This window comes from Anaerotignum neopropionicum (assembly GCF_001571775.1).
Taxonomy (GTDB): Bacteria; Bacillota; Clostridia; order Lachnospirales; family Anaerotignaceae; genus Chakrabartyella; species Chakrabartyella neopropionicum.
In genome coordinates this window covers 691825-734541 of sequence record NZ_LRVM01000001.1, presented here as the reverse complement: position 1 = coordinate 734541, position 42717 = coordinate 691825, and the positions used below count along the sequence as shown (strand labels likewise).

Here is a 42717-nt window from a genome sequence, read left to right as displayed (position 1 = left end):
AGAATACATTGACCCGTTTACGGGTGAGCAAGTGAGCACAGGCAAGAAGTAAACTGCTTTAGCAGTAGCCAGAGAATAAGAAACGGTTGGCAAACCGTTCAATGCATCTTTAGATGCAAGTTGGTAAAAGCCCCTTCTAGGGGCAGAGCAAACCACCAGCTGAGCTGGTGGTGATGATTTTTGTTTAGCTCTGCGTTTCAACAACCTCGTTTTTTAATTCAGTGGTTTCCCCATTCAGAATTTCCATAAATTCTTTACCTGTAATGGTTTCTTTTTCCAGGAGATATGCTGCAATTTCATCCATTTTTTCTCTGTATTCAGAAATAATGGCATATGCCTTATCATGGGCTTCCTTTATCATTTGAATCACCGCTTTATCAATTTTTGCAGCAGTTTCGTTAGAGCATGCCAGGGTTGTATCTCCACCTAAATATTGATTTTGCACCGTTTCCAAGGCAACCATGCCAAACTCATCACTCATACCGTATCGGGTAATCATCGCCCGTGCCATTCTTGTGGCCTGCTCAATGTCATTGGAAGCCCCAGTGGTAATGGAATTAAAAATAATTTCCTCCGCCACACGACCACCCGTCAACGTTACGATTTTATTAAAGGCTTTTTCCCGGTCCATTAGGAAAAATTCCCCCTCATCCACCTGCATGGTATAACCAAGGGCGCCGGAGGTTCTAGGGATAATCGTTATCTTATGAACAGGTGCAGAATTTTTTTGCTTTGCGGCAACTAAGGCATGTCCAACCTCATGGTAAGCAATAATATCCTTCTCATGCTTGGAAATTACCGCTCCCTTTCGCTGGTATCCCGCCAAAATAACTTCAACGCTTTCCTCTAAATCACTCTGCCCTACCGAAGAACGCCCCATTCTAACGGCACGTAAGGCGCCTTCGTTTATAATATTTGCAAGCTCCGCTCCCGATGCGCCGGAGGTTGCCCTTGCAATAGATGCAAAATCAATGTTTTCCTCCATTGTGATTTTTTTGGCATGAACCTTCAAAATAGACTCTCGTCCTTTTAAATCCGGCAATTCTACAGGAATTCGCCTATCAAAGCGACCGGGGCGCAGCAAGGCCTTGTCTAAGGTTTCCGGCCTGTTTGTCGCCGCCAAAATGACAACACCTTTTTGACCATCAAAACCGTCCATTTCCGTCAATAGCTGATTCAAGGTTTGCTCCCTCTCATCATTGCCGCTCATACCGCCGCCATCTCTTTTTTTCCCAATGGTATCAATCTCATCAATAAACACGATGCAAGGAGCTTTTTCATTTGCCTGCTTAAACAAATCCCTTATTTTTGCCGCACCCATGCCTACAAACATTTCAACAAATTCGGAACCAGAAATCGAAAAAAACGGTACATTTGCTTCCCCTGCAACCGCCTGGGCCAAAAGGGTTTTCCCTGTCCCCGGAGGACCCACTAGTAAAGCGCCTTTCGGCATTTTTGCGCCAACCACCGTATATTTGAATGGATTATGCAAAAAATCAACAATTTCCGTAAGCGCTTCCTTTGCTTCATCTTGTCCCGCAACGTCAACAAAGGTCTTGCCCGTTTGCGCCTTAACATATACTTTTGCATTTGCCTTTCCAAAGGACATGGCGTTTCCTCCCATCCCCCCTACTTTGCCCATCATCTTGCTCATTACAAAGCGCCAGAACAAACCAAACAAAAGCAGCATAATCAACGTGCTGACAAGAGGAGAAATTTGCTTAGGCTTTACCTCGTTAAACTTTACTCCTGCATCATCCAACCGCTCCACCAGCATACTGTCGTCCATGCGCCCTGTTGCATACACCTTTTCCGATTCACCCTGGGTTTCCTCGTCACTTGCACCTTTTAATATAAAATAAATATTATCATCATTAACTTGAACTTCATTTATATTTTCACTCTTTAATTCTCTTAAAAAAACATCATAGGTTACTTTTTCAATTGCATTCTTTGTGAATAAGGGCAATAAAAACACATTGATAATCCCCATTAACATCACAGCCAACAGCCAATAGTAAATAAACGGTAACTTTTTATTTTTCATAGATTCACTCTCTTTCTGTCCACCCTTGGCTTATGTATAAGCATTCTTTTTTCCAACATAACATAGAATTTTCAGAACATTATTGTATATTTTTTTTAATTTTTTCCAGTACACGAAAAAATACAGTCCATTCTTCCTCCGTAATATTTTCTGTCATTTTTTTCTCTATCAATGTAATTTGAGCCAACATTTCTTGATACAGCATCATTGCATCATTTGTAAGGGTTATTTTTTTCAATCGCGCATCCCGTTCTACGCTTTCCCTTGAAATTAATCCCTTTTTCTCCATGTTTTGGATAATTCCCGATACGGTTGATCTTCTTATGTTAAAATCAACCTCCAAATCTCTTTGGAAAATATCATTGCCTTGATTCTCATAAAGATAGTGAATAATCCAAAGCTGGATGGAAGTTAAGTTCTTTCCTTCCCTATCACAAGAATTTTGCCCTAAAAAACGGCAAATTGAGTTCACCAAGACTTTTAGCTCCACACAAAATTTTGAATTATTGTCCACAATTTCACCTCCGATTGTTAGGTTGCTGACAGTATAGCATCCTAACAACCGAAAGGCAATTAAATAATCATTAACATTTGTGTATCATTGCTTAATTTTCCTCCTGCCGTTGAATATCTGCGCCCAGCGCCCTTAGCTTTTCATCTATTTTATAATACCCTCGCTCAATATGATGAATGTCCCCGATTTCCGTTTCCCCCTTCGCCGCCAATGCCGAAAGGATTAAAGCTGCACCAGCTCTCAAATCCGTTGCACGAACCTTGCTTCCCGTCAATTCCTCAACCCCCTCAATCACCGCATTTCGGCTTTCAATACGAATATCCGCACCCATACGCAGAAGCTCGCCCGCATGGGTAAAACGGTTTTCAAAAACTGTTTCTGTAATGACGCTTGTCCCTTTTGCCAAAGCCATTAAACTCATAAATGGGGCTTGCATATCTGTAGGGAAGCCGGGAAAAGGCATGGTCTTTAATTGCAAAGGCTGAAGCTTTCCTTTTCTGCAAACATGAAGTCCCTCAGGAACCGTTTCAATTTTCACATTGCATTCCGCAAGCTTTGCAATAACGGGTTTCAAGTGCTCCTCTCTTACATTTTGCAATATAATATCCCCACCGGTGATTGCCGCTCCAACCATAAACGTACCTGCCTCTATTCGATCGGGAATGACAGGATGGGTGCTGCCGGTTAATTCCTTTACGCCAGTAATTTCTATGGTATCTGTGCCATCACCTTGAATATTTGCCCCGATCCCTTTTAAAAAATCTGCCAAATCAATAATTTCCGGTTCTGCCGCCGCATTTTCGATTACAGTGGTTCCCCTTGCCAAAACCGCCGCCATCATAATGTTTTCCGTTGCTCCAACACTTGGAAAATCCAGATAAATACTGGTACCCTTCATTCTTTTAGCAGTTAACTCTATGATTCCGTGCTCTTGTTTGCTTTTGGCTCCCATGGCATGAAAGCCTTTTAAATGCAAATCAATAGGCCTGCTTCCAATTTGACATCCTCCCGGATGTGGCAGTTTTGCCTGCCCATATCTGGATAAAAGAGGTCCTGCTACAAGAATAGAGGCTCGCATTTTTCCTGCCTGCTCATAATAGCTTTCCAAAGATGTCAACTCTTTTGCACAAATAACAATGGATTCCTTCTCCTGATCGTAAGAAACCTCAGCTCCAAATCCCCTAATAATTTCCAGCATGTTCAAAATATCTGTAAGAGGTGGAACATTTTCAATAACACATGGTTCTTGCGTCAAAAGACAAGCGGCTAAAATTGGTAAAGCGGCATTTTTTGCTCCGCTGACACGAACCATTCCTTGCAGTGAATCCGCATGATGAATTACAAATTTTTCCATAACCATCCCTCGCATTTCTTGAAAAAAATAAATATGATGATTGCTCCATTAGTATATCCGCAGGATATAAAAACAACCGATAAAATATCAGCCGATTTTGTAAAAATTTTGTTTAAATTCGTACTTTACAGTTTTGAAACTTCTGGTATAATAGATACATGTCCTGCGGATGTAGTTCATCGGTAGAATGAAAGCTTCCCAAGCTTTAGAGGTGGGTTCGATTCCCATCATCCGCTTTTTTCCAGTATTACCAAAAAAAGGAGAAAATAACAAAAATACTTACAATATAAAAGCAAATTTAATTTTCTTAAATTTTTTTTGGGTACAAAAGTTTGGTGAACAGTCAAAACTGCCAACATATCAACACGAAGTATGTTAAAAAAACGAAAGTAACCCCTCAACAGAGGGGTTTTTTGTTGCATAAAATTCTTGTTTATAATTTATGGGCTTAACCAGTTTAAATTTATACTAATTTACATACAATGAACGAAAGCAAACGAAAAAAATAACAGCAGTACAATAAAAAACTAATTTTCCACATTTTTTTCTCTTAGTTTGCAGTATGTACTTTTTTTCGCATCAGTGTTATACTTTAATTGGGTAAAAAACTGTCTTTATTGCATTTATATTAACTTTGAAAGGCATGAGAATATTGATCGTATTCAACAATGTATCAAAAATCTATCCAAACAACGAGTTCGGCATTGAAAAAATCTCTTTGGAAATTAAAGACGGAGATTTTGTATTTCTTGTTGGAAAAACAGGTTCCGGGAAAAGCACCATTATCAACCTCCTAACAGGAGATATCAAACCCACCTCAGGGGATATTATTGTAAACAACCTGTTATTAAATCAGTTGTCTCAAAAAGATTTTCCATACTACAGACGAATTTTGGGTATCATTCATAATGACTATTTGCTCATTGAAAACAAAACCGTCTATCAAAATTTAGAAATTGCCATGTTGGCAACAGGACAGTCCGGCAAAGCTATACGCAAAGCCATTCCATTGGCTCTTGGGCTTGTGGGAATGACAAAAAAAATGGAAGAGTACCCTCAAAATTTGTCAGGTGGTGAAATATTTAAAATCTTAATGGCAAGGGCTGTTGTAAATAACCCTAAAATCATCATTGCCGATGAGCCCACAGCACATTTGGATTATGATTCCTCTCTTGATATTATGTCTTTATTCAGCGATATTAATCAGTTGGGAATCACAGTAATTATTGCTACCCATGCAAAGGAATTTGTAGATATCATGAAAAAACGAGTCATTACTTTACAAAACGGAAAAATTTTGGGTGATGTTAGTAAAGGAAAATATGGTTGGATTATATGAAAAAATATAAAAAGAAAAAAAATATAAGAAAAAAATTTTTTAATACTGTATTTATTGGAACATACGTCAGCTTCATATGCTTTCTGTATCTATTTGCAACGCGTGTCACCCCTTGGGACATTAATTATTTTATTAAAGAAACCCAACAACACACCTCTGCCCTGGTATCCACCTTAAAATCCCAAAAGGCCGCATTTGATGCAAAACGAGAAACAGCGGCAATCGCAAAAGCCATTGCAAAGGAAAAAAAGGATTCCACGGAAACCAAAAAGTCCAAGGACGATGATAAAAAAGATACAGACGAGAAGCTTTTAGAGTCTAGTACAATCAATTTGGTTTATTTTGACCAAAATGATCCCCGTTGGAAAACCACGATTTATGGCGGAGATAATATTATTGGCGTTTTTGGCTGCGGGCCGACTACCCTTGCCATGCTTGTAAGCACCCTTACGGATCAAGCGGTCACCCCTGACATAACGGCAAAATGGGCTTATGAAAACGGTCATTTTTGTAATAACAGTGGCTCTTATCACTCCATTATCCCAAAAGGTGCAGATAATTATGGTCTTACTTCCAAAAGCCTTAAAAGCCCTTCCAAGGAAACCATTTTGCAGGAGCTTTCCAACGGAAATCTTGTGGTTGTGCTTATGAATCGAGGTATTTTCACCTCCCAAGGGCACTTTATCCTCCTGCGTGGTGTTACGGAGGATGGGAAGGTTTTAGTTGCAGATTCTCAGAGTCCCGAAAACAGTGAACAGGCTTGGGATATTAATACGATTTTAAACGAAGCAAAGTATTCTGCCAGCGCAGGTGGGCCTTTTTGGTCTATTAACAAAGCATAAAAAAGGCTTGCGGCTGTTAAGCACGCAAGCCTTTTTTTCTGTTTTAATTATGATAGAAAGAATTCTCCCCGCCAACCTTTAGACTAATCGCCTTGTCCACTTGAACTGTGTTTTGCAGGCTTCTCTTGGTTTTGTTATAAATATCATTTATGCGCTGCAAATCCGGAGTTGCAAACTGCTTTCCCTCCATCTCCTTGCTGAGGGCACTTCTAATCTGCTTTTCATCATCTTCGGACAAACTTTTTATTAGCTCCTCCTCAGCATAATCCATGTTTTCAATATCAATCATCAACTCTGTACGCATATTCATTAGCAACTGAAAGGAGTACAAATCATTACGCTGCAGGCTTGCTGCCATTTGCTTTGTAATATCTTGAAATTCATTTACTTTGTTGTATTTTTTCTGGAGGTTTAAGAGTATTCCAGTAAAAACAGTATTCATTTTGCGCACATCCTTTAGGTTCTCTAATTTTTCACCAGCTGCGTTTGAGAAATACGATCTGCTTCCTTAAAAGTATTCCTAAGCTCAAGGATCATAGTTCTTAGTTCTTTTATCATATCCAGATTTCTTCCCGCCTTAATTCTGGCAACCTGAAACTGAAAATATTCATACAATTTAGAAATTTCGTTTCCAACGGAATAGGTCTTATCAAGCGTTTTATCCAAATATCGGACAATTTCCGAAACCCGGTTCATAGAAGCATCAAACCCATCAAAATCATCATTTTTCAAACACATTTCCGCTTTTGTAAGCCTTTTGGCAGATTCGTCAAACAAAAGCAATAAAAGCTCCCCCGAGGTCATTGTATTCACTGATTGCTGCTTATATTGCTGATAACCATACTGATTCATTTTCTCTCGCCAACCCTTTCAACAAATTATTAGCTGCTATAATCATACAGCCAACTGCTCTGGGAATTTAGTTTTTGCATAAGTGTTTCTAATTGCGTAAATTGTTTTTGATATCTAGTACGCTCTGTTTTTAATTTATCTTCAAGCCTAGAAATAATTTTATCAATATCGTCCATTTGCTTTTGCAGTCTATTACTCAATAACGAGGTTGGTGATTTTGAGTTTCCGGCTTTTTCAACCAAAATGCCCTTGGTTGCTCCTGTGGTTGCTGCATACTTGTCTGTTAAAGCCTTCATTCTTGTCATAATGCCGCCTGTTGTAAGCTTCCCCTCGGTGCTTGCCTCCGTAAACAATGCCTTTACGCTGTCCGCATCTTCTGCCAATGCAGACTTTAACTTTGTTTCATCCAGAGATATTTTACCATTCTCCTGCCAATTGGAGGAAACTGTTATTCCAATATCAGATAATGAAAAACCGTTGCTGCCCATATTCATAAAAATATATCTTAAGTCATTCGTTAAGCTTGTAACATCCGAATCCCCATAAAGCATACCAGATTTTGCCTTTTCTTCCCAGCTTGCAATTTCAGACTCAGACATATCTGCCTTTTGCTCATCTGTAAGAGGGGCATAAGTTCTGTTGCGTTTTTCTGTTATGGCAGAGTTGCTTGCCTCTACCAATTCATTGTAATCATCAATCATGCTCTTAATCGCAGTTACAATCTTATCTGTATCAACACTGGCATCAAACTTAACTGCCTCAGTTCCCTCTACATATTGCAATTCGTTTAATTCATCCTTTTCATAGCCAAAGGTGCCATTTACGGCAATATTTAAGCCGTTTAGCGAGAAGGAATTGGTACCGCGGGAAATTTCCATGGCCTCGGCTCCGCCCTCTCCGTCAAAGTCCACGAGAATGATCGCATCCTGCCCGTCAACCGTGTTTCCGTTTATAGTATTACTTATTGTGCCATCATCATTTCGCTTCCCAAAAAGCAATTTTTCAAAATCAGTTAATACTCCATTTTTTCCAATTTCTACAGAGCCTGAAGCGCCCTTTTGGGTGGAAGTGATGGAAAAAGAGTCACTATTGGCTTGGTAGGAAATTTTTACACCAGCTTTTTCATTGGCATTAATTGCTGACATAATGGTTCGCAGCGTGGTTTTATTTTCTTCGTATGTAAACTTAATGCTTTCTCCATTGATTGTAATTTCATATTCAGTGCCATTTTCAAGGTTAACGCTTGCCACATCCTTAATTCCTGATTCGGCAAGGGTGGAATCCAAATTCACCTTATTGGAAGAACCATTTCTAATTCCCAAAACACTGCCATCCCCCATAACCCCAGTTGAGCCACTGGTAATATATAATATAGAGGATTGATCCACACCGCCCCCAGGCACAGTCGTTTCAAACTGAATTCTTTTTTCGCCATCCTGGGTCAGCTGAATTCTTCCCTTTCCAAATGCGGAATTCAATTCATCCTGAATATATTCCATAAACTTTGATTCGTCTAATTTTGTTTCATCATCAAAGGTAATCGTCTTTTTTGTGCCGTTGTATTCAAAGGTAAGGGATTTCCCTTTCATTTTTTCGGCAAAGCTTACATTCGCATGAAGATCTTCAGCATCAATAGCGGCAACAGCATCCACGCCCTCATCGGTAATGCTTTTGTTAACAAGAGAAGAGGATCCCGAAGTTATCCCCAAAATTTTCATTAAATCAGCATTTCCACCGGTTATTTCTAATCCGTTCCCAACACCGTCAATATTTTTAAAGCTTAGCGTTTCTCCGTTTGCTGTAACGCTCATTACTTCACTAAGCTTCTTCCCGTTACTAAGTTCCACACCTTCCATTGCTTTGGTCAGTCCCTCCGCAACCTCGGCAGCACTTGTATATACCCCGCCGCCTTCTTTTTCCGGCATAGTTAGCGTATAGCTTTCACTTCCGTATTTAACGGTAAGATTTTTCCCTGTGATTGTGCAAGAATCACTATCACCATAATTAATCGCCCCAGTTTTTATGATGTTATTGGATAAGGTGTCGGTGGTAGTAAAGCTTGCATCCTTTGCCAACTGCTTCACCCCAAGTAAGGAAAGCCGCTCTCCTGTTGCAGCTGTTCCAGAAACAGAAACATACTTATTGTTTGTGCCTGTTGCGCTAACCACACTTTTTTTATAAAAGCTCTCGCTAGTCAGGTTTGTACTTGAAGTATATGAAGTGTATTTCTGGGCAAAGCTAACCAGCTTATCACTGATTGCGCGATAGGCATCTGTTTTCCATGATAATAAAGTTTTACTTTGTTTTTGCTTTGCAATTTTACTTCGCGTAGCAATCGTCATACCATCAATTAAAGTGTCAGTATCTAACCCGCTGACAAGACCGCCAATGGCTTTTGATTGGCTTCCATATGCATTGCTGCTAGACGAGGTTGATGTAAGGCTATTTATTGTTGCCATCGTATTCCTCCTTATAAAAAATGATTTCTTGAAAATCATAACAAATTTTTCTCTATACTTCTTTTTCGACATATAGTATACTTTTATTAATAGTTTAGTTCCACAAAAATAAAATTATGAGGTGATACTCGTGTCAGTAATCATTACATTAACCAATCAAAAAGGCGGCGTAGGGAAGACAACAACTACCGCTACGCTTATCACAGGCTTATCACTTCAAGAATACAAAGTTCTTGGAATCGATCTTGATCCACAGGGAAATCTTGGCTTTTCACTAGGGCTGGATATTGAAAACACAGAAACGATTTACGATGTTTTCCGTGGTACTGCAAAAATTGAAGACGTAATACAAACAACGGAATATGGCGATATTATCCCATCAAATATTTTATTAAGTGGTGCAGAGCTTGAATTTAACCGTTCCGGCAGAGAATACCTTTTAAAAGAGGCCCTTCAATCTGTAATGGATAAATATGATTACATCATAATTGACACTCCGCCCGCATTAAACATATTAACGGTGAATGCCTATGTATGCTCTGATCATCTGATTGTGCCTATGGTTCCCGAAATATTAAGCCTTCTTGGCGTTAGTCAGCTAAAGGAAACCACCCAAACAGTGAAAAAATTCTACAACTCCAAGCTAAATGTATTAGGATTGTTGCTTACGAAATATAATAGTCGTACGAACCTTGCAAATGAGGTCGCTGATTTGGCCGATGAAATTGCAAAACAACTGAATACTTCAGTGTTTAAAGCCAGAATAAGATCCGGCGTTGCCGTTGCGGAAGCCCCGGCACACGGAACCTGTATCCTTTTATATTCACCAAGATCAAAGCCAACACATGATTATATTGACTTTGTGGAGGAGGTTCTTATTCGTTGTAAGGCAGCAAAAAAGAAACATCCTGCCAAATGATGTCTTTTATCCCCAAGCTATATTTTCAGGTAAGAACAATATTGCTTTATTCTTACCTGTGAAGTCTAATTATTTTTGAAAAGAGGTAGTATAATGGCGCGTAAAACAAACAAAACCGCCCACGTCTTAAACCTTATCTCTAAGGCTAAAGATGAGCATCAAGCTATGGAAGAACAAATGCAAATTGATAATACAGGATTGGATGTTTCAAATGATTTATTGTTTATGGGGATTGAACCCGCCAATGATAAATCCATTGCTGAAAAAATCGACGAAAATTTAAAAGTTTTTGTAGAACAAGAAGAAAACGGGATTTTGGAGGAAACCATTCCGACGCAAAACAGCAGCGAGTACGCAAAAGAAGAAAACGTTGAAAAAGCCGAACAAGCGGAAACCCCAGTAAGTCAGGAAACTAATTTGTCGGCAAGAGAAGGTTTTACAAATGATGTCACTGAAAAAATACTGGCACCAATGCCTGAAGAAGGAAGGGAAGCACCTATTCCCCCAGAGAATCATACACAGATGCGTTCCGTAGAAACTCCTACGGAACGGGTCTTTCATTACTTGAATGTTTACGAAAGGCTTGTACTGGAAAGATTGGAAGAATTTCAAAATATGTTTGGTGTTTGCCCTTGTCAAAGATGCAAGGCGGATATTATTTCCATTGCCCTATCAAATCTTCCTGCAAAGTATATCGTTACCGATAACCCCCGCATCATTCCTTTGCTCAGTTTTTATCGAGAAAAATATAAAACCGCTGTTGCCGCACAATTATCAAATGCATGTGTAATGGTAAAACAAAATCCGCTTCACTAATATAGCGTAGAAAATAAATAAGCAAACAAAGTCCGAGGCGTGTACCTCGGATTTTTTGTGCAAAAAAAGCTCTTGCCTCTAAATGTACTGTATGTAAAACATGAACTTGATAATTATTTTACATAAAACTGATAAATTTATGGCTTAAAACCTTCGTTTATGATCTTGTTGTGGAAAAGCATTGTGAATATATAATAACGTTGCAAGAAATTAAAAAAACTCTTGAAAAAAATTTTTAATCAAAATACAATGATTCATACATCGATGTAATCTACTAAAGTGCTGATTTAATAGAGGGTGGGCAGATGGTGGAGGATTTTTTTTGTTTGGCAGGAAAAAAACGTAGGAATAGCAACACTATTGTGAGGCTTTTGGACTATGTCCAAACGAAAAATGTACCCACTAGCTGTGCATACGGAATCAATCAGCACTTCCCTAAAACAGAAAAGGAGAAATCGATATTATGAATGACGCAATGTTGCTTCGAGAAATTCAGGCGGAATACAGTAATTCCGCTGGGCTTGTAGTGCAAAAAAGCGGAAAGCTGATCTATGAAAATTATTTTGATGGACACAAAGAAACAGATTCAATCCACATTTTTTCCGTAACCAAGAGCATCACCTCCATCCTGATTGGAATAGCAATTGATCAGGGATATATCAAGAGTGTAGACCAGAAGGTATTAGAATTCTTCCCAAGCTATATCATTAAAAGGCGAGAGAATACCATCCAAAACATTACCTTGAAAAACCTACTGACCATGACAGCCCCCTACAAATACAAGTGGGAACCCTATACAAAAGTATATAGCAGCGAAGATTGGATAAAAGCAGCCTTGGACTTATTAGGAGGAAACGGAACCATTGGAGATTTCAAGTATTCAACCGTTGGGGCACAAATTCTCACTGGAGTACTTGAAAATGCCACCGGAGAGTCGATGCTGAAATTCTCCGAAAAGAACCTGTTTACCCCACTTGCCATTAGCGTACCCACACCAATAAGCTTTGCCAACAAAGAGGAGCATATAGCCTTCATTAAAAATAAAAATGTAAGCGGTTGGGTTGTGGATCCGAAAGGCTCACCAACCTCCGGCTGGGGTTTAACCCTAAGCCCTAAAGATATGGCAAAAATAGGTCAACTCTGTCTAAACCAAGGTAATTGGAATGGCAAACAGCTTGTTTCTGCCTGCTGGATGAAAGAAAGCACGAAGGAACACGCCCGCTGGAATGACCTTCCCTACGGTTACCTCTGGTGGAGCCTTGATACTGATGGGAGCGGTACCTTCGCAGCACTTGGTGATAGTGGCAGCACCATCTATGTTAACCCCAAAGAACAGGTGGTCATTGCCATTGCTTGCCGCTTCAAGCCCCGTGCCAAACCTAGAATTGAGCTGATCAACAAATTCATCCTACCGCAAATCAAATAATACTACATAAAAAGAGTTGCCCCTTAAGACAACTCTTTTGCTTCATTTGATATTAATTATTGACTTGTTGCATCTCTTTTTTGCTTCCTTTTGCAAGCAAATGATCAATCACCTCAACCAAGTTTCCGATTTCAGGCTTACTAATCTGCTCATCCGCACCAATTTGTTTTCCTTTTATGTATAACTCATCATTAATCAGAGAGGAAAAAATAATAACTGGCAATTGCTTAAGGAGCTTATTGCTCTTAATTAGTTTTGTTAATCTGTGCCCGTCCATAGCGGGCATCTCAATATCTGTAATCACTAAAGCCACTTTTTCTTCCAAAGCCTGCTCGTCTTTAATTGTTTGTAAAAAGTCCCACGCTTCTTGCCCATTATCAAATTTTATAATATTTTTAAACCCTGCTTGATGTAAGCATTCCAGTATCATTTTCGACAATAATATGGAATCTTCCGCCAGAATAATTGGTAGTTCTGTTGTATTTCTTTCTCCAAGCTTCATTATATCCTCTGCTTGTATCCCTGTACGAGGCGCAATTTCAGATACTATTTTCTCAAAGTCCAAAATTACAACTAAATTCCCATTTATTTCAGTAATTCCCGTAGCTACTCCTTCTTCGCCGCCGCTAACGGTCTTATCCGGCTTTTGAATCTCTGTCCAGGATAACCTAACAATTCCTTCCACACTATCTACGCGGAAAGCAATGTGCATTTTATTGAAGTTGGTAACAATAAATAAATCCCTCTCGTCCTCTGTCTTTTCATCACCAAACAAATATTTTGCTAAATTAACCACAGTAATAACGGTTCCTCTTGGCTTAAAAACACCCTCTACAACAGGATGAGCCAAAGGCATAGCTGTAACAGGCTCTGCTACCATAATTTCACGCACCTTGGCAACATTGATCCCGTAGAGCTTATTATTAATTTTAAATTCCATAATTTCTATCTCATTTGTTCCTGTTTCAAGTAAAATTTCGCTCTTGTTTTTTACGGCCATATGTATTCCTCCATTATTATTGTAGTCATCTCTTCTTTTTCTTGCATTTATAATTTAACAAAAAAACCAAAACAACATACTTGTAATTCTCTGCAAATATTTTCTCTATTTACATATTACCACAAATTCTTCTAAAAGAAAGCAAAGTCAGAACGATTCACAAAAAAATTTCAAATGCAAACCGAAAATTGCTTGAACGCATTAAAAAATAACTTCCTTCCTGCCAAACGAGCGGATATTTCCTTGCCCGTTGGTGCAATCAAAAACCAAAGTTCTTGCGTAATTAGAGCCTACGTCCTCAGCAACAATGGGAATTCCCTCTGCCTTTAAAGTTTGGCGAACACTTTCTATATTACGCTGTCCAATGTTTCCCAAGGAACCACCCCCCGGAATATCAAACATTTTCGCTCCACCGGCAATTTTTGCAATAAGTCGTCTTTTTACTGCTCCAAAAACTTCCATTTTTCTAATTGTAGCCCGAATTCCCGTATCCGCAAACTTAAATACGTTGGAATCCACACTGTTTTCTAATTTTTGGGGCAGCATAACATGCACCATGGCCCCAACCTTTGCAATAGGATCATATAAACAAACCCCAACGCACGAACCAAGAGCATAAGTTATTAAGCGCCCTTCCATCCTGGTAAACTTCATATCGGCAATCCCTACTGTAATCTCTTTACCCATTCATAACACCCAGCTTATTCAATAAAAAATTCAACGACTTAATATCCGGCAGCATAATTAAATTGCTCGTCATATCTTCGCCATTTTAGATAAATTTTCCGTCAACAATCATAATTTTGTCGGTGGTATATCCATATTCTATCATAGGTACAGACATAATTCCACCCAGCATATTGATTGCCATTGCAGGAACAGAAAGATTGATTGAAATACTGCTTAGCTGAGCTACTGCGTTTGCATAAGAAGAAATAATAATATTACTTATCTCCGCAATTGCTGAAGCCCTCATTTCATCAATTTCCTCAAAATGCTCGATTTTACCAAGGGAAAGCCGTTCAAAAACAATATTTACAAAATTAAAATCCAACAAGTAAAGCATGATTCCACTAAACTCACCTGTCATATGCACCAATACCGCAGCAACAATTTTTTCAGGCCCGCCTAAAAAATCAATCACCTGATTATATCCCATTATCTTTACCTCCGGTAATGACATGGATATTTTTGCGGACAATGTTTGCGAAAGTGCAGTTGCTGCATTACCAGTGCCTATGCTCCCTATTTCTCGAAACATATCTATGGCAAAGCCGTTCATTTCCTGATAACTATTGATTTTCATCGTTTCACCAACCATCTAATTTAATTTTCTATTGTCTTAAATTGTTAATTAAGTTCTGAATTTCATCCGTCGTTTGAACCATTCTAATGGAGTACTGATAAGCTCTTTGTGCTTCAATTGCCTTTGCAAATTCGTTTGCAATATCTACGTTTGAGCCTTCAAAACTTCCCCTTGTAACATTGGCATCAACAACAAAGGGTGCTCCATTTTTTTCCGTAGCAATAAAGTTACTGTCGCCAATACTTAAAAGCCCTTCTGTTTTAGGAAAATCCACAACAATAGGCACGGCATCCTTCAGCGCAATCGCTGTACCCTCCAAAAGATTTCCATCCTTATCATAAATCCCATCTGTCGTATCACCAGCATTAATAATAATTGGATCTCCGCTAGCTCCAATGACAAAATTCCCGTCCTTTGAGGCCAAATAAAACCCGTCCTCCTTTTCGGATAAAACAAAGCTTCCACTTGTTGTGTAGTAATATTCCTTTGTCTGGGGATTTTGCAATACGAAAAAACCTCGCCCCTCAATGGAAAAATCCAATTGAGATCCAGATAAGTTCACACTTCCTTTTTCAAATGAAATATTGGTTTTCTCCGGCTTCACACCGCTGCCGGACTTTACATTTGAATCCTTGCCATCAATTCCCGCCATATTATTATAAAGCAAATCGGAGAAAACTAAGCTTTTTGACTTGTAGCCTGCCGTATTCACATTTGCAATGTTATTTGCAACTACGTCCAGCTTTGTTTGCTGGGCAGCTGCACCAACCCTTCCATTATAAAATGACATTTCCATAAGGCATTTCTCCTTTACAAGTAAAACAATGGGTAAAATTATTTTAAAACTCTACCAATAGCAGCCAACAGTTCCACTTTTTTTATCTATTTAACAAACCCCTTGCCCTGACTTCAAATTTCACTTATTGTACCCTGCCGATATCTGCTGCCTTCGCCGCCATAGCATCATACATTTTTAATACCTGAGCAGCACTTTGCAGTGTTCTCTGGGTTACCAGCATATCCGTCATTTCCTGCACAGGATTCACATTGGAGGCTTCCACATGTTTCCACATTACTGTGGCATCTGTTGCTTGTGCCTCGCCCCCGGTAAAAACGCCTTCGGCAACCTTAGTTAGATCATCATAATTATTAAAATCCACAAGCTTCAGCTTTGCAATTAAGTCTCCAGAAGTATCGTAAATTCTGCCATCAGGGGACACATTAAAGTCGTCCGTGGTTATTTTGATGGGGCCGGCATCGCCGTTCACTCGACCGATCCCCTGCAGCACTACATAGCCTTCCTCATCCAGGCTCAAGGAGCCATTTCGGGTATACACTTTTTCGCCCTGCCTATCGACTTCAAAAAAACCTCTTCCATTGATTGCAAAATCCAATATGCTGCCTGTTTGCTCCCAGCCACCGTCAGTAAAATCAGTTACTGTTTCGTAGGGCACCGTAATCATAGAAGAATTGCCCAAGGGTTCGCCCACTGCCCCTAAAATATTGTTGCCCGTTCTGGATACCACTTGGTCTTTAAAGGTGCCCGAAACCATGCGGTCCGACTTATAACCACTGGTAGAAACATTGGCCAGGTTATTACTAATGACATTTAGATTTTTATTTTGTGTAAGCATACTTGATGATAAATTATAAAACCCCTTATACATTTTATCCCTCCCAAAAACAACAATTATTCCTTCAAAAACAGTCTAAGCTTTTTTAGTGCATTGGAATGTATTTGCGAAATTCTAGGCTCACTTACACCTAAAACAGCAGCAATCTCTTTCATATTTAAATCCTGAACATAGTGAAGAGAAATAACAAGCTTTTCCTTTTCCCTAAGGCTTTCCAACCCCCGTTTTATTTCCTGCTCCAACTCCATACTATCCAGGTGGTGCTCCGGCATAGTTTCCAAATTGGTATTTACCACTTGGTTGTTATAGCCGCCACCTCCCGTTTCCTCAAGGAGCATTTCAAAGGAAAGCACATTCATAAGATTGGTTTTGCGCAAATTTTCGTAATATTTCTCAACGGAAACATCTAGATAAGCTGCAATTTCCTCGTCCGTTGGGAGTCTGTCCAACTGGGTATACAGTGCCCCAATGGCTTTATCAATATCCTTAGCAGCCTTTCTGACACTTCTTGGTACCCAATCGTTTTTTCTTGCAATATCAATTACAATGCCACGAATACGCTTGGAAATAAAGCTCTCAAACTTCACATTCATGTCCATATCGTATTTATCAATGGAGCTCATTAAGGCAAGAACACCTTCATTTATTATATCATCTATCTGCGCAAAGTCGCAATAAACGCCGCGCATTTGGAACGCAACATTTCTTACAATATAAACATACCTTAAAACCAATTCGTTTTTAATATCCAAATCGCCGGTTGCTTTATATTCAGCAAATAGTTCTTCATTTGTCATTTCATTGCGTTTCTTCTTCAAGATTATTCGCTCCTATGCTATAACACAATATTTCCAATAGATTGAATTTGAACATTATTTGCTATCTCATTAAACGAAATTACACTAACATTGGGATAAAACTGCTCAATTAAACGATAGAAATACACTCTTACCACATGGCTTGTCAAAATTACCGGCTTAAGAGAAATATCGTTGAATTTTTTTACGTTCTCCGCAACCTGCAGCAAGACCTTTTGCAAAACATCGGGACTTAGAGACAGATATACCCCATGCTCACTTTTCGCCATACTTGATACAATGACCTTCTCCAGCTCAGCATCCAAGGTAATCACCTTCATTTGGCCGCCTTCGCAGAATTTTCTGGTAATGGTACGCTTTAAAGCAACCCGAATGTTTTCGGTAATAATATCCAAATCCTTGGTAACGGAAGCAGAATCCAAAATTGTTTCTATAATGGTAACCAAATCCTTTATTGGCACACCCTCTTTTAAGAGGTTGGACAAAAGCTTTTGAAAGCTGCTGTAGGAAATGATATTGGGAAAAGCCTCCTCAATCAGCTCCGGAATATTGCCCTTCACATTTTCTATAAGCTGCAATACCTCCGCTCTGGAAAGAAGCTCATACGAGTGCTGAGAAACCACCTCAGACAAATGGGTTACCATAACAGAAAGAGGGTCAATAACCGTATATCCATAGATTTCAGCCAATTCCTTGTTTTCGGGCAATATCCATTTACTTGGTATTCCATAGGCCGGTTCAATGGTTTCAATCCCATCCACATCCCCCGCCAGCTCCGACGGCTCAATCGCTAGGTAATAATCCACCAAAATTTCTCCCGATGCAATAACCTCGCCCTTTACCTTTATACTGTATTGATTAGGATTGAGGGATGCACTGTCCCGCAGGCGAATGGAAGGAATAACAAACCCCATATCCTGGGCATACTGCCGCCTAAAAATAACGATTCTATTGATCAATTTCCCGCCGCCTGCATCATCAACCAGGGGAATGAGGCTATAGCCAAATTCCATTTCCACCGGCTCAACATTTAACAAGGGATAAATATTATTCACATCTTTATAATAATCCTCTTCATTGGGCATTTCCTGTACATACTGAGCATCCTGCCCCACGGCTTCATGGGCAATTGCCATTTTCATATTCCGTTGCACATAAATGCCTAACGAAAGGAACATTGCCGAAATTAATATCAACGGAAAGGTAGGTGTCCCAGGAACTACTGCCAACAAGGCTAAAATTGCTCCGCCAATCATCAATGCCTGGGGCTGTGCTAAGAACTGGGTAGCCACATCAGTATTTAAGCTTCCGTCGGATACGGCTCTGGTAACAATCATGCCCGTGGCCGTTGAAATCAAAAGGGCGGGAATCTGGGAAACCAAACCATCACCAATGGTGGCAATAGAATAAACCTGTAAAACATCGGAAAAGCTCATGCCAGATTGCACCAAGCCAATGATAACACCTGCCCCAAAGTTAATTACCGTAATAATAATGGACATAATGGCATCGCCTTTTACAATTTTTGTAGCACCATCCATCGCCCCATAAAAATCCGCTTCCTTTTGGATTTTATATCTTCTCGTTTTTGCTTCTTCTTCTGTAATAAGCCCTGAGTTTAAGTCGGCATCGATTGCCATCTGCTTTCCGGGCATTGCATCCAAGGTAAATCTTGCCGCAACCTCAGCCACACGCTCCGCACCCTTGGAGATTACGATAAACTGAACAAGTACGATAATAATGAATATAATGGTACCTACAACCACGTTTCCCCGCAAAACCAAGCTGCCAAATGCAGCAATAACCTGGCCAGCAGAACCCTTTTCTGTCAAAATCAATCTGGTTGAGGATACATTCAAGCCAAGACGAAAAAGCGTAGTGATCAAAAGCAGTGATGGAAAGATAGAAAATTCCAACGACTCCCGAATGTTCATGGTAATCAGCAAAATAATCAAAGAAACTGAAATATTAATAATAAATAATATATCCAGCATAAAGGGATTCAGGGGAATAAATAACAGTAATACAATTACTATTACAAATAATGAAACTGCATTTTGTAATAACTTTTTCATATCTCACACCATTTCAGTTAGATTAGCTTTTTGTTTTTCAACTTATAAACATGTACCAATATCTCCGCAACCGTTCCATAGAAATCGTCGGGTATTTCCTGATGAATATCAGTTGTTGCATAAATTGCCCTAGCTAACGGTTTATTTTCAAGAACAAAAACATCGTTCTCCTCGGCAGTTTTTATAATACGAAGGGCAACTGCATCCTGCCCCTTTGCCAAAAGAATTGGCGCTCCCTCTTTTTCCAAATCATATTTTAGAGCCACGGCATAATGGGTAGGGTTTTTAATTACAACATCAGCCTTGGGAACATCCTGCATCATGCGGGACATTGCCATTTTACGCTGCAGCTCTTTAATCTTGCTTTTTATCTGAGGGTCCCCTTCCATTTGCTTATATTCTTCCTTCAATTCATGCTTGGACATCTTAATTTGACGTTCATATTCCCACCACTGAAAAAAGTAATCAAAAGCAGAAATCACTATAAATGCCAAACATATCTTAAAAGCTAGGGACATTGTCAAATCCAAAATCATTGCGCTAGATGGCATAACATCCATTTGAATTGTTCTAGAAACCGTCAGAATGCTTTTGGAAATAAAAGAATATAAAATTACAATCAGTATTGTAATTTTTATGATGCCTTTGATAACATCAAACAAACTTCTTATAGAAAACAGTTTTTTCATCCCCTCCAGAGGATTAATTCTGTTAAATTTCGGTTTTAAACTATCTGTAACAAATATGGGCTTGGTTTGGGCAACCGTTGCAAGGATAGAAAAAAATGCTGGTATGCATATAACAGGGGCTGCAATTTGCACAAAGGCAAGGGCAATTTCCCATGAAATTTGCGTAACAAAACCATTGGTTATTTCCGTTTGCGTTTGGGCATATTCAAAGGTCTTATAAAAATATATGTAAATTTTTTCTACCATCTGAGGGAAAATTAATTTTAGCGTAAAGAACGACCCAATGAGGCTTGCAACAGCGATCACGTCCTTACTAATTAAAACATTACCTTTCTTTCGTTCGTCTTGCCTTCGCTTGGGCGTGGCCTTTTCGGTTTTTGAATCCGTTGCCAATGTTCTCCCCCCTTTTTCACGACTCCTTGCTTTTTAAATATAAAGTTTGCTGCAACACTATGATTTTTCATAGAAAAACATCGATTAATATAGGGGGCATTTTTCACTAGGCCATTTGTCCGAAAACATTTCTTACGCCATCAACCATCGTTATCACCAGTTGATTTAAGAAATCCGACATTGGCGAAAAAATCAAAAAAATTACCAATAGCCCTATAAAAATTTTAAGCTGAAAATTGATTACAAAGACATTAATCTGCGGTATTGCTTTCATAAGTATCCCCATACCTATGGTACAAAGAAATTCAATTGCAATAATGGGGAACGCCATCTTTAACGCCAATTCATTGCACAGAATAAAGGTATCCATAACAGCCTGTGCCACATTCTGCCCCAAAACAACCTGTCCAAAGGGAATAATATTACTGGAATTTAATAAAATATGAATAATTGCTAAATGTGCATTGGTGGAGAAAAATAAAAGCATAAATAAAATATTATAATAAGTAGCACTTAACGCAATGGAAGCATTGCTCTGGGCATCAAATACCTTTGACATAGATAACCCCAGCTGCATATCAATTACTTCACCGGCAAAAATAATTACAAATAAGAATAGGCTCATTACAAAGCCAATGGCAGCGCCTGCGGCGAACTCTTTCAACAAAAGAACTCCATATTCAAACATTCCAGACAGCTGCATTTGCTGTGACGGTAAAGAAGTAAATACAATCATCGACAAAGCAAGAACCAATCCAGATTTTATTAAAACAGGAAGATTGCTCCTGCCAAATATGGGATTTAAAAAAATAAACCCTGACATTCTCATTAAAACAAACGAGAAAAACACAAAATTTTCCACATAATCCATCTGCTCATTGCCTCCGAAATTACCTTTTGTACTGAATGTATTTTCTATACTTTCTCGTCGTTTTTTTGACAAATAAATTTATCTGTCAAGCGTATTCTCGTAGTGCCGCCCGCCGAAAAAGCCGGCGGCCTATCTTATATTTGTTATATCATAAGGTTGAAAACCTCATACATGAAATCCTGCAGCGTTTCAAGCATCCATGGGCCAAAAACCAGACAAACAATAACAATGATTATAACCTTGGGTACAAAAGTAATTGTTTGTTCATGAATCTGGGTTGCCGCCTGTATGATGGAAATAAAAACACCAATTGCCATGCTTAAAAGCAGGATGGGCCCTCCAATTTTCATGACGACAATAATCGCCGAACGCATAATGTCTATAGCCTCACCATTTGTCATATATTATCCCCCTAACTAATTAAAGCCTTTAATCAATGTAGAGAATAACAGCTGCCAGCCATTTACCGTGATAAACAACAAAATCTTAAACGGTAGTGAAATCAATGCCGGCGGCAGCATAATCATACCCATGGACATCAGTGTACTAGATACCACAATATCAATCAGCAAAAATGGAAGGAACAAAAGGAAGCCTATGATAAATGCCCGTTTCAACTCGCTGGTAATAAACGAGGGTATGATAACCGTCATGGGCAGCTCTTCATACTTTTCTGTTGCCTCATCCCCGGAAAATTTCATAAACATATCCAAGGTATCTACCTCTGTTTGCTTTAGCATAAAGGTCTTCATTGGAGCAGAAGCGCGATCCAGCGCCTCCGTACCGGTTATTTCCTCATTTTTATAAGGTATGTATGCGTTTTCATTTACTTGGTCTATCACAGGTGACATAATAAATAAGGTAAGAAATAGTGCAATTCCAACCAAAACCGTATTGGGTGGCGTTTGCTGCAGCCCCATGGCGTTCCTTAAAAAAGACATCACAATGATAATTCTGGTAAACGACGTCATCATGATAATAATGGAAGGCACCAGCGAAAGCACAGTAAGCATTAAAATCAGCTCTAACGTTTGCACTTGTCCGCCGTTTATATTAATAAAAGCATCATTCATGATAAACTCCCTCTTGCATCAAAATATTTCCAGCCTTTTAAAAATCAACGCATGTTATTTCTTCTTGTTGGTAAAATACTGGGACAAAACCTCCTTAAAATCATGTTCCATTTTGCCCTGCATCTCTTGCACATCTTGAAATGCCTCTTCATCAATATTTTCCAATTCCTTAATCAAACTAAGACCACTTTGAGATAAAGACAGCAAATAATAGTTTTTTTCTACTTTCAAAACCAAGATTGATTTATCCTGAGAAATAGAAAGCCTGTCAACAATCTGCATATGTCTGGAGTTTCTGTTTTTCATTGCCCTAACGCCAATGTATTTTGTGAACCAATAGCTCAAAAATAAAATCAAGACAACAGCCAAAAAAGTAAAAAATATCATAAAAAAGTCTTCAAAAATCAGTATCTCCCCCTATTCAGTTAGCCACCAAGTACAGTGGTAACCGTCTTTAAAATTCTATCGGGCTTAAAGGGCTTTACGATGAAATCCTTTGCACCTGATTTAATTGCTTCAATAACCATTGCTTCCTGCCCCATAGCGGAACACATAACTACATTTGCGTTGGCGTCGATTTGCTTAATGGCTTTTAACGCTCCAAGCCCATCCATATTGGGCATGGTAATATCCATAATTACCAAATCGGGTTTAATTTCTGTGAATTTTGTCACCGCTTCAACACCATCAGCTGCTTCGTAGATATCGCTATATCCATTTTTTGTAAGGGCATCCTTAATCATCATCCTCATGAAAGAAGCATCATCTACCAATAAAATTTTAGACATTTAAATCATTCCTCTCTTTCTCTATATGAACCTATCTCTTTATATTTTCTTAAAAACCTCTGTTACACGTACGCCAAAGTTATCTTCTACTACTACAACATCTCCTTTGGCGATACATTGACCATTTACATAAATATCAACCTGCTCACCTGCAAGCTTATTCAAAACAATCAGTGAACCTTTGTTATACTCAAGAATTTCCCGAACATTCTTTTTGGTTCGCCCAATTTCAACAGAAATTTCTAAGGGCACATCCATAATTAGTTCAAGATTTTCTGCCCGTTCCTGAGGCCCGTCGCCCATTTTGTTTTGGGGCAACTCAGCGTTTGGTCTAACGTTGATTACTCTCGACTTTGCTGCTGAAGTATTCTGCTGCTGTACTTGACTAGGCTCCGCACTGGTTTGCATGGGTATGCTTTCCGCCCTCGCAGGTGGTGTGTTATTCGGTATTGTTTGCTCACTGGCTGTTACAGTGGTATTTTGCTTTGTTTCGTTAGCCACAGGCTGAGGTTGTGAATTGCTGCTTGTATCTTGCTGAAAGCTTTGTGCCAACAGCTTTTCTATTTCGTCTTGCGACATCATCCTGTTGGAAGCAGGCTCTTCCTCAGGCTCTTCTTCAAAAAAGCTCTGATAATTCATCTCTTGGGTTTCAACCAAAGGCACAAGCTCCTCAGTCGTAGCTGCCACTTCATCCTCACCGGTCAACCCAAAACATGACAGCAGCTTTCTGGCCAAGTCTACGGTCATAACGTTCAAAAATTCGCTCTCTAACGAATCTCCAACCTTTAGCGAAAACCTTACAACCACCATCGGTTCGTTGTCCAATAAATATTTTTCACTAAATTCTGCCACTGTATTGATTTCAAAGGAGTTGGGTGTGGATATATTAACGGGTTCTCCCAGCAATTCTGCCAAAGCAGTAGAGGATGCTCCCATCATTTGGTTCATTACTTCGCATATTGCACTCATGTTAATCTCATTAAGTTCAAATTCTTCGTCTGGAATTTCCGTTCCCATAAGAATCTCGACAATTACCTTAACGTCGTGTCTTTTCAACAGCATAATATTATTACCACTTAAACCCGAAACATAGGTAATTTCTACGGCAACTGCCGGTTCCATATATGCAAACTCAAAGTTTTCCTTGCTCGATATCATTACGTTGGGAACAGTAATATCAACTCGTCTATCAAGCATAGTAGAGACGGCTGTGGCCGATGCGCCAAGACTGATGTTTAGAATTTCACCAATGGCATCCATCTCCAATGAGTTAAAAATATTCTCATCCATAACTATAAATCCCCCCTTTTGTTATCCTTTTGTTTATTTATTTCACTTATCCGCACCGCCATGTTTTTGTTCTGCGTACCCAGCTTCCCTTGAAACCAAATATTGTTCTCAACAAAAACATCAACGTACGAGTTTTGGGGTCTATTCATATTTATGATGTCGCCCTGTTTCAAATCGTAAATGTCTTGCAGCATTACGGTTGCATCGCCTATTTTTGCTGTTACTTCCAAATTCGAATCTTTAATAAATTCAAAAATATCCTGTGAAGTATTATCCTCTTCGCCTCCCGCGGCCTTACCGCTTGAGCTTTTTTTGTGCTCCAGAAAGGAAAAAATATTTGTGAGCAGTGTACCCGGAATACAAACATTTATTTTTCCTTCTACGCCTTGGATTTTCACCTCAATTACTACGATAACTACAATTTCATCCATACCAATTTCTTGCATCAGTCCATGGGAAGTCTCAACCTTCTCTATTGCAAAGTTCATATCGAGATAGTTGGCCCAGCCGTCCTTCATGACCGCAACCAAATATTTTGCAATATTTTCATAGAGTAAAAGCTCTATATCCGTATATGAATACTGAGAGGGAATGTATTCCGGTTCTTCGCCCTTCCCCCCTAGCATTCGATCAATCATGCTAAGCATTAGTGGGGTTGTAACATGCATAAAAATCGTTCCGCCCCCGTTTTTTTCCCCTAGAGTAGCACGGATCATGGTAAGTGCATCATTATCGGATAAAGCGTTACTAAATTCATAATAACGCTCCTCTTCCACCGTAACAAGGGAAACCTCACTTGATATTCTAAGCAAGCTATTTAATCGGGAAGAAGTCATCCTGCAATAATTCTCATAGGCACTTCTTAATATATTTAATTTGTCCTTCGTAAATTTCTTAGGACTATAAAAATCATATTTGCGATAATTCTTCCCAGCGTCTTTAGAAACCTCTTCCTTTACAGTGCCTCCGCCCATCACCGAAGCAAGAAGCGCATCTATCTGACTTTGGCTTAAAACTTCAGACATTTATTGTACTCACCCCTAGCATTATTTATTGATCCCTTTTCCCATTCACCCAAACACCTTCAAAAAATCATTCCGTATTTTGGGTTTGCGCTTCGTCAGCTTCAATACCATATATCTCATTATAATAGTTATCTAAAGATCTAACAACACTATCATTTTTGGTAATTAAAATTTCCACTCGTCTATTTTTCGCTCTGCTTTCCCTTGTTTCAAAGGAACTAATGGGTCTAAACTGACCAAATCCAGTGGAAACCAACTTTTCAGGTCCAATAATATTCTTTTTTTGTATATACACAAGAACCTCTGTTGCTCTGTTTGCTGATAAAAATCGATCACTGACAATCTCATTTGGTATTGTGGGGCTTGCCTGTGAGGTATGTCCCAATATCTGTATCTCTTTGACAGAACTGCTAACATCTTCTATGGCATAACATAGTTGATCGAGAACATCCTTCCCTTCTTGCTTCAATATATAGCTGTCTCCGTCAAAAAAAATGTTGTTTCGAAACGTAATAAACGTAAACCCTTCGCCCTTGCTGATTTCTACATCAGAATCAAGACCATTCATTTCTACATATTTTGACAATTTGTAATAGAGCTCATCAAATTCATCGTTAAAATTTGTGTCTTCACCATCGCCGTTAAAGCCACCCTCTAAGTCATAGTTTCCCAAGCTTCCCTCGGAATTTTCAACGATCTGACTTACTTCTTTATCTGTGGGATTAAAGCTTCTTACAATTTTTTCCCATTTAGAGCTATCCACCGAAGATATTGAGTAAAGCAAAACAAAGAAACACAGGAGAAGTGTAACCATATCACTGTAGGTATTCAGCCAATCAGTGGAGATTTTGCCCTTCTTATCCTTCTTTTTCATAGCTGACCCTCCTTGCCAAAAATTTTTCTATAAATTTCTATTTTACAATAATTTCTTATTGTATTATTCTTCAGGAGGTTCATCCTTGCCCTTTTTCTTTTTACCCATCCCCTTTTCATACTGTGGTAAAAAGGTAATTAGCTTTTCCTTTAAAAAATTAGGATTTTCGCCTGCTTGAATTGCCAAAATTCCCTCAATAATTATTTTTCTGCATAAAATCTCTTCATCACTGCGGACTCTTAGCTTTTTTGCAATGGGAATAAAAAACAAGTTGGCCAGTACGGTACCATAAAACGTTGTAATTAAGGCAATACCCATGCTGACACTCAGTCCATCCGCGCCTTCGTCTAAATCCATTGACATTAGCATATTAACCAGACCAATCAGCGTACCAACCATACCAAACGACGGCGCATACCCTGCACCCTTTTCATAAAACTCAATAATTTCACTGTGCCGTTCTTCAATATGCTCCAATGTATTGTCCAATATATCACTTACCTGCTGGGGTGTTGTGGAATCGACAATTAACATTAAGCCCTCTCGAAAAAAGGGATCTTGCATAGCATTGGCCCTTTCTTCTAATGCAAGAAGCCCACTTTTGCGGGCAATAATTGCCAGGTCATGCAGCTGATCAATGAATTCTAAAGGATTATATGGGTTTTTCAATAATATTTTAAACTGCTTCGGTAATTGCTTTAGAATCCTTGCCGGATAACTTGCGATTAACGCTGCAAATGTTCCACCAACAACAATAAGTATACTCTGCAAACTCCAAAAATTCCCTATGCTGTCTAACCCAATACCGAATATAATAAGCACTAAACCTACTACAATCCCTATGAAAGTTGTTAAATCCATAATGCGCCTCCAAAACCGTTATTTCTTGTATCCATATTTGCGTTTTACAACTTAGGGTGAATATTTAGTGCATGTATTAATGACAAATACTTCATCGCTTTTTCTATAATTTCATCCGGTGTTTCTCTTACGATATAAAAGCTCATATTATGCAACGTAATTTTTGATTCCGGAATACATTCAATCGCAACGATCTGTTCACAATTTAATACGAATTTTTCCCCATTTAGCTTCGTCAATTTTATCATAAAACCCTCCCGAAATCTTTCTGAAATAATAAAATTTAGTTTTTTAACACCGTCCGTTTATAAAAATACAATGAATACAACCCTATTCTAAAATCGCAGTCCTTAAATACTTCTTCAACCCAGTCATTTTGCCTAAAAACCATTCTCGCAATGACTCTTAAGCTTACGCCGCCTTGATACCTTTTGCATTGCACCCCCTCATTAACAATGGATGCCTTAACAAATTCCATCCCGGTTTCGTAAAATAGTCTATAGCAGAGTAAACCGCAACCAATACGGCAGCGGTTTACTCCCTATTTCATAAATCGATTTCTCGCAATTTCATATGTAGTAAACATTAATTATCTCTTAATATTTACCAGTTCTTCAAGCATTGCATCTGTCACAGAAATAATTCTTGTATTTGCCTGAAAGCCTCTTTGTGTGGTAATCATTTCTGAAAACTCTTTGGCTAAGTCAACATTTGACATTTCCAAACCGTAATTTATAATTGATCCAGTTGTCCCTTCACCCGGCTTGTAAGGCGCAACATATCCGGTATTTTCACGAATTGAATAGTAAGGCCCCTGTGATTTCTCCAAAGCATTTGGATTGGGCACATTTGCAATGGCCAAAACGCCTACCGAAATACTTTTTCCACTGGCATCATTCCCAGTGATTTCACCGGTTTTGGAAATGCTCACGCTATTTAATTTCACCGGAATACCATCATCATCATCAGGAACTCTTATGGCCTGAAGGTAACCTGTATCTATAGCTCCATCTGTTCCCGTATATCCAAATCCATAAACGATATTACCGCTGCCATCACACAGATAACCATCACCATCAAAGGTAAAATTACCTACTCTCGATAACATAAGCTGCGTCATTTGTTCCGAAATTTCCGCCGGATCATCACCGTCAAGCTCAATCTCTATGCCCTTATTCCCTATAATAAAAAATCCTTCTCCATCAATCATGCAATCCAGCCCGCTGTCTGTGGGTGCATAAGCACCACTGGAAAACATTAAATCTATGGTTCCTACTTGGGAACCATAACCTACCTGAGAAGGGTTGGAACCACCAAAAACATCATTACCGTTGCTTGATGAGGATGTGGTTTGATAAATAGATTCCTTAAAAGTAACTCTCCCCGCTTTATATCCATAAGTATTTACGTTGGCAATATTGTTACCGATAACATCCATTTTTTGTTGGTGCGCACGAAGCCCTGCAATTGCAGAAAACATTGACTTTACCATAAAATGAAATCTCCTTTCGAGTTCCTAAGAAAAATAAATTATTAATAAATATAAAACTATATTGCATTTTGTAAGTCATATAGAAAAATAGTTGTTCGCCTCGATATTTTACTATACATTATCTGAAGATGTATCTAATTCAAAGGCCCCACTTCCCTAAACCCCATCTGTGGTGTCATCAGTATCTGTACCGCCGGGGTCAGCATCCGTATCACCATCATCACTCACCTCGGTACTGGTATCCGGAAGCTTTCCAACGGCCATAATAGACGATAATTTATAACTTTTTCCCTCTACAAAAATAACCTGCTCTCCGTTATACATTCCGGTGGCTGTAACAGTTCCGTAAAGCTCTGATACATTTCCATCGCTGCCTATCTGACCAATGGTTACCTCTTTCCCTACCAGGGAAGCGGCATAAGAAATCAGGGAAACATTTGTAATGTCCTGTATTGCCTGAATTGTAGACATCATTGTTAATTGATTCATAAATTCACTGTTATCCATAGGATTTGTCATATCCTGGTTTCGCATTTGCGCCGCAAAGAGCTGCAAAAAATCATCCATATTCAAGCTGCTTTTTCCCGTGGTTTGAGTTTTAAGGATCTGGGTACCACTTGTCGAAGTGTTCTTAGTGGGAATATTTGTCATATAATCATTTATGCTGGACATCTTTAAGCCTCCCCGCCTTCCACGCTTTCAATACCCAAACGCAATCTTTGGGCAAAGTCTAAATTTGGCTGTTCCTGTTCTTTTCGTTTATGATTTGAATCTTCTTGGTATTGCCCGTTATTTCCACTGCCATCAAAATTTTCACTGCCCGAGCTCTGCTCCTGGGCTTTATCATAATTATTCAAATTGACGTTTACATCCTGCATCAAGCTGGATTGCACAACTTTAGACAGAGAATCTAAATTTGTGGCCAATAATGCTTTTGTTCCTTCATTGCTGCATTGAAGAGATACTGTAATTTTGCCATGATCAATCAAAAACTCCACATCTATTTCTCCCAATTCCTTGGGAGTCAGCTTGATATTGATCTTCTGCACCTCACTATTTATTTTCTCAACAATCATGTTGCCAATTTCTTCCGAAACCTGTTTCCAAGAAGATATTAAGGAAGGCTCGCCAACTTTAATCGTAATTACGTTATCCGACCCATTGTCCGAAGAGAGCAATTGTAACTCATTCGCTGCGATTACACTACTGTCCGCCCCTTCTTTTTCTTGAAAAAAAGCGGCCCCACTATTTTGTTCCTTCAAGGATACATTTTGTTTCACACCAGTTTCCTCAGGCAAAGCATTCTCTATAACACTTGCTGCTGTATCTTGTTTTAGGAAAGAAGGGGAGGTTCCATTATTTTCATCCTCCGCAACGGCCTGCCCTGCGTATGCAAAAGACGCTCCCTCCGGCACTTGCACCCTGGCAATTTCATCTAAAGCAGAACCCATCTGCACACCTGTAAAGTTTGTTTCCCCTTGCATAGCAAGCGTTGCAGCTTGCGTTGCACCGCTTTCTTCAGTCACCAAAGCACTTATATCGTCTTGTCCTTCAGGGAATAAATTAACAACCTTTGTGAGTTGAGCAGGATCAAATACGACAGAAGCATTAACAATAAGCGTTTCTAGCCCCTTCGCGCTTACGCCATGGTCCCTCTCAGTTTCTCCATTCTCCCTTGCTCCTTTTGGATTTGCTCTTTTTAAATTCTTACCCTCTTTGATAGCCTGTCCACTCTGGTCAGACGATGTTTTCGAAGATACATTCTTTATCATATCTTTGAAACTGTCCTCAGATTTATTGCTTTTTGTTTTTGTCCCTATTTTTCCAGTTTCAGGAATACTCTTATTCATTGGAACAGAACCAGTATTCAAGCAATCACCCCTTAAATTCATCGATTACCCACATTCTCATGTGTCATTATTTTGCTGCTTTATATGGAATTTTATTTTGTAACTTGATTCTTTCTTTTTTTGCGATTTCTGCATCCAACCCAAGCGGGTAATTCTTCCCTTGAAAATGGCCTTTTTATGCTATTTTTGTTTTCATATCAAATTAACAAATATAAATTAAGAAAAGCAGCACCAAGGCAAATTTTAACCATCCTATATATTATATAATAATTGTAATTATTAGATAATCATTTAATATTTATGTATAAAAGCTCCAATTTATGTCATTTAAACCTATTATTACTTATATAATAGCATAATAACCCTTGATTTTCAATAGTAAGACTATTCATTTAACATTAGATTTTTAATCCGGTTACACTTTTCAAAAACAAATGTTACCAAATTGCCATTTTTTCATATAAAAACTATTTTTAATCCCTTTAAAAGTATGTTTTTTTCCATTTCATTTATTATTTATAACAAAAAATACCATTACTTCTTTAATATTTCACAAGCTTTACTCGCTTTTTTCGTAAAAAATTACAGAAAAGTTTGACATCCTGTCCTAATCCATGTAAAATATGTAGTACAGTTTATGCACTCTTAGCTCAGGGGATAGAGCGTTCGGCTCCGGACCGAAAGGCCGCAGGTTCGAATCCTGTAGAGTGCAGAAAGAAAAGCCCAAGAAACCAAGGTTTCAAGGGCTTTCTTACTTTATTATCGATGGCCAAAATCTATCTTTCTTATGGCTAGGCGCCTTACTTTTTATTTCTTTTAAAGTACCGGATTTTACCCTTGCTACTTACCTCATACCCTAAAGCGTCTCCCAATTCCCGAATTTTATAAAAATAAAAGATTATCGTCTGACATTCTACATGGTCTTCAAGCCGGACTTTATCGACATCCTGAGGGAGAGCTTAATCTCTATCCCTTATTTCGTATTCACTTTTAATAAAAGAAAAACAAAAATCCGAACGATTCACCTATAAAATGAATGTTCGGATAATGTGCTTTTACTGCGGATGACAGGACTTGAACCTGCACGGGGGTTGCCCACTGGAACCTAAATCCAGCGCGTCTGCCAATTTCGCCACATCCGCATGATAAAATTAATTGTAAGCTCCCTCAAAACCATTGTCAAGGAATAAATTGCTGTAACTATCAAAAAGGCTCGCATAACGAGCCGATTTTAAAGACCAGAGGATTCAAGCCTACGGCTTAAAGAGCCGCTATTCTATCCAACAAAGGGATTGATTCGCATAAAAAAAAGCGGGTGATGAGAATCGAACTCACGTGTTCAGCTTGGAAGGCTGACGTTCTACCATTGAACTACACCCGCAAAAACTGAACCAGGAGGGATTCGAACCCCCGACCCACGGCTTAGAAGGCCGTTGCTCTATCCAACTGAGCTACTGATTCATAGCGATTACGCAAAAATTATTATGCCACAAATTTTCCGTTTCGTCAACACTTTTTTTCAAAAACTGCAAAGTTATCATTTTTTCAATTTTTTCCAGCAAGTAAAATCAAGAGTTCCGCTGTATCTTGAAACATATCTTTTTAAAAATTCTTGCCCTTCCTGTTTCAAACACAGCGTAAACTCATCCCTTCCTCACGCAAGATTCAAAACCCTTTTCTGCGCCTGATTTCTGCCTGTTCCGTATACTCCATAATAGCTCCCTCCATTTTCCCATTTTCAATGGTAATAATGGCAAAAGTAGGGATATGGCTATCTCTAGGCAGTGTTATACTTCCCGGATTCACTAAATAAATCCGCCCTGAGCTATCATTTAAGGCCACATGGGTATGACCAAACACAACTGCATCCGCGCCCTGTTCTTCTCCCCAATAGGCAATGGTATTCAGATTATAGTGCACCCTTTGTTTATGCCCATGGGTTAATAAAAAACGCTTGCCTTGCGCAGTCACTAGCTTATGAGAAGGCGTATCCCACCTAAAATCGTTATTCCCTTTTACATAATGAAACGGCAGCTTTGGAAACATTGACTGCAACGCCACGGCATCCTCATCATTATCCCCTAAATGGAATACCATATCCGTCTTATGCTCCAGCCTTCCCAGTACAGCCTTTGCATTTTCAATTCGCCCATGACTATCGCTAAAAACTAAAATCTTCATTTTACCAATTCCTTTTGCAGCATTCCTTTCATTTTGCGCAATGCCTTTCCCCTATGACTAATGGCATTTTTCTCCTCCGGAGAAAGCTCCGCCATGTACTTTCCCTTTTCAGGTATATAGAAAATTGGATCATAACCAAAACCATTTTTTCCTTTTATCTCCCAGCCGATGATCCCCTCCACAGTATCATAGCTGATCAGCCTTCTCCCATCAGGAAACGCCGCCGCAATACAGCTGACAAATCTTGCCGTTCTTTGTTCCTCAGCTGCGCCGGAAAGCTTTTCAAAAATAGCCTCAAACCGTTGCCCATAAGGAGTTTCTTCCCCCATAAATCTGGCAGAATATATTCCGGGTGCCTTGTCCATATAATCAATCTCCAGGCCGGAATCGTCGGATAAGGTTATTTTTTTGCTAATCTCCATAATCTGAACAGCTTTTTTCATCGCATTTTCTTCAAATGTATTTCCATCCTCCACCACATCAAACGTAATGCCCGCATCCTCCATAGACACAACATTTACATCCATATCAGCTAAAATTGCATTAATTTCCTTAATTTTTCCTTTGTTCTTTGTTGCAAAAATAATTGTTTCCATTGCTGCCTTCTCCCCTATCTTAATTTTCCTTCAACTCTAAGCCATGCAAAGCCCTTTTCTGTATTTCCATTAAATCAAGAATCCCTTTCTTGCCAAGGCCAAGCATTTCCTCCAATTGCTCCTGGGAAAACGTTCCATGCTCACCCGTTCCTTGCAATTCAATAAATCCCATTCCATCACTCATGATGATATTCATATCCACCTCTGCTGCAGAATCCTCTTCATAGCAAAGATCTAAAAGGCCTTTTCCTTCCACAATACCAACACTTACCGCCGTAATATAGTGGTGCATGGGCACTTTTTCTATCAGCCCCCGTTCAACCAAGCTTTGGCACGCCAATGCCAGTGCAATAAAACCTCCTGTAATGGATGCTGTTCTCGTTCCGCCATCCGCCTGAATTACATCACAATCAACGGTAATGCTTCTTTCTCCCAGCTCCTTCATGTCAACAGCACCCCGCAAGGCTCTGCCAATTAAACGTTGAATTTCCGTAGCCCTTGGGTTTAGCTTTAATTTATTGATATCACGTTTATTTCTCGTGTGTGTAGCCCGAGGAAGCATGGCATATTCCGCCGTTACCCAACCCTCGCCGCTGCCTTTTTTAAATGAAGGTACGCTCTCCTCCACTGTGGCATTGCAAAGTACCTTTGTGTTTCCCCATTCTATGAAAACAGACCCTTCTGCATAACGAGTAAAACCTTTCGTTATTTTGATTGGTCTTAGCTGGTCTTTCTCTCTTTCGTCAAATCTTCCCATTTTTTTCCTCCTTTGTAGGTTCTATTTTTTATTATATCCCCTCTTGCCCTTTTTGAACAGAGTATTTTCGTCCGTCCCATTTACCCGGTTTTCATAAGCGAATTTCAAAAATCATTTCATTGAAACAACAAAAATTTAAAATAGGTTGCTTATTAATTTTTTCCGATCCTTTATTTTTATCCGCCCTTCCACTGCCGATCCATCATTCAAAAATTGCCAATTGCAAATTCAAATAATTTGTGAAAAAACTCTAATACTATTCTCATTACAGAAAGGAGGATTTCCATGGATGCTTTTTTTCGCAGAATTATGGTTTTTTTAATTGGCGGCCTTGCCTACGTCAGCCTTGAAATCCTTTATCGCGGCTACTCCCATTGGACCATGTTTTTCACAGGCGGCTTTGCTTTTTTTTGCCTGTTTGCCCTATTTACCGCTGCATTTCCCCTGCCGTTTTGGGCTCGCTGTATTGCCGGAGCATTGATTGTCACGACAATAGAATTTACTGTGGGCATTGTTGTAAATAAATTACTTGGCTGGCATGTATGGGATTATTCAAGGCTGCCCTGCAATTTATTTGGTCAAATTTCCTTATTGTTCAGTACAATTTGGTTGGTTCTCTGTATCCCCATTGGTTTTTTTGCCCGCATGCTTAACCAAAAAATATTGAGCAACCTTTTGCCAAGCAATCTCTATTTTATGAAAAACAAAAAAATTTTACGCAGAAAAATTCACCAATAAAATTTTTTATTAAAAAACGCTCAAAAGCAAAGCTCCTCGCCCTATTTTATATTCAACCCCAAGGGGTCACAAAAACAACAAAAAGGCACTACAAAGACTGAACCGTGAACCATCTTTGTAATGCCTTTTATAATCAAAAATTATCGAAGACGATAATCGTCCATCATCGCAATAATGGCTTCTGCCATAGCCTTTGCCACAAGTTCCTGATTTGCCGAAGTAGAAATTTTCAAGGCATCCCCAGGGTTAGAAAGGAAGCAGACTTCCACCAAAATCGTGGGCACCGTGGTTGCATTCAAAATCAACAAATCCGTTCTTTGCTTCACTCCACGGTTGGTTGTACCGAAGGCCTGAATTAAGCTGCTTTGCATAATCTCCGCCGCCTTTAAGCTGGTCAGCTTGCTACTGTTATCATTGCTATGTACCTGGTACAGTGTTTCCGTACCGTTGGCCGTGGTATTTGTTCCCGCCGAATTCATGTGGATGGAAACCATTAAATCGGCAATTTGGTTCGCCGTTTGTGCGCGAAGGTTATTATCCGGACGGGTATCACTATCTCTAGTTACATATACCTTAATATCAGAATCTTCCAGATATTTTTGTACCTTAAGCATCACTGCTAAAGTAAGCTCCTTCTCAACCAATCCATTTCCACTGGTACCGGGGTCATTTCCGCCATGCCCCGCATCCAACAGCAAAACCTTATCATAAACATCCTTGGGGTTCTTCACGCTAATTTCATAGCCGCTCTTCGTTTCTTTCACCACATATTCATTATATCGGTTTTGTGTAAAACGAATTACAGTTTCCCTATTCGTAGTTGAAACGGTAATATTATCAATTACAGTATTTCCAATCTTTAATGTGCCATATCCATAAACACTTTCATAATTTCCAGGTAGTGTAATCTCATAATACCCTTGGGTATAGCGGTCGTTCTTTTCAATATCATCAATGTCAATAGATTTTACATTTTCCAACGTCAAAACATTGGAACCAACGTCATACGAAAGATTTTCAAGGGTTGACTTTTTCACCTCAAGGATAAATTCGCCATCCTCCTCTTTCCATTCAAATTCCGTCAGTTGTCCAACCTCCAATACAATACGGAACGTATTGACATCAAACATTCCAGTTCTCGCAGCTGTAACATAGGATAGTCCCTTTGTGCTCAGCTCATTTTCCACTTTCCCTTGCGCATTTGAAAAATCCACAACAATCCTTTGAGGATTTGATAATGTGGAAACCTGGGGTCCAAGTGTCCCGTCTGCGCCCACAACCAGCCTGTCCACGCCATTGCGATTGGTTAAAGAAATTTCATCAACAACCGTCTGCTGGAAGCAAATGGTTATTTTTTTCTTATCTGCGCTTTGGGTTACGGTATAATCCTTTTTCCCCACCAAATCAAGTACAACACGAGTGTAGGGTACACCATTTTCGTCATGCTGGGCAGAACGAATTGCAGTTACAATATTACTGTTTGTTGCTGTAATTTTATCCGATAACCCGCTGGTTGCATTTCGAATATCAATGACCACCTTCAAATCGTCCACATAAACCTGGTCATAGCTGTACATTGAACTATCTGCTTCAATGGAAAACTCCTGGGTGGCGGTTGCTGCCGTAGGCACCGAAACCCTAAAAACCTTTGCAGCCTGGGTTGTTGGAGTTGTTGGGGTTGTTGGAGTTGTTGTGCCATTCCCCCCCCCGCCAATATTCACCGTTCTATTTGGGTCATCCCAAGTAATATTAATATCCAATGCATTTGCCAAAGCGCGCACCGGCAACATCGTCCTGTCATTGATGATCATAGCCGGCACATCCATAGTGAATTCCGTTCCGTTTTTGATCCCTTTTTTGCTCCCCAAGGTAAACGCCACCGTATAATCATCATTCATAACAAAAGCCTGCTTTGTATCCTCATTCCAAAGAACCTCGCACCCCAATGCTTGGGCGATCAAACGCATGGGTAGTACGGTTCTGCCATCAATGATGACAGGAGGCATATCCTCCGGCACCAATTCTTTTCCGTCAATATTTATTTTAACCTCTGATGCGTTGTACGCATGGTTTTTCCCATCATAAAATAAATTCATGCTTACATTTTTTGCATATGTAATGGTTGTCATGGCCATCCCAATGGCAATTGTTGCAACTAGCAGCCGCTTACACTTAACTCTCATAGTAACCCCCCAAAAATATCCAAATAAAAGGCAAAAAGCCTTATTTTTTATATTATTAATATTTAGTATATCAAATTTTGTCGTAAAGAAAAGAGAATTGTTGCAATTGAAATATATTTTTAATAATTAAAAGGCTCCTTCATTTTAAGAAACGAGAAGGAGCCTTCTTATTATTCTTTTTCGCTGCACTGTGCTAAGTGATGAAATCTTTTTAATTTTTTCATAACCAAGCCATTTATACTGTTTTCAGGGTAATTGCCGTTGCCATCTTTTTTGCCTGCGGGCAGCCCCATTAAAAGCTCAATTCCTTCTTCAATATGGCTGATGGGATAAATATGAAATTCTCCATTTTTCACCGATTCCACCACTTCATCCTTTAAAACCAAATCCTTACTATTTGAAGCAGGAATCATAACCCCTTGGCTTCCTGTAAGACCTCGTTTTTTGCAAAGGTCATAAAACCCTTCTATTTTATGGGTAACGCCGCCAATGGCCTGTATTTCCCCTCTTTGATTCACAGAACCTGTTACCGCCAAATCCTGCCTTATGGGCATCTGAGAAAGGGAGGAAAGGATGCAATAAAGCTCGGTACTGGAGGCGCTATCGCCGTCGATTCCATTATAATTTTGTTCAAAACAAATTCTGCAAGAAAGGGATAATGGAAATTCCTGTGCATAGGTCTGCCCCAAGAAGCCGTTAATAATTTGAACGCCTTTATCATGAGTTTGACCGCTCAAGCGAGCCTCTTTTTCAATGTTAATAATACCCGATTTCCCCACGTAGGTGGTGGCTGTAATACGACTGGGATTGCCAAAGGCATAGCTGCCCATATCCAATACGGCAAGGCCGTTGATTTGCCCAACCTGGCTGCCCTCCGTATCAATCATAATAACATGTTCATCCAGCATTTCCCCAAGCTTTTCTTCATAAAGCTTAAGCCTTTGCTCTTTTTCATAAATGGTCTTACGAATATGCTCCGCCGTAACCACCTTTGCAGACTCCATTTTCGCCCATGTTACAGCTTCACAAAGGATTTCCGCCAGCTGGTTAAAGCGTGTGGAAAGCTTATTTTGCCGCTCCACCAATCTTGATGAATATTCCAAGATGGTACAGACTGCGCCGGCGTCAAACTCCATGGTTTTTTCCTGGGCTACAAAGCGCTTAATAAACCTTGCCAGCTTCCACATATTTTCATTGTTTCGAGGCATTTCATAATCAAAATCGGCTTTAATTTTAAAGAATTTATCAAACTCCTCGTCGTATTCGCTCAACACCTCATAGTAATAATTGCTGCCAATCATAATCACCTTAATATCCGCAGGAATGGGCTCAGGCTTTAGGGTTGGCGCCACCGTTGCCCCCAGCTGATCTCTGCTGCTGTCCATATTAATTTCCTTGGTTTTTATCACACGGCGCAAGGCCTCCCAGGCTTGGGGCATAGAAAGAATATCCTGTGCCTGCACAATGAAATAACCGCCATTGGCCTTATGCAGCAAGCCCCCTTTAATTTTCATAAAATCCGTGGTTAAATTACCAAATTCGCTGTCATACTCTACCTCACCCATTAGGTTGGAATAGGTGGGATTAAAGGACACTACCACAGGCGCTCCTTCACTTTTGGAATGATCTACGATTAAGTTTACTTTATATTTTAAAGTAACATCCTCTGCCGGCTTCTTCCCCAGCATAGGCAATAACGAGGAAAGACCCTCATCGCTTTCTTCTTCATCCTCATAAAATTGACTGAGGTTCTCTAAAACATCTTCTCGTACCTCGTTGATATACTCAATCACCCGCTTACAGTCTTGATATTTTTCCTGTACTGCGCTGATATGATGCCCGATGGCAAACATACCCACTTTATATTCAAGCTGCTCCAGCTCTTTCTTTGATGCCTTATCCAGCTCTCTAATATCACGCATAATTGCGCCGGCTTTTTCCTGTACAATCTGAGAATTTTTTTCGATTTCATTTTTCACCGCCTCATCTAAGGCGTCATATTCTTCTTCCGCAATGGCATTTCCATCCACAACAGGCATAAAATAAATTCCCGAATTGGTTGTTTTCACTTGAAAACTATATTCTGCTGCCATTTTGCTCATTTCTTCCATCAGGCTGCTTCTTTTCTCATCAAACGAACGCATTACATTGCTTTTTTGCTTTTCGTAGTCCTCGGCACGAAATACCTTCTGAATTTCTGTCTTTAAAAGCTGAACAAGCTCAGACATATCCTCTTTAAACTGTCTACCCAGGCCCTTTTCAAAACGTAACGCCAAGGGATTCCTTGGGTTTTGAAAATTGTAAACATAGCACCAATCTCTGGGAACAGGTTCTGTTGCCGCCAGCTTTTCAGTACTGGTTCTGGCATAAGTTGTTTTGCCCGTTCCCGAAGGGCCGGCCATATAAATATTATACCCCTTCATTTTCACCATCAAGCCAAAATCAAAAGCCCGCACAGCACGTTCTTGCCCAATAATCCCTTCCAAGGGGGAAATTTCACCTGTTGTGCGGAACGAAAAATCCTCAGGGAAGCACCCATTTTTCAGCTGCGAATATTTTAATTCCTGCGCCATCCTTCTTCTCCTCCTTTCAAAAATATCGGCACCTGGCGTTCTTATTTAGATGCACCCTTGGCCGACATTTTCTTATCCTTTATTGCAATGTTCCTCGTAATCCTCATAAACAGGATAATATTTCCACATGATTACGGCATCTTCATTGGTATCGGAATAATAATTTTTCCGAATTCCTTCTGCACGGAAGCCGTATTTATGATACAATCTCTGGGCGGGTTCGTTGTTAATGCGAACCTCAAGGGTAATCCCGATCATTTCCTTTTCTGCCGCTGCATTCTCCATGCTCACCATCAAAAGATCTCCAATCCCCTGCCTGCGATATTCCCGCAAAACAGCAACATTGGTAATGTGACCCTCCGTAATGACATGCCACATTCCTGCGTAGCCAACTACCTTTTCTCCGTCCATGGCAACAAAATAGATCGCCATAGCATTTTCTTTTACTTCACGTTCAAAGTCCTTTCTGGTCCAGGGGATTGAAAACGCCTCTTCCTCCACCACCAGAACCCCGTCAATATGCTCCTCTTGCATTGGTACAATCTTAATCATTTTTTTCCCCCTCTCCTTGCAAGTGTGCTTCTCTTTCCCTCTCCGCTTGGGATTTTCTCAAGTAGATCAGTTCAAAAGCATTGCCTGCTACAGCCTTTCCTTCCCTTGCCAAAACCATAGCCAAAGCCGCAACCGATGCAGCTCTTTGCAAAGAACAGTGGGCAGGTGCATAGAGAAAATCAGGGTAACGGGATAGCCTATCCCGGTGAACCGGTACGCCGTCTCCTAAAAAAATAACCTTTTGTCCATAGCCTTCTGCCATCCGTAGCACTTCTTCAATACTTATGGCCAGCATTTCGGTCAAACGACACAATTTCCCGTTTTCCCAATGATAGAAAGCTGTATAAACCTGACTGCGCCTTGCATCCATAATCGGACAAATAATATTTTCTGTTTCAAACACATTATATGCCAAAGCATCCAATGTGGGAACGGGAACAAGTTCCTTCCCCAACGCCAAGGCCAATCCTTTTACCGTTGCCGCGCCAATACGCAAACCCGTAAAGGAACCGGGGCCGCAAGCGCAGGCAATATAGTCAACCTCTCCCGGTTTGGTTTCCGATTTTTCACAAATTTCATCGATCATTGGCAGGATTGTCTGGCTATGTGTCAATTTATAATTCAGCGTAAATTCAGCAATAAGCTTGTCCTCTTCCACAATGGCTGCACTGGCAGTTTGCCCTGTTGTATCAATGGCCAATATTTTCATACATCTTCCCCCTGGCTGACGGTAATCCGGCGATAATCCTCGCCCTTTGAGAAATCTTTTTCTATATTAATGTGAATGGCATCTTTTGGCATTAAATCAGGGAATAATACCCCCCATTCCACCAGAGAAACCCCTTCCCCGTAAAAATACTCCTCGTAGCCCGTATCGTCCAGCTCTTCTTCGCAGGAAATACGATAAACATCAAAATGATACAAGGGCATTCTTCCCATGTATTCGTTTATGATTGTAAAGGTGGGGCTTGTGATATGTTCCATAATACCAAGACCCCTTGCAAACCCCTTCGTAAAAACGGTTTTCCCCACACCAAGGTCGCCATCTAGGCAAAACACTTGGGCAGGCTTGGCATCCTGCCCCATTTTTTCACCTAGGGCCTCCGTTTCTTGGGGAGAAAAGGTTTCCCAAACTTTTTTCATACGTTTCAACCTCATTTTCAATACATATAAATTGCTGTCACACCGGAATCCACCAAACGTGTGGTTTTTCCATCGTAATAGTACAAATCTCCAATTTCCTTATTGATGTCGTAATTCTTTAAATATGCGAGCTTTCCGTTTTCTTTGTATTGGAAGCTAAAAACATCCTGATCAATTTCTTGTTTTTCTTTTCCGTCATACTGAATCAGCGTGCCTCTGCCTGTTGTGGTATCCAGCTCCGCCAAATAAAACATCTCTTTTCTGTCGGTAGACGTATAGAAGCCCACTGCATTTTGAGCAATCTCTTGAGAAGCATTCTCTGCAAACAGGCCTACACTGCCCAAACCGCCATTATAATTGTAAAAGTATGCCAAAGCCTCACTATCTCCCAAAAAGCTTATGGTTTCTACTCCCTTTTGCACCTCTACGGCCTCGCTTTTACCATCAAGCGCCTTTACCATTAGCACATTTTCACCGTTTTGTTCCCCTTGTACGAAATAAGCGGCAATTTTACCATCATTAGAAACCTTAATGGAGGTGGGATCCACGCCCTTATCTTGTAAAGTATACACATTGCCGGCCTTATCTGCAACAAATACTTGTTTTTCTCCATACATTAATTCAGAATAATAGGCGTATAACGCCTCATCGAAGGAACTGATTTCAGATAATTTCACAGCCTGAGGCTCATCCATAGAATATCCTACAACAAATCCGCTTTTTCCTTCCAAGGAAACCGCTGAAACCACAGCACCCTGAATCTTCTTTGTTCCTGCGGAGGTGATTACATAGCAATCTTGAAAAATAGGGTCTAAGCCTTCTTCCTCACTCATTTTGCTTCGCATTTCTTGAATTTCAGCCTGACGCTTTTCGTCATAAGCGGATAAATCCGTAATATCATCTTCAATCAGCTGAGCAAGATCACTATCCTTTGCCCTCATCGCACAATATAATACATCCTGACCATTGGGCATTAGCTCAGCATAGGTAACCTTTTCGGCGACCAATTGGGGAGCATTTCCCGGCGCATATTTAAAGAGCTGATAGGAATCTCCTTGCTGCTCCAAATAATAAGTAACATTGGTTTTTTGTGTTATTAAATCCAAAACAACGGAATCGGACAGCTTAATGGGTTCCTCTTGCCCAATAACACTTGCATAAAGAGCAACTTGATCGTTGTTGCTTTTTCTAAATAAAATATAAGAACCATCTTCGCTTAAATCATAAGCACCGTTTTGCTGCAAAATGCCGTCACTAATCAGCCTGCTTTGGCCGTCACGATAAAGGTATAAATCAATTGCCGCTCCATTTTTCACTAAATAAACGCATTCCTTGCCATCTGTACTTGTAATAAAGTGAAATACATTTTCTGCAATGATAACGCCTT

42 protein-coding genes and 5 tRNA genes (1 of these 47 only partly in view) are annotated in these 42717 nt (G+C 39.7%); 8 read left to right on the top strand and 39 right to left on the bottom strand.

The window, feature by feature from the left end; translation table 11 throughout:
• Window positions 1–184 precede the first annotated feature (184 nt).
• The 3 genes from ftsH to murA form a co-directional block, all read right to left on the bottom strand.
• Window positions 185–2047: an ATP-dependent zinc metalloprotease FtsH gene (gene ftsH, locus CLNEO_RS03540; protein ID WP_066084490.1), complete on the bottom strand. Its 1863-nt coding sequence runs from the start codon at window positions 2045–2047 to the stop codon at window positions 185–187.
• A gap of 79 nt (window positions 2048–2126) precedes the next feature.
• Entirely contained in the window at window positions 2127–2561 is a 435-nt protein-coding gene (locus CLNEO_RS03535) for a MarR family winged helix-turn-helix transcriptional regulator (RefSeq protein WP_066084487.1), read from the bottom strand.
• Between the two features lie 91 nt (window positions 2562–2652).
• Window positions 2653–3915 (bottom strand): UDP-N-acetylglucosamine 1-carboxyvinyltransferase, encoded by a 1263-nt coding sequence (gene murA, locus CLNEO_RS03530; RefSeq protein ID WP_201032850.1) that lies wholly within the window; start codon window positions 3913–3915, stop codon window positions 2653–2655.
• Between the two features lie 165 nt (window positions 3916–4080).
• On the opposite strand from murA, the gene CLNEO_RS03525 reads away from it, so the two are divergent.
• The 3 genes from CLNEO_RS03525 to CLNEO_RS03515 all read left to right on the top strand — a co-directional run bounded on the left by CLNEO_RS03525 (window position 4081) and on the right by CLNEO_RS03515 (window position 6096).
• Window positions 4081–4151 (top strand) — tRNA-Gly (locus CLNEO_RS03525).
• 407 nt (window positions 4152–4558) lie between these two features.
• On the top strand, window positions 4559–5254 hold the full coding sequence (locus tag CLNEO_RS03520) for a cell division ATP-binding protein FtsE (RefSeq protein WP_242864146.1): 696 nt from the start codon (window positions 4559–4561) through the stop codon (window positions 5252–5254).
• Complete coding sequence (locus tag CLNEO_RS03515) at window positions 5251–6096, top strand: C39 family peptidase (protein ID WP_157723471.1); 846 nt, start codon at window positions 5251–5253, stop codon at window positions 6094–6096. Before CLNEO_RS03520 ends, CLNEO_RS03515 begins: the two co-directional genes overlap by 4 nt.
• A gap of 43 nt (window positions 6097–6139) precedes the next feature.
• Here CLNEO_RS03515 and CLNEO_RS03510 read toward each other — a convergent pair whose 3' ends face one another.
• From CLNEO_RS03510 to fliD, 3 genes are read right to left on the bottom strand one after another with little or no spacing between them, the layout of a single operon-like run.
• Entirely contained in the window at window positions 6140–6538 is a 399-nt protein-coding gene (locus tag CLNEO_RS03510) for a hypothetical protein (RefSeq protein ID WP_066084479.1), read from the bottom strand.
• 23 nt (window positions 6539–6561) lie between these two features.
• Window positions 6562–6948: a flagellar export chaperone FliS gene (locus CLNEO_RS03505; protein ID WP_066084476.1), complete on the bottom strand. Its 387-nt coding sequence runs from the start codon at window positions 6946–6948 to the stop codon at window positions 6562–6564.
• A gap of 29 nt (window positions 6949–6977) precedes the next feature.
• The gene (gene fliD / locus CLNEO_RS03500; RefSeq protein ID WP_066084472.1) at window positions 6978–9407 is read right to left on the bottom strand and encodes a flagellar filament capping protein FliD; all 2430 of its coding nucleotides are present in this window, start codon (window positions 9405–9407) and stop codon (window positions 6978–6980) included.
• 130 nt (window positions 9408–9537) lie between these two features.
• Here fliD and CLNEO_RS03495 point away from each other — a divergent pair, with 130 nt between their 5' ends.
• The 3 genes from CLNEO_RS03495 (at window position 9538) to CLNEO_RS03485 (ending at window position 12568) form a co-directional block, all read left to right on the top strand.
• The gene (locus tag CLNEO_RS03495) at window positions 9538–10326 is read left to right on the top strand and encodes a ParA family protein (protein ID WP_066084470.1); all 789 of its coding nucleotides are present in this window, start codon (window positions 9538–9540) and stop codon (window positions 10324–10326) included.
• A 93-nt stretch (window positions 10327–10419) separates the two neighbouring features.
• The gene (locus CLNEO_RS03490) at window positions 10420–11142 is read left to right on the top strand and encodes a late competence development ComFB family protein (protein ID WP_066084466.1); all 723 of its coding nucleotides are present in this window, start codon (window positions 10420–10422) and stop codon (window positions 11140–11142) included.
• A gap of 463 nt (window positions 11143–11605) precedes the next feature.
• Window positions 11606–12568: a serine hydrolase domain-containing protein gene (locus tag CLNEO_RS03485; RefSeq protein ID WP_066084465.1), complete on the top strand. Its 963-nt coding sequence runs from the start codon at window positions 11606–11608 to the stop codon at window positions 12566–12568.
• A gap of 52 nt (window positions 12569–12620) precedes the next feature.
• Here CLNEO_RS03485 and CLNEO_RS03480 read toward each other — a convergent pair whose 3' ends face one another.
• From CLNEO_RS03480 to CLNEO_RS03380, 21 genes are all read right to left on the bottom strand, one after another.
• Complete coding sequence (locus tag CLNEO_RS03480) at window positions 12621–13568, bottom strand: chemotaxis protein (RefSeq protein ID WP_066084463.1); 948 nt, start codon at window positions 13566–13568, stop codon at window positions 12621–12623.
• Window positions 13569–13769: 201 nt separating this feature from the next.
• Complete coding sequence (locus CLNEO_RS03475) at window positions 13770–14255, bottom strand: chemotaxis protein CheD (RefSeq protein WP_066084459.1); 486 nt, start codon at window positions 14253–14255, stop codon at window positions 13770–13772.
• An 85-nt stretch (window positions 14256–14340) separates the two neighbouring features.
• Window positions 14341–14874 carry a chemotaxis protein CheC gene (locus CLNEO_RS03470; RefSeq protein ID WP_242864145.1) on the bottom strand — a complete coding sequence of 178 codons (534 nt, stop codon included), beginning with the start codon at window positions 14872–14874 and terminating at the stop codon, window positions 14341–14343.
• A 28-nt stretch (window positions 14875–14902) separates the two neighbouring features.
• On the bottom strand, window positions 14903–15670 hold the full coding sequence (locus CLNEO_RS03465; protein WP_066084456.1) for a flagellar hook-basal body protein: 768 nt from the start codon (window positions 15668–15670) through the stop codon (window positions 14903–14905).
• Between the two features lie 124 nt (window positions 15671–15794).
• Complete coding sequence (locus tag CLNEO_RS03460; protein ID WP_066084454.1) at window positions 15795–16541, bottom strand: flagellar hook-basal body protein; 747 nt, start codon at window positions 16539–16541, stop codon at window positions 15795–15797.
• Between the two features lie 23 nt (window positions 16542–16564).
• The gene (locus CLNEO_RS03455) at window positions 16565–17326 is read right to left on the bottom strand and encodes a sigma-70 family RNA polymerase sigma factor (protein WP_242864144.1); all 762 of its coding nucleotides are present in this window, start codon (window positions 17324–17326) and stop codon (window positions 16565–16567) included.
• Between the two features lie 17 nt (window positions 17327–17343).
• Window positions 17344–19401, bottom strand: coding sequence for a flagellar biosynthesis protein FlhA (flhA, locus tag CLNEO_RS03450; RefSeq protein ID WP_066084452.1), 2058 nt, complete (start codon window positions 19399–19401; stop codon window positions 17344–17346).
• 17 nt (window positions 19402–19418) lie between these two features.
• Window positions 19419–20483 carry a flagellar biosynthesis protein FlhB gene (gene flhB, locus CLNEO_RS03445; protein ID WP_066084448.1) on the bottom strand — a complete coding sequence of 355 codons (1065 nt, stop codon included), beginning with the start codon at window positions 20481–20483 and terminating at the stop codon, window positions 19419–19421.
• A gap of 106 nt (window positions 20484–20589) precedes the next feature.
• The gene (locus CLNEO_RS03440; RefSeq protein ID WP_066084446.1) at window positions 20590–21354 is read right to left on the bottom strand and encodes a flagellar biosynthetic protein FliR; all 765 of its coding nucleotides are present in this window, start codon (window positions 21352–21354) and stop codon (window positions 20590–20592) included.
• A 143-nt stretch (window positions 21355–21497) separates the two neighbouring features.
• Complete coding sequence (gene fliQ, locus CLNEO_RS03435) at window positions 21498–21755, bottom strand: flagellar biosynthesis protein FliQ (protein ID WP_066084443.1); 258 nt, start codon at window positions 21753–21755, stop codon at window positions 21498–21500.
• Between the two features lie 15 nt (window positions 21756–21770).
• Complete coding sequence (gene fliP, locus CLNEO_RS03430; RefSeq protein WP_066084440.1) at window positions 21771–22427, bottom strand: flagellar type III secretion system pore protein FliP; 657 nt, start codon at window positions 22425–22427, stop codon at window positions 21771–21773.
• Window positions 22428–22481: 54 nt separating this feature from the next.
• Window positions 22482–22814: a flagellar biosynthetic protein FliO gene (locus CLNEO_RS03425; RefSeq protein WP_066084438.1), complete on the bottom strand. Its 333-nt coding sequence runs from the start codon at window positions 22812–22814 to the stop codon at window positions 22482–22484.
• A gap of 38 nt (window positions 22815–22852) precedes the next feature.
• Entirely contained in the window at window positions 22853–23215 is a 363-nt protein-coding gene (locus CLNEO_RS03420; protein ID WP_066084436.1) for a response regulator, read from the bottom strand.
• A gap of 39 nt (window positions 23216–23254) precedes the next feature.
• Complete coding sequence (fliN, locus tag CLNEO_RS03415) at window positions 23255–24505, bottom strand: flagellar motor switch protein FliN (RefSeq protein ID WP_066084434.1); 1251 nt, start codon at window positions 24503–24505, stop codon at window positions 23255–23257.
• A gap of 2 nt (window positions 24506–24507) precedes the next feature.
• Window positions 24508–25530 (bottom strand): flagellar motor switch protein FliM, encoded by a 1023-nt coding sequence (locus CLNEO_RS03410; RefSeq protein WP_066084431.1) that lies wholly within the window; start codon window positions 25528–25530, stop codon window positions 24508–24510.
• A 67-nt stretch (window positions 25531–25597) separates the two neighbouring features.
• On the bottom strand, window positions 25598–26404 hold the full coding sequence (locus CLNEO_RS03405; RefSeq protein ID WP_066084428.1) for an OmpA/MotB family protein: 807 nt from the start codon (window positions 26402–26404) through the stop codon (window positions 25598–25600).
• Between the two features lie 63 nt (window positions 26405–26467).
• Window positions 26468–27265: a motility protein A gene (locus CLNEO_RS03400; RefSeq protein ID WP_066084425.1), complete on the bottom strand. Its 798-nt coding sequence runs from the start codon at window positions 27263–27265 to the stop codon at window positions 26468–26470.
• Between the two features lie 44 nt (window positions 27266–27309).
• The gene (locus CLNEO_RS03395; protein WP_066084422.1) at window positions 27310–27513 is read right to left on the bottom strand and encodes a flagellar FlbD family protein; all 204 of its coding nucleotides are present in this window, start codon (window positions 27511–27513) and stop codon (window positions 27310–27312) included.
• Between the two features lie 341 nt (window positions 27514–27854).
• Window positions 27855–28757, bottom strand: a complete 903-nt coding sequence (locus tag CLNEO_RS03390) for a flagellar hook-basal body complex protein (RefSeq protein ID WP_066084415.1) — start codon at window positions 28755–28757, stop codon at window positions 27855–27857.
• A 156-nt stretch (window positions 28758–28913) separates the two neighbouring features.
• On the bottom strand, window positions 28914–29429 hold the full coding sequence (locus tag CLNEO_RS03385) for a flagellar hook assembly protein FlgD (RefSeq protein WP_066084412.1): 516 nt from the start codon (window positions 29427–29429) through the stop codon (window positions 28914–28916).
• Between the two features lie 2 nt (window positions 29430–29431).
• The gene (locus tag CLNEO_RS03380; protein WP_066084409.1) at window positions 29432–30649 is read right to left on the bottom strand and encodes a flagellar hook-length control protein FliK; all 1218 of its coding nucleotides are present in this window, start codon (window positions 30647–30649) and stop codon (window positions 29432–29434) included.
• A 597-nt stretch (window positions 30650–31246) separates the two neighbouring features.
• Here CLNEO_RS03380 and CLNEO_RS03375 point away from each other — a divergent pair.
• Window positions 31247–31319: transfer RNA gene (locus CLNEO_RS03375), tRNA-Arg, on the top strand.
• A 347-nt stretch (window positions 31320–31666) separates the two neighbouring features.
• On the opposite strand, the gene CLNEO_RS03370 is transcribed toward CLNEO_RS03375, so the two are convergent.
• From CLNEO_RS03370 to rph, 6 genes are all read right to left on the bottom strand, one after another.
• Window positions 31667–31749, bottom strand: a tRNA-Leu gene (locus CLNEO_RS03370).
• Between the two features lie 168 nt (window positions 31750–31917).
• Window positions 31918–31988: transfer RNA gene (locus tag CLNEO_RS03365), tRNA-Gly, on the bottom strand.
• 6 nt (window positions 31989–31994) lie between these two features.
• Window positions 31995–32068, bottom strand: a tRNA-Arg gene (locus CLNEO_RS03360).
• Window positions 32069–32272: 204 nt separating this feature from the next.
• Entirely contained in the window at window positions 32273–32788 is a 516-nt protein-coding gene (locus CLNEO_RS03355; protein ID WP_066084406.1) for a metallophosphoesterase, read from the bottom strand.
• Complete coding sequence (locus CLNEO_RS03350) at window positions 32785–33384, bottom strand: XTP/dITP diphosphatase (RefSeq protein ID WP_066084403.1); 600 nt, start codon at window positions 33382–33384, stop codon at window positions 32785–32787. The genes CLNEO_RS03355 and CLNEO_RS03350 overlap by 4 nt, the downstream gene beginning before the upstream one ends.
• A gap of 19 nt (window positions 33385–33403) precedes the next feature.
• Complete coding sequence (rph, locus tag CLNEO_RS03345; RefSeq protein WP_066084401.1) at window positions 33404–34141, bottom strand: ribonuclease PH; 738 nt, start codon at window positions 34139–34141, stop codon at window positions 33404–33406.
• Between the two features lie 285 nt (window positions 34142–34426).
• Between rph and CLNEO_RS03340 the strand changes: the two genes are divergently transcribed.
• Window positions 34427–34879, top strand: a complete 453-nt coding sequence (locus CLNEO_RS03340) for a putative ABC transporter permease (RefSeq protein ID WP_066084398.1) — start codon at window positions 34427–34429, stop codon at window positions 34877–34879.
• Between the two features lie 140 nt (window positions 34880–35019).
• Here CLNEO_RS03340 and CLNEO_RS03335 read toward each other — a convergent pair whose 3' ends face one another.
• The 6 genes from CLNEO_RS03335 to CLNEO_RS03310 all read right to left on the bottom strand — a co-directional run.
• Window positions 35020–37062, bottom strand: coding sequence for an N-acetylmuramoyl-L-alanine amidase (locus CLNEO_RS03335; protein WP_066084298.1), 2043 nt, complete (start codon window positions 37060–37062; stop codon window positions 35020–35022).
• A gap of 170 nt (window positions 37063–37232) precedes the next feature.
• Window positions 37233–39635, bottom strand: a complete 2403-nt coding sequence (locus tag CLNEO_RS03330) for a Lon protease family protein (protein WP_066084295.1) — start codon at window positions 39633–39635, stop codon at window positions 37233–37235.
• 72 nt (window positions 39636–39707) lie between these two features.
• Window positions 39708–40187 carry a ribosomal protein S18-alanine N-acetyltransferase gene (rimI, locus tag CLNEO_RS03325; RefSeq protein ID WP_066084293.1) on the bottom strand — a complete coding sequence of 160 codons (480 nt, stop codon included), beginning with the start codon at window positions 40185–40187 and terminating at the stop codon, window positions 39708–39710.
• Entirely contained in the window at window positions 40180–40896 is a 717-nt protein-coding gene (gene tsaB, locus CLNEO_RS03320; RefSeq protein WP_066084289.1) for a tRNA (adenosine(37)-N6)-threonylcarbamoyltransferase complex dimerization subunit type 1 TsaB, read from the bottom strand. The genes rimI and tsaB overlap by 8 nt, the downstream gene beginning before the upstream one ends.
• A complete protein-coding gene (gene tsaE / locus CLNEO_RS03315; protein ID WP_066084287.1) occupies window positions 40893–41330 on the bottom strand; it encodes a tRNA (adenosine(37)-N6)-threonylcarbamoyltransferase complex ATPase subunit type 1 TsaE in 438 nt (145 codons plus the stop codon). The genes tsaB and tsaE overlap by 4 nt, the downstream gene beginning before the upstream one ends.
• 17 nt (window positions 41331–41347) lie before the next feature.
• Window positions 41348–42717 carry the 3' portion of a hypothetical protein gene (locus CLNEO_RS03310; RefSeq protein ID WP_066084284.1) on the bottom strand. Its footprint extends 661 nt past the window's final position, so the window shows 1370 of its 2031 coding nt (coding positions 662–2031); the start codon falls outside the window, past its right edge; it ends in the stop codon at window positions 41348–41350.

Coding starts and splice junctions, on each gene's coding strand:
- ftsH (WP_066084490.1), bottom strand. CDS start 2,047: ATGAAAAATAAAAAGTTACCGTTTATTTACTATTGGCTGTTGGCTGTG.
- murA (WP_201032850.1), bottom strand. CDS start 3,915: ATGGAAAAATTTGTAATTCATCATGCGGATTCACTGCAAGGAATGGTT.
- CLNEO_RS03520 (WP_242864146.1), top strand. CDS start 4,559: ATGAGAATATTGATCGTATTCAACAATGTATCAAAAATCTATCCAAAC.
- CLNEO_RS03515 (WP_157723471.1), top strand. CDS start 5,251: ATGAAAAAATATAAAAAGAAAAAAAATATAAGAAAAAAATTTTTTAAT.
- CLNEO_RS03510 (WP_066084479.1), bottom strand. CDS start 6,538: ATGAATACTGTTTTTACTGGAATACTCTTAAACCTCCAGAAAAAATAC.
- CLNEO_RS03505 (WP_066084476.1), bottom strand. CDS start 6,948: ATGAATCAGTATGGTTATCAGCAATATAAGCAGCAATCAGTGAATACA.
- fliD (WP_066084472.1), bottom strand. CDS start 9,407: ATGGCAACAATAAATAGCCTTACATCAACCTCGTCTAGCAGCAATGCA.
- CLNEO_RS03490 (WP_066084466.1), top strand. CDS start 10,420: ATGGCGCGTAAAACAAACAAAACCGCCCACGTCTTAAACCTTATCTCT.
- CLNEO_RS03485 (WP_066084465.1), top strand. CDS start 11,606: ATGAATGACGCAATGTTGCTTCGAGAAATTCAGGCGGAATACAGTAAT.
- CLNEO_RS03480 (WP_066084463.1), bottom strand. CDS start 13,568: ATGGCCGTAAAAAACAAGAGCGAAATTTTACTTGAAACAGGAACAAAT.
- CLNEO_RS03475 (WP_066084459.1), bottom strand. CDS start 14,255: ATGGGTAAAGAGATTACAGTAGGGATTGCCGATATGAAGTTTACCAGG.
- CLNEO_RS03470 (WP_242864145.1), bottom strand. CDS start 14,874: ATGAAAATCAATAGTTATCAGGAAATGAACGGCTTTGCCATAGATATG.
- CLNEO_RS03465 (WP_066084456.1), bottom strand. CDS start 15,670: ATGGAAATGTCATTTTATAATGGAAGGGTTGGTGCAGCTGCCCAGCAA.
- CLNEO_RS03460 (WP_066084454.1), bottom strand. CDS start 16,541: ATGTATAAGGGGTTTTATAATTTATCATCAAGTATGCTTACACAAAAT.
- flhA (WP_066084452.1), bottom strand. CDS start 19,401: ATGAAAAAGTTATTACAAAATGCAGTTTCATTATTTGTAATAGTAATT.
- CLNEO_RS03440 (WP_066084446.1), bottom strand. CDS start 21,354: ATGGATTATGTGGAAAATTTTGTGTTTTTCTCGTTTGTTTTAATGAGA.
- fliQ (WP_066084443.1), bottom strand. CDS start 21,755: ATGACAAATGGTGAGGCTATAGACATTATGCGTTCGGCGATTATTGTC.
- fliP (WP_066084440.1), bottom strand. CDS start 22,427: ATGAATGATGCTTTTATTAATATAAACGGCGGACAAGTGCAAACGTTA.
- CLNEO_RS03425 (WP_066084438.1), bottom strand. CDS start 22,814: ATGATATTTTTTACTTTTTTGGCTGTTGTCTTGATTTTATTTTTGAGC.
- CLNEO_RS03420 (WP_066084436.1), bottom strand. CDS start 23,215: ATGTCTAAAATTTTATTGGTAGATGATGCTTCTTTCATGAGGATGATG.
- fliN (WP_066084434.1), bottom strand. CDS start 24,505: ATGGATGAGAATATTTTTAACTCATTGGAGATGGATGCCATTGGTGAA.
- CLNEO_RS03410 (WP_066084431.1), bottom strand. CDS start 25,530: ATGTCTGAAGTTTTAAGCCAAAGTCAGATAGATGCGCTTCTTGCTTCG.
- CLNEO_RS03405 (WP_066084428.1), bottom strand. CDS start 26,404: ATGAAAAAGAAGGATAAGAAGGGCAAAATCTCCACTGATTGGCTGAAT.
- CLNEO_RS03400 (WP_066084425.1), bottom strand. CDS start 27,265: ATGGATTTAACAACTTTCATAGGGATTGTAGTAGGTTTAGTGCTTATT.
- CLNEO_RS03395 (WP_066084422.1), bottom strand. CDS start 27,513: ATGATAAAATTGACGAAGCTAAATGGGGAAAAATTCGTATTAAATTGT.
- CLNEO_RS03390 (WP_066084415.1), bottom strand. CDS start 28,757: ATGGTAAAGTCAATGTTTTCTGCAATTGCAGGGCTTCGTGCGCACCAA.
- CLNEO_RS03385 (WP_066084412.1), bottom strand. CDS start 29,429: ATGTCCAGCATAAATGATTATATGACAAATATTCCCACTAAGAACACT.
- CLNEO_RS03380 (WP_066084409.1), bottom strand. CDS start 30,649: ATGAATTTAAGGGGTGATTGCTTGAATACTGGTTCTGTTCCAATGAAT.
- CLNEO_RS03355 (WP_066084406.1), bottom strand. CDS start 32,788: ATGAAGATTTTAGTTTTTAGCGATAGTCATGGGCGAATTGAAAATGCA.
- CLNEO_RS03350 (WP_066084403.1), bottom strand. CDS start 33,384: ATGGAAACAATTATTTTTGCAACAAAGAACAAAGGAAAAATTAAGGAA.
- rph (WP_066084401.1), bottom strand. CDS start 34,141: ATGGGAAGATTTGACGAAAGAGAGAAAGACCAGCTAAGACCAATCAAA.
- CLNEO_RS03340 (WP_066084398.1), top strand. CDS start 34,427: ATGGATGCTTTTTTTCGCAGAATTATGGTTTTTTTAATTGGCGGCCTT.
- CLNEO_RS03335 (WP_066084298.1), bottom strand. CDS start 37,062: ATGAGAGTTAAGTGTAAGCGGCTGCTAGTTGCAACAATTGCCATTGGG.
- CLNEO_RS03330 (WP_066084295.1), bottom strand. CDS start 39,635: ATGGCGCAGGAATTAAAATATTCGCAGCTGAAAAATGGGTGCTTCCCT.
- rimI (WP_066084293.1), bottom strand. CDS start 40,187: ATGATTAAGATTGTACCAATGCAAGAGGAGCATATTGACGGGGTTCTG.
- tsaB (WP_066084289.1), bottom strand. CDS start 40,896: ATGAAAATATTGGCCATTGATACAACAGGGCAAACTGCCAGTGCAGCC.
- tsaE (WP_066084287.1), bottom strand. CDS start 41,330: ATGAAAAAAGTTTGGGAAACCTTTTCTCCCCAAGAAACGGAGGCCCTA.